22 protein-coding genes and 5 pseudogenes are annotated in these 54749 nt (G+C 75.1%); 21 read left to right on the top strand and 6 right to left on the bottom strand.

The annotated features are described in order from the left end of the window. The 3 genes from AC6EXY_RS24445 to AC6EXY_RS24435 all read left to right on the top strand — a co-directional run. Nucleotides 1-13211 (top strand): SDR family NAD(P)-dependent oxidoreductase (locus AC6EXY_RS24445; RefSeq protein ID WP_499818193.1); only part of this gene is annotated, 13211 nt, incomplete at its 5' end. Nucleotides 13212-13278: 67 nt separating this feature from the next. Then, a complete protein-coding gene (locus AC6EXY_RS24440; protein ID WP_499818194.1) occupies nucleotides 13279-25644 on the top strand; it encodes an SDR family NAD(P)-dependent oxidoreductase in 12366 nt (4121 codons plus the stop codon). Between the two features lie 80 nt (nucleotides 25645-25724). Further along, nucleotides 25725-27191: an FAD-dependent monooxygenase gene (locus AC6EXY_RS24435; protein ID WP_101832044.1), complete on the top strand. Its 1467-nt coding sequence runs from the start codon at nucleotides 25725-25727 to the stop codon at nucleotides 27189-27191. 68 nt (nucleotides 27192-27259) lie between these two features. On the opposite strand, the gene AC6EXY_RS24430 is transcribed toward AC6EXY_RS24435, so the two are convergent. Further along, complete coding sequence (locus tag AC6EXY_RS24430) at nucleotides 27260-28033, bottom strand: AfsR/SARP family transcriptional regulator (RefSeq protein WP_101832043.1); 774 nt, start codon at nucleotides 28031-28033, stop codon at nucleotides 27260-27262. 219 nt (nucleotides 28034-28252) lie between these two features. After that, nucleotides 28253-29281 (bottom strand): 3-oxoacyl-ACP synthase III family protein, encoded by a 1029-nt coding sequence (locus AC6EXY_RS24425; RefSeq protein WP_101832042.1) that lies wholly within the window; start codon nucleotides 29279-29281, stop codon nucleotides 28253-28255. Nucleotides 29282-29657: 376 nt separating this feature from the next. Here AC6EXY_RS24425 and AC6EXY_RS24420 point away from each other — a divergent pair, with 376 nt between their 5' ends. The 9 genes and pseudogenes from AC6EXY_RS24420 (at nucleotide 29658) to AC6EXY_RS24380 (ending at nucleotide 42802) form a co-directional block, all read left to right on the top strand. After that, nucleotides 29658-30464, top strand: coding sequence for an SDR family NAD(P)-dependent oxidoreductase (locus AC6EXY_RS24420; protein ID WP_165818387.1), 807 nt, complete (start codon nucleotides 29658-29660; stop codon nucleotides 30462-30464). A gap of 59 nt (nucleotides 30465-30523) precedes the next feature. Next, nucleotides 30524-31810, top strand: coding sequence for a cytochrome P450 (locus AC6EXY_RS24415; protein ID WP_101832040.1), 1287 nt, complete (start codon nucleotides 30524-30526; stop codon nucleotides 31808-31810). Further along, nucleotides 31807-32013 (top strand): ferredoxin, encoded by a 207-nt coding sequence (locus tag AC6EXY_RS24410; protein WP_101832039.1) that lies wholly within the window; start codon nucleotides 31807-31809, stop codon nucleotides 32011-32013. The genes AC6EXY_RS24415 and AC6EXY_RS24410 overlap by 4 nt, the downstream gene beginning before the upstream one ends. 60 nt (nucleotides 32014-32073) lie before the next feature. After that, a pseudogene (locus tag AC6EXY_RS24405) lies at nucleotides 32074-36195 on the top strand (type I polyketide synthase); the annotation flags it as partial. 114 nt (nucleotides 36196-36309) lie between these two features. After that, nucleotides 36310-37953, top strand: coding sequence for an ABC transporter substrate-binding protein (locus AC6EXY_RS24400; protein ID WP_165818385.1), 1644 nt, complete (start codon nucleotides 36310-36312; stop codon nucleotides 37951-37953). Beyond that, nucleotides 37953-38885 (top strand): ABC transporter permease, encoded by a 933-nt coding sequence (locus tag AC6EXY_RS24395; protein WP_499818195.1) that lies wholly within the window; start codon nucleotides 37953-37955, stop codon nucleotides 38883-38885. The genes AC6EXY_RS24400 and AC6EXY_RS24395 overlap by 1 nt, the downstream gene beginning before the upstream one ends. Next, nucleotides 38882-39754 (top strand): ABC transporter permease, encoded by an 873-nt coding sequence (locus tag AC6EXY_RS24390; RefSeq protein WP_243407554.1) that lies wholly within the window; start codon nucleotides 38882-38884, stop codon nucleotides 39752-39754. The genes AC6EXY_RS24395 and AC6EXY_RS24390 overlap by 4 nt, the downstream gene beginning before the upstream one ends. Then, the gene (locus AC6EXY_RS24385; RefSeq protein WP_499818196.1) at nucleotides 39747-41669 is read left to right on the top strand and encodes a dipeptide ABC transporter ATP-binding protein; all 1923 of its coding nucleotides are present in this window, start codon (nucleotides 39747-39749) and stop codon (nucleotides 41667-41669) included. Before AC6EXY_RS24390 ends, AC6EXY_RS24385 begins: the two co-directional genes overlap by 8 nt. Before the next feature lie 128 nt (nucleotides 41670-41797). Beyond that, on the top strand, nucleotides 41798-42802 hold the full coding sequence (locus AC6EXY_RS24380; RefSeq protein ID WP_207770312.1) for an LLM class flavin-dependent oxidoreductase: 1005 nt from the start codon (nucleotides 41798-41800) through the stop codon (nucleotides 42800-42802). A gap of 46 nt (nucleotides 42803-42848) precedes the next feature. On the opposite strand, the gene AC6EXY_RS24375 is transcribed toward AC6EXY_RS24380, so the two are convergent. Further along, nucleotides 42849-43289 carry a nuclear transport factor 2 family protein gene (locus AC6EXY_RS24375; RefSeq protein ID WP_101832033.1) on the bottom strand — a complete coding sequence of 147 codons (441 nt, stop codon included), beginning with the start codon at nucleotides 43287-43289 and terminating at the stop codon, nucleotides 42849-42851. Between the two features lie 49 nt (nucleotides 43290-43338). Further along, nucleotides 43339-44547: a cytochrome P450 gene (locus AC6EXY_RS24370; protein WP_101832032.1), complete on the bottom strand. Its 1209-nt coding sequence runs from the start codon at nucleotides 44545-44547 to the stop codon at nucleotides 43339-43341. Nucleotides 44548-44820: 273 nt separating this feature from the next. Between AC6EXY_RS24370 and AC6EXY_RS24365 the strand changes: the two genes are divergently transcribed. The 8 genes and pseudogenes from AC6EXY_RS24365 to AC6EXY_RS24330 form a co-directional block, all read left to right on the top strand. Continuing rightward, nucleotides 44821-46026, top strand: a complete 1206-nt coding sequence (locus tag AC6EXY_RS24365) for an LLM class flavin-dependent oxidoreductase (RefSeq protein WP_499818197.1) — start codon at nucleotides 44821-44823, stop codon at nucleotides 46024-46026. A gap of 150 nt (nucleotides 46027-46176) precedes the next feature. Continuing rightward, the gene (locus AC6EXY_RS24360) at nucleotides 46177-47685 is read left to right on the top strand and encodes a DHA2 family efflux MFS transporter permease subunit (protein ID WP_101832030.1); all 1509 of its coding nucleotides are present in this window, start codon (nucleotides 46177-46179) and stop codon (nucleotides 47683-47685) included. A gap of 61 nt (nucleotides 47686-47746) precedes the next feature. Next, nucleotides 47747-48346 carry a TetR/AcrR family transcriptional regulator gene (locus tag AC6EXY_RS24355; protein WP_101832029.1) on the top strand — a complete coding sequence of 200 codons (600 nt, stop codon included), beginning with the start codon at nucleotides 47747-47749 and terminating at the stop codon, nucleotides 48344-48346. 69 nt (nucleotides 48347-48415) lie between these two features. After that, nucleotides 48416-48739: pseudogene (locus AC6EXY_RS24350) on the top strand (LLM class flavin-dependent oxidoreductase); the annotation flags it as partial. A 202-nt stretch (nucleotides 48740-48941) separates the two neighbouring features. After that, a complete protein-coding gene (locus AC6EXY_RS24345) occupies nucleotides 48942-49421 on the top strand; it encodes a hypothetical protein (protein ID WP_499818200.1) in 480 nt (159 codons plus the stop codon). 183 nt (nucleotides 49422-49604) lie between these two features. Beyond that, complete coding sequence (locus AC6EXY_RS24340) at nucleotides 49605-51515, top strand: HAD-IIIC family phosphatase (protein WP_499818198.1); 1911 nt, start codon at nucleotides 49605-49607, stop codon at nucleotides 51513-51515. Then, on the top strand, nucleotides 51512-51763 hold the full coding sequence (locus AC6EXY_RS24335; RefSeq protein WP_101832027.1) for an acyl carrier protein: 252 nt from the start codon (nucleotides 51512-51514) through the stop codon (nucleotides 51761-51763). Before AC6EXY_RS24340 ends, AC6EXY_RS24335 begins: the two co-directional genes overlap by 4 nt. 9 nt (nucleotides 51764-51772) lie before the next feature. Continuing rightward, a pseudogene (locus tag AC6EXY_RS24330) lies at nucleotides 51773-52036 on the top strand (hypothetical protein); the annotation flags it as partial. 53 nt (nucleotides 52037-52089) lie between these two features. Here the strand turns inward: AC6EXY_RS24330 and AC6EXY_RS24325 are convergent. After that, on the bottom strand, nucleotides 52090-53466 hold the full coding sequence (locus AC6EXY_RS24325) for an acyltransferase family protein (protein ID WP_499818199.1): 1377 nt from the start codon (nucleotides 53464-53466) through the stop codon (nucleotides 52090-52092). A 275-nt stretch (nucleotides 53467-53741) separates the two neighbouring features. Between AC6EXY_RS24325 and AC6EXY_RS24320 the strand changes: the two are divergent. Next, nucleotides 53742-54389: pseudogene (locus AC6EXY_RS24320) on the top strand (AfsR/SARP family transcriptional regulator); the annotation flags it as partial. A 147-nt stretch (nucleotides 54390-54536) separates the two neighbouring features. Here AC6EXY_RS24320 and AC6EXY_RS24315 read toward each other — a convergent pair. Then, a pseudogene (locus tag AC6EXY_RS24315) lies at nucleotides 54537-54749 on the bottom strand (IS607 family element RNA-guided endonuclease TnpB); the annotation flags it as partial.

Below are 54749 nucleotides of genomic sequence, written 5' to 3'. Positions count from 1 at the left end.
ACCACACCATCACCACCCTCACCCCCCACCACCTCACCACCGTCCTCCCCCCCAAAACCCACACCGCCCACCACCTCCACCACCTCACCCGCCACCACCCCCTCGACGGCTTCGTCCTGTTCTCCTCGCTCGCCGGTGTCCTCGGCAACGCCGGGCAGGCGGCCTACGCCGCCGCGAACGCCGCGCTGGATGCCCTCGCCCAGGCACGGCGGCGGCTGGGGTTGCCCGCGGTCTCCATCGCCTGGGGTCAGTGGGCCGCCGGCGGGATGGCCGGGCGCCTGTCCGCCGCCGACGCGTCCCGCCTCGCCCAGGCCGGCCTCGCTCCGCTCGCGGACGAGGAGGCCACGGCGCTGTTCGACGCGGCCGTGCTCGCCGCCTCGCCACCGGCCCGGACGGACGCACCGCCCGCGGCAGTGGACGCCGCCCTCGTCGCCGCTCGCTTCGACGCCACCACGCTGCATCGGCTGGCGGAACAGGGGACGCTGCCCGCCGCGCTGCGCACCCTGGCACCGGCCCCCCGCCGCCCCGCGGGCCGCGCCGCGAAGGCCGAACCCACCCCGTCGTCCTGGGCGCGGCGGCTCGCCCGTCTCGACCCGCAACGGCGGCTGGCGACCCTGGTGACCCTGGTGCGCGAGCAGGCCGCGGACGCTCTCGGCCACGGCGACCCACACCGGATCGACCCGGACACCGCCTTCCGGGACCACGGCCTGGACTCGCTGGGCGCGATCATGTTCCGCAACGCCCTGAGCGCGCGGACCGGCCTCACCCTGCCCGCGACGCTGGCGTTCGACCAGCCGACGCCGACGGCGGTCGCCGGCCTGCTGCTGGAACGCCTCGCCGGCTCGCGGCGGTCCGCCGGGGCCGCCGCGCCCACGTCGGCCACGGCCGCCGACGAGCCGATCGCGATCGTGGCGATGGCCTGCCGGCTGCCCGGCGCGGCGCACTCGCCCGAGCTGCTGTGGCGGCTGGTCGCCGACGGGCGGGACGCGATCTCCGCCTTCCCCACCGACCGCGGCTGGGACGTCGGCGCGCTGTGGGACCCCGACCCGGACCGGACCGGCTGCTCCTATGTCCGCCACGGCGGTTTCCTGCACGAGGCCGCGGACTTCGACGCCGGCCTGTTCGGCATCAGTCCGCGGGAGGCGCTGGCGATGGACCCGCAGCAGCGCCTGCTGCTGGAGGGCACCTGGGAGCTGTTCGAGCGGGCGGGCATCAGCGCGGACACGCTGCGCGGCTCCGCCACCGGGGTGTTCACCGGCGTCATGTACGACGACTACGGCACCCGGTTCCGCCGGGCGCCCGCTCAGGTCGAGGGGCATCTCGGGGCCGGCAGCGCGGGCAGTGTCGCCTCCGGGCGGATCGCCTACACCTTCGGGCTCGAAGGCCCCACCCTCACGATCGACACCGCCTGCTCGTCATCGCTCGTCGCCGTGCACCTCGCCGCCCGGGCCCTGCGCGACGGGGAGTGCGACCTCGCCATCGCCGGCGGTGTCACGGTCATGGCGACGCCGGCGACGTTCGTCGACTTCAGCCGGCAGCGGGGGTTGGCTCCGGACGGCCGGTGCAAGCCGTTCGCCGCCGCCGCCGACGGCACGTCCTGGGGCGAGGGACTCGGACTGCTCCTGCTGGAACCGCTCGCGGCGGCGCGCCGCCGCGGCCATCGGGTCCTCGCGCTGGTCCGCGGCTCGGCGGTGAACTCCGACGGGGCGAGCAACGGCCTGACCGCGCCCAACGGGCCGGCCCAGGAGCGGGTGATCCGCCGAGCGCTCGCCGCCGCCCGGCTGCGCCCGGACGAGGTCGACGCGGTCGAGGCGCATGGCACCGGCACGACGCTCGGCGACCCGATCGAGGCCCAGGCACTCCTGGCCACCTACGGCCAGGACCGCCCCGCGGGCAGGCCGCTGTGGCTCGGCTCGGTCAAGTCCAACGTCGGTCACACCCAGGCCGCGGCCGGCGCCACCGGGATCATCAAGATGGTCATGGCGATGCGCCACGAGCAGCTGCCGCGCACCCTGCACGTGGACGCCCCCTCCCCGCACGTCGACTGGTCGACCGGCGCGGTGTCCCTGCTGACCGAGGCGGTGCCCTGGCCCGCCGGGGACCGGCCGCGGCGCGCGGCGGTGTCGTCGTTCGGCATCAGCGGCACCAACGCGCACGTCGTCCTGGAGGAACCTCCCGCCGTCCCCGGGCAGCCGTCCCGACCGTCGCCGGACGCGGTACCGGCGACGGCGCCAACACCCGAGACGCCGGAGATACCCGAGACGCCCGAGAGGGCCGAGATACCCGAGGCGGCAGAGACGGCCGCGACGGCCGCGACTTCCGGCACGCCCGTGGCTCCGGCGATTCCCACGGCATCCGGGACGCCGGTGGCTCCGCTGCCGTTCGTGGTGACGGCGGCGTCCGCCGCGGCACTGCCCGGCCAGGCCAACCGGCTGCTCGAACGGCTCGACGAGGCGCCGGCGCTGGATCTGGCCGACCTCGGCCTGACCCTGCTGCGCGGCCGCGTGCCGCTGCCTCACCGCGCGGCTGTCCTCGCGGGCAATCACGACGAGCTGCGCGCCGGGCTGGCGGCGCTCACCCGCGGCGACGCGGCGACGAACGTGGTCCGCGCCGGCGGCCAGCCCGGCGGCGTCGCGTTCCTCTTCGCCGGCCAGGGCAGCCAGCGTCCGGGCATGGGCCGCGATTTGTTCGAGCGGGATCCGGTCTTCGCCGGCGCGCTGCGGGAGGTGGCCGGTCGGCTGGACCTCGGGCTGGAGCAGCCGCTGCTGTCCGTGATGTTCGCCGCCGCGGACACCCCCACGGCGCCTCTGCTCGACCAGACCCTGTACACGCAGAGCGCGCTGTTCGCCCTCGAGGTCGCGCTCTTCCGCTACCTGGAGTCCTGGGACGTGCGTCCCGCGCTGCTCGCCGGACACTCCATCGGCGAGCTCGCCGCCGCGCACGTCGCTGGCGTGCTGACCCTGCCCGACGCGTGCACGCTGGTGCTCGCCCGCGGCCGACTCATGCAGGACCTGCCGGCCACCGGGGCGATGGTCGCGCTGGAGGGCACCCCCGAGCAGGTCGCGGCCGCGCTGGACGCGGCGGGTGTCGCGCGCGCCGTCGACATCGCCGCCGTCAACGGGCCCACCGCCACCGTCGTGTCCGGGGACCGCGACGCCGTCACCGCGCTTGCCGAGAGCTGGCGCGGCCAGGGCCGGCGCGCCAGGTCGCTGCGGGCCAGCCACGCCTTCCACTCCGCCCATATGGACGCCATGCTGGCCCCGTTCGGCGAGACGGCACGGGCCCTGACCTACCACGACCCGGCGATTGCGCTGGTCTCGACGCTCACCGGCACGGTCATCGCCGACGACGAGGTCCGCTCGGCCGACTACTGGGTGCGGCAGGTGCGTGAGACGGTCCGCTTCCACGACGCCGTGCGGACGCTGCGCGCGCAGGCGGCCATGACGTTCGTCGAACTCGGGCCCAGCAGGACGCTGTCGGCCCTGGCCCGTGCCGCCCTGGCCGAAGATCCGGAGACCGACCGGCTCACGTTCCTCCCCACCCTGCCCGACGGCGCGGTCGAGGCCCGCGACGCGCTCGGGGCCGCCCTCGGCGCCCAGCTGCGCGCCTCCCGGCCGCGGTGGCCGCGGGCCGAGGCCCGGTTCGTCGAGCGCGGCGCCCGCGTGGTCCCGCTGCCCACCTACGCGTTCACGCGGACGCGCTACTGGCTGGACGACGACGCCGCCGGCCCGGGCGATCTCGCCGGCGCCGGACTCGAGGCGACCGGCCACCCGTTGCTGCGCGCCGCGCTCACCCTCGCCGACGGCCAGGTCATCCTCAGCGGCCGGCTCGGCCCCTCCCAGGCGCCATGGCTGGCCGACCATGCCCTCGGCGGCACGATCCTGCTGTCCGCCACCACCTTCCTGGACCTGGTCGCCGCCGCGGCCGACCATGCCGGGCGCGGCGCGATCGAGGACCTCGCGCTCGCCGCGCCGCTGGGCCTGCGGGCGGACGGCGCGGTCCGCATCGGCGTGTCGGTCGATCCTCCCGACGCGGACGGCCGCAGCCGGGTCGAGGTGTGGTCACGGCCCGACGACGGGCTCACCGACAGCCCGTGGACCACGCACGCGACCGGAACGCTGCTGGCGGGCAGCGGCGCGCAGACGCGGCCTGTTCCGCCGGCGGGCACCTCGCCCACGGCGGGCACCGCGACCGACGGCTGGGCGCGGGGCCCCTGGCCACCCGCCGGCGCCACCCCGATCCCGGTGGACGGCCTCTACGACGAGGTCGCCGACCGTGGCTACCACTACGGACCAGCCTTCCGCGGCCTGCGGGCGGCCTGGCGGGCCGGCGACGTCCTGTACGCGCAGGTGCAGCTGCCGGAGGGAACCGGCGCCGACAGTCACGCCGTGCACCCGGCGCTGCTCGACGCGGCGTTGCACGCCCAGCTCACGCTGCCACCGCGCGACGACGACCCCCGCCCGCGGCTGCCGTTCTCGTTCGGCGGCGTCCGGCTGCGGGCCGGCGCGGCCACCGCGCTGCGGGTGCGGCTGGCGCCCACCGGGTCGGACACCGTGTCCGTCGACCTCGCCGATCCGGCCGGCACGCCGGTGGGATCGATCGACCGGCTCACGGTGCGGCCCGTGGACGTCGAGCGGTCGGCGGCCAGCCTCGCGCGCGAGGCGCTGTTCGAGCTCACCTGGTTGCCCGTCATCCCCGCCGCCGCATCCCCCGTGCCACGCGGCCCCGTCGAGACACATCTCTGCCTGGCCGTCGAGCGGCCCGGCAGCGGCGACCGGCCGGACGGCGGCCCTGACGGCGCGGACGACGGCGCCGCCCGGGTGCGCGACCACACGCACCGCGCGTGGGCACGGACCAGGGAGTGGCTCGCCCACGCCGACGGGACGTCCACCCTGGTGGTCGTCACCCGGGGCGCGGTCGGCGTCCAGGCCGACGAGGCGCCGGATCCAGCCGGCGCGGCCGTGTGGGGCCTGGTGCGCGCCGCCCAGCAGGAACATCCCGGTCGGCTGGTCCTGGTGGACCTCGATCCGGAGCCGTCGGAGCCGTCGGAGCCGTCGGAGCCGTCGGAGCCGTCGGAGCTGACGGAGCTGACGGAGCTGACGGAGCTGACGGAGTCGGACGCGCGGGTCACCGCGGCCGTCCAGGCGGCGCTGGCCGTCGGCGAGCCCCAGGTCGCCCTGCGCGACGGGCGCTGGCATGTGCCACGCCTGACCCGCGTCCCCGGCCCGGACCGGCCATCCGCCGCGCCGCCGTGGCACCGGGACGGGACGGTGCTCGTCACCGGGGGCACGGGGGCGCTGGGCCGCCTCGTCGCCCGTCACCTGGTCGAGGCCCACGGCGTGCGCCATCTGCTGCTCCTGAGCCGGCGCGGGCCGGATGCTCCCGGGGCGGGCGACGTCACCCGTGCTCTGCGCGAGCTCGGCGCCGAGGTCACGGTGGCGGCCGCCGACGCGGCCGACGCCCCCGCGCTGGCCGCGGTGCTGGCCGCCGTCGACCCCCGCCATCCCCTGACCGGCGTGGTGCACGCCGCGGGCGTGCTCGACGACGCCCCCGTCGACGCCCTCACCCCGGCCCGCCTCGCCGCGGTGCTGCGCCCCAAGGTGGACGCCGCGTGGAACCTCAGCGCGCTGACCCGCACCGCCGACCTGGGAGCGTTCGTGTTGTTCAGCTCGCTGGCCGGCGTTCTCGGCAACGCCGGGCAGGCGAACTACGCGGCGGCCAACGCCGCCCTCGACGCGCTCGCCGCACAGCGTCGCTCCCGCGGCCTGCCGGCCGTCAGCCTGGCCTGGGGACAGTGGGACGGCGACGGCATGGCCGCGCGACTGAGCCCGGCCGACCGCGCCCGCCTCGCCCGCGCGGGCATCGCACCGCTGTCCACGTCCGACGGGTTGGCACTGTTCGACGCCGCGATCACGGCGGGTCCCGCGCTGGTCGTGCCCGTCCGGATCGACACGCCGGCGCTGCGGGCCAGGGCCGCCGCGGGGGCGGTACCGCCGGTGCTCGGCGGGCTCGTTCCCCGCCAGCGGCGTGCCCCCGCGGCGGCGGGCGACCTCGCCGATCGGCTGGCCACCCTGGCCGACGCCGAGCGGCGCGCCGAGCTGCTCGCCCTGGTCCGGCGCCGTGCCGCCGAAGTGCTCGGTCACACCGACGCCGCCGCCATCGAGGCAGACCGGCCCTTTCGCGATCTCGGCTTCGACTCCCTGAGCGTCCTCGAACTGCGCGACGCGCTGTCCGCCGCGACCGGCCTGCGGCTGGCCAGCACCGTCGTGTTCGACCGGCCCACCGCCGCGCAGCTCGCCGCCCACCTGGACGCCGAGCTGCGCGGCGGGCAGCGGACGGTGGCGGTCACGGCCGCCGCGGCGTCCGACGAACCGATCGCGATCGTGGCGATGGCCTGCCGGTTCCCCGGTGGGGTCCGCACCCCCGAGCAGCTGTGGACGCTGGTCGCGCAGGGCACCGACGCCATCAGCGCGTTCCCCGACGACCGCGGCTGGGACGTCGAGCGCCTGTACGACCCCGACCCGGAGCGGACCGGCACCTCCTACGTGCGCCACGGCGGGTTCCTGCACGACGCGGGCGAGTTCGACCCCGCGTTCTTCGCGATCTCCCCCCGCGAGGCGCTGGCGATCGATCCCCAGCAGCGCCTGCTGCTGGAGGTGGCCTGGGAGACGCTCGAACGCGCGCACATCCCACCGGGCGCCCTGCGCGGCTCGGACACCGGCGTGTTCACCGGCGTCATGTACGACGACTACGGCACCCGGCTGGCCGCCGCCCCACCGGACGGCTTCGAGGGGCTGCTCGCCAGCGGCAGCGCCGGCAGCGTCGCGTCCGGCCGGATCGCGTACTCGTTCGGGTTCGAGGGTCCCACCATGACCATCGACACGGCCTGCTCGTCGTCCCTGGTCGCCGTGCATCTCGCCAGTCAGGCGCTGCGCGGCGGCGAGTGCTCGCTGGCCCTCGCCGGCGGCGCGACCGTGATGGCGACGCCGACCACCTTCGTCGAGTTCAGCCGTCAGCGCGGCCTGGCACCGGACGGGCGCTGCAAGCCGTTCGCGGCGGCGGCGGACGGCACCGGCTGGGCCGAGGGCGTCGCGCTGCTGCTGCTCGAACGGCTCTCCGATGCCGAGCGCAACCGCCACCCGGTGCTCGCCGTCGTGCGCGGCAGCGCGGTCAACTCCGACGGCGGTGGCAACGGGCTGACCGCGCCGAGCGGGCCGGCGCAGGAACGCGTCATCCGCCAGGCCCTCGCGAACGCCCGGCTGAGCCCGCAGACAGTGGACATCGTCGAGGCGCACGGCACCGGCACCCGCCTCGGAGACCCCATCGAGGCGCACGCGCTGCTGGCCGCCTACGGCCAGGACCGCCCGGCCGGGCAGCCGCTGTGGCTCGGCTCGGTCAAGTCCAACATCGGCCACACCCAGGCCGCGGCCGGCGCCGCAGGCATCATCAAGATGGTCCAGGCGATGCGTCACGGCGTGCTTCCCCGCAGCCTGCACATCGACGAGCCGACCCCCCATGTCGACTGGTCGTCGGGGGCGATCGAGCTGCTGGCGGACCAGCGGCCCTGGCCCGCGACCGGCCGCCCGCGCCGCGCCGCGGTCTCCTCGTTCGGCATCAGCGGCACGAACGCCCACCTCATCCTCGAGCAGCCTCCCGCCGCGGCGGACGCCCCGCACACCCCCGTCCCGGCCACCCCGGACGGCCCGCCGGCCTCGGCGGCGCATGACGGCCAGCCGGCTTCCGCGCCGGGCCTGCCCGTCGCCTGGTTGCTGTCCACCCGGGACGAGCGGGCGCTGCGCGAGCAGGCCGCCGGACTGCGCGCGTTCGCCGCCGCGCACCCCGACCTTCCCGCCCGCGCCGTGGGCCGCGCCCTGGCGCTGACCCGCACGGCGTTCCCGCACCGCGCGGTCGCCCTCGCCCGGCCCGACGCGACGGCGGGCGAGCTGGTGACCACGCTGGACGCGCTGCGCCGGGGGGAGCCGGCCGCGGGTCTCGTCGCCGCCCTGCCCACGACCGGCGGTGCCGAGCCCGGGCGGACGGTGTTCGTCTTCCCCGGCCAGGGCGCCCAGTGGGCGGGGATGGCCACCGAGCTGCTCGCGACGTCCCCGGTGTTCCGCGCGGCGATGTCCGCCTGCGCCGACGCCCTCGCCCCGCACGTCGACTGGTCCCTGTTCGACGTGCTCGCCGTCCCGTCCGACGCGGCCGAGTCCGCCCAGGCGGACTCCGCCGAGGCACAGTCCGCCGAGGCACAGTCCGCCGCGGGGCGGTCCGCGCCGCCCGGGGCCGCCCACCTGGGGTCCGGCCCGGCCGGACTGCACCGCGTCGACGTGGTGCAGCCGGCGCTGTTCGCCATGATGGTGTCGCTGGCCGAGGTCTGGCGGTCCCACGGCATCCGCCCGGACGCGGTCGTCGGCCACTCCCAGGGGGAGATCGCCGCCGCCTGCGTCGCCGGGGCGCTGTCCCTGTCGGACGCGGCCCGCGTGGTCGCGCTGCGCAGCAGGGCTCTGACCACCCTGTCCGGGCGGGGCGCGATGGCGTCCGTGGCGCTGTCCGCGCGGCACACCGCCGACCTGCTGCGGCGCTGGCCCGGGCACCTCGACGTGGCGGCCGCCAACGGGCCGGCGACCACCGTCATCTCCGGCGCCGCCGAGGCGGTGGCCGAACTGCTGGCCGCATGCGAGGCGGACGGGATCCGGGCCCGGCGCATCCCCGTCGACTACGCCTCGCACTCCCCGCACGTGGCCGAGATCCGCGCACGGCTGCTCGACGAGCTGCGTGACGTGCGGCCGACGCGGGCGCGCGTCGCGTTCTGGTCCACCGTGACCGCGGGCCCCCTCGACGGCACCGAGCTCGACGCCGAGTACTGGTACCGCAACCTGCGCGAGCCGGTCCGCCTGGCACCGACCATCGGTCAGCTCGCCGCCGCCGGTCGCACCGCGTTCCTCGAGGTGAGTCCGCATCCGGTCCTGACCGTGGGCATCGGTGACAGTCTCGCCGACGCGGACGTCGCCGGATCCGTGGTGCTCTCGACACTGCGCCGCGACGACGGCGGCCCCGACCGGTTGCTGACCTCGCTCGCCGAGGCCCATCTGCACGGCCTGCCGGTCGACTGGACCACGGTCCTCGGCGAGGCGCACCTCCCCCACGTCGACCTGCCGACCTACCCCTTCGCCCGGGAGCGGTACTGGCTCGAGCCGCGCGAGCACGCCGGCGGCGGCCTGCGGGCGGCCGGACTGGCCGGCACCACACATCCGTTCCTGGCCGCGGCGGTGCCGCTGGCGGACGGGGGGGTGCTGCACACCGGCCGGATCTCGCTGCGCCAGCAGCCGTGGCTCACGGATCACGCCGTGCTCGGCACCACGCTGCTGCCTGGCGCCGCGTTCGTGGACCTCGTCCTGCACGGCGCGGCGGCGGTGAGGGACGGCGCCGTCGCCGGTACCGGCCCGGACCTCGACGGGCCGGCCAACCTCCTCCTCGAGGAGCTCACCCTGCGGGCCCCGCTCCCGCTGCCCGCCGAGGGCGCGGTCGACCTGCAGGTCACCGTCCGGGCCGCGGCCGAGGACGGGTCTCGCGCCGCCGAGGTGCACTCCCGGCCGGCGGACCTCCCGGACGCCGGGTGGACGTGCCACGCGCGCGCCACCCTGCGGCCCGCCGGGCCCCCGGCCACGGACCCGGCGGCCACGGACGCGCCGGCGCCCGGGTTCGGCTGGCCGCCCGCCGGCGAGCCCGTCGACGTCGCCGAGCTGTACCGGCAGCTCGCCGAGCGGGGGTACGACTACGGCCCCGCCTTCCAGGGGCTGCGCGCCGCCTGGCGGCACACCGACGGGGTGGCCGCCGACGTCGAGCTCGCCGAGGACCAGCGCGGCGACACGGCGGCGTGCGTGCTGCACCCGGCGTTGCTCGACGCGGCCCTGCACGCCTGCGCGCTGGCTGCCAGCACCCCGGACGCCGGCACCCCGGACGCCGGGACCGGGGCAGGCATCGGGCGGATCCTGGTGCCGTTCACCTGGGGCGGCGTGCGGACGGGTGTGGTCGGAGCGGCGGCCGCCAGGGTTCTGGCCAGGGCGACGAGCCCGGACACGGTGGCACTGCGGCTTGAGGACGCCTCGGGACGCATGATCCTCACGGTCGAAGCGCTCACCCTGCGTCCTCTTGATCCTTCCCGGCTGCCCACGACGACGCCCGCCCTGTACGGACTGGACTGGACGCCCGAGCCCGCGGCGGCGTCGCCCGAGCCCGCCATTGCCGCCGCCGGCCCCGTCCTGGTGCTGGGCACCGGCCCCTCGACGACCACCGGATTCGATCTGCTGCCCACGGTGCCCGGCACGGACCTGGCGACCGCGGCCGCCTCGGCCCGGCCGGGCGAGCCGTTCACCGTGCTGGTGCCCTGCGTCGGCCTGGACGCGGCCGCCACACCGGCCCTCCCCGCGGCCACACCGGCCCTCCCCGCCGCTGGGCCGGCCGCCGCGACCCACGACGAACCCGATGCCACGGGCGACGTCGCGTGGCACCGCCCGACGGACCCGGCGCTGGCCGCCCGCGCCCGAGACGGCGCCGAGCGGGCCCGCCAGCTGGTCGCCGCCTGGCTGCACGACCCACGCCTGGCCGCGGGACGGCTGGTGTTCGTCACCCGCGGGGCGGTCGCGGTCCGCGCCGGCGAGCCGGTGACCAGCCTCGCCGACGCCGCGGTGTGGGGCCTGGTCCGCACGGCGACGGCGGAGAACCCCGGCCGCTTCGGCCTCGTCGATCTCGACCCCCGGGGCTCGGCACCGTCCCTGGAGCTGCTCCTGCCCACCGCGGACGAGCCGCAGCTCGCCGTGCGCGGGGACAGCCGCCTGATCCCGCGGCTCGCCCGGATTCCCGACACCGACTCGTTGCGCCCGCCGGCCGGCGCGGCGGGCTGGCGGCTGGAGCTCACCGGCGACGGGCAGGTCGACGGGTTCGTCCTGGCGGCCTACGGCGGCGCCGAGGAGCCACTGCCACCGGGCCACGTGCGCATCGCCCTGCGGGCCGCCGGGCTGAACTTCCGCGATGTGATCCTCGCGCTCGGCATGGTGACCGGCGATGCGAGGCCGCCCGTCGGTGAGGGCGCCGGGCTGGTCGTGGAGGTCGGCCCGGACGTCACCGCGCTGCGCCCGGGCGACCGGGTGGCGGGCCTGGTCACCGGCGCCGGTCCGCTGGTGACCACCGACCAGCGCCTGGTGGCCCGGATCCCGGACGCGATGACCTATGCCGAGGCCGCCACCATCCCCGTCGCCTTCCTCACCGCCTACTACGGACTCGCCGAGATCGCCGAGGTACGCGCGGGCGAGTCGCTGCTGCTGCATGCGGCCACCGGCGGCGTCGGGCAGGCCGCGCTGCAGCTCGCCCGGCTGTGGGGACTGGAGGTGTACGGCACGGCGAGCCCTGGCAAGTGGGACGTGCTGCGCGCGTGGGGCCTCGACGGGCGGCACATCGCGTCCTCGCGCGACCTCGGCTTCGAGGAGGCGTTCCGCGCGGCGAGCGCTGGGCGCGGCGTGGACGTCGTGCTGAACTCCCTCGCCGGGCCGTTCGTCGACGCGTCCCTGCGCCTGCTGGCGCCACGCGGCCGGTTCCTGGAGATGGGCAAGACCGACATCCGCGACCCCGCACGGGTCGCCCAGGTGCGCCCGGACGTGCGCTACCGCGCCTACGACCTCACCGAACAGGGGCCGGACCACGTCAGCGGCATGCTCGGATGGCTGCGCCCGAGGTTCGAGCGCGGCGAGCTCCACCCGCTGCCGGCGGCCGCCTGGGACCTGCGGCGTGCGCCGGAGGCCATCCGCTTCCTCAGCCAGGCCCGCCACGTCGGAAAGCTGATCCTCACGGTGCCGCGGGCGCCGTCGCCGGACGGCACCGTCCTGATCACCGGCGGGACCGGTGTGCTGGGCGCGCACCTCGCCCGACACCTGGTGGCCCGGCACGGGCTGCGCCATCTGCTGCTGACCAGCCGCCGGGGCGTCGCCGCCGACGGGGCCGGCGCGCTCGTCGCCGAGCTCACCGCCGCCGGAGCGTCGGTGCGGGTGGTGGCGTGCGACGCGGCGGACCGCACGGCGCTGTCGGCGGCCCTGGCGGGCATCGCGCCGGAGCATCCGCTGACCATGGTGGTGCACGCGGCCGGTGTCATCGACGACGTGCCCGTCCACGTCCTGGACGCCGACCAGCTCGACCGGGTGCTACGCCCGAAGATCGACGCGGCGTGGAACCTGCACGAGCTGACCAGGGACGCCGACCTGGCGGCGTTCGTCCTGTTCTCCTCGCTCGCCGGCACGCTGGGCACCCCGGGGCAGGCCAACTACGCGGCCGCCAACGCCTTCCTGGACGCCCTCGCCCAGCACCGGCGCGCCGTCGGCCTGCCCGCGGTGTCGATGGCGTGGAGCCTGTGGTCGCACGCCAGCGAGATGACCCGCCACCTCGGCGCCGCCGACCGGGAGCGGATGACCCGCACCGGCGTGCCACCGCTGTCCACGGCCGAGGGGCTGGCGCTGTTCGACGCCGCGATCGACACGTCGCGGGCCGCGGTGGTCACCGCCCGCCTCGACCCCCGGCGACTGCGCGACGCGCCCGCCCATCCGATGCTGCGCGGCCTCGTGACCCCGGGCCGCGCGCAGGACTCCGGCGCCGCGGATCGCGCGGACTGGCCGCGGCGGCTGGCCGAGGCCGCAAGCGAGAACCGCCCGGAGCTGGTGATGAGCCTGGTCCGCGCCCAGGCCGCCGCCGTCCTCGGTCATGCGTCGAGCGACACGCTGCGTCCCGATCAGGCCTTCCGGGAACTCGGGTTCGACTCGCTGACCGCCGTGGAGCTGCGCAACCGGCTTGCCGCGGCCACGGGCCTGCGACTGGCGAGCACCCTGGTCTTCGACCATCCCACTGCCGGCCACCTGGCCGAACACCTGCACGGCGAGCTGTTCGGCACCGACGGCGCGGGCTCCCCCGCCGGCACGGCGGCGGCGCGGGCCGCGGCGGTGCGGGCCGAACTGGACCGGCTGGCGGCCGCCGTCGAAGCGCTGGTCACCGGTCCGGACGACGACCCGGCCGACCCGGGCGCGCGGGAGAACCTCGCCGCCCGGCTGGCGGACCTGCAGGACCGGCTGCGCCAGGCACGAGCGGGCGACCGGGAACAGTCCGTCGCGGGCACGCTCGCCGCCGCGTCGGACGACGAGATCTTCGCCTTCATCGACAACGAGCTCTGAGTCCGGCCGGCTCCGTCGGCTCTCTCGGTGTCTCCAAGCCCCATCTCCTGGAGGGACTGACCGTCACATGGCGAACGAGGACAGGCTGCGGGAGTATCTGCGACGGGTCACCGCCGATCTGCATGAGACCCGCCAGCGGCTGAGCGCCGCCCAGGAGCAGGACCGCGAGCCGATCGCGGTCGTCGCCATGAGCTGCCGCTTCCCCGGCGCCGTCACCTCGCCGGAGGATCTGTGGCGGCTGCTCGACGCGGGCACAGACGCGGTCGGTGAGTTCCCGACCGACCGCGGCTGGGACCTCGAGGGCCTGTACGACCCCGATCCCGACCGCACCGGCACGATGTACGTGCGGCACGGCGGGTTCCTGCGTGACGCCGCCGGCTTCGACGCGGAGCTGTTCGGCATCCACCCGCGGGAGGCCGCGGCGATCGACCCCCAGCAGCGGGTGCTGCTCGAGTCGACCTGGGAGCTGTTCGAACGGGCCCGGATTCCGGCTGCCAGCCTGCGCGACAGCTCCACCGGCGTGTTCGTCGGGGTGATCGCCCAGGACTACGCCCCCGGCCTGGGCCGGGTGCCCGCCGCCCACGAGGGCTACCTGCTGACCGGGAACACCACGAGCGTCGCCTCGGGACGGATCGCGTACACCTTCGGGCTGCGCGGCCCGGCTCTCACCGTCGACACCGCCTGCTCGTCCTCGCTGGTCGGCGTCCATCTGGCCTGTGCCAGCCTGCGCAGCGGGGAGGTGACGCTCGCGGTCGCCGGCGGAGCCACCGTGCTGGGGTCCGCCGGGGTCTTCGTCGAGTTCAGCCGCCAGCGCGGCCTGGCCCCCGACGGGCGGTGCAAGTCCTTCGCCGCCGCCGCCGACGGCACCAACTTCGCCGAGGGCGTCGGCCTGCTCCTGCTCGAACGCCTCGGCGACGCCCGCCGCAACGGGCACGAGATCCTCGCGGTCATCCGGGGCAGCGCGGTGAACTCGGACGGCGCGAGCAACGGACTGACCGCCCCGAGCGGACCCGCCCAGGAACGGGTGATCCGCGCCGCCCTCGCCCGCGCCCGGGTCACCGCCGCCGAGGTGGACGCCGTCGAGGCGCACGGGACGGGCACCACCCTCGGCGATCCCATCGAGGCGCACGCGCTGCTGGCCACCTACGGCCGCGAGCACTCGCCGCAGGCACCGCTGTGGGTGGGCTCCGCCAAGTCGAACCTCGGCCACACCCAGGCCGCGGCCGGCGTCGCCGGAATGATCAAGATGATCCTGGCGATGCGGCATGCACGCCTGCCGGCGACGCTGCACGTCGACGAGCCCACCCCGCACGTGGACTGGAGCGACGGGACGGTGCGGCTGGCGCGGCAGGGACGCCGCTGGGAGGCGAACGGTCGTCCGCGCCGTGCCGCGGTGTCCTCGTTCGGCATCAGCGGCACCAACGCCCACCTCATCCTCGAGGAGGCACCCGCGGGCGCCGGACAGGGCGAGGCCGCGCGGCCGGTCACCGCGGACCGCGCCGCCGCACCCGCGCACCCGCTGCCATGGCTGCTGTCCGCCGGCTCGGCGGACGCGCTGCGAGCGCAGGCCGCCCGGCTGCTCACACATCTGACCGCCGGTCCCGCGGCCTCGGACGGCCCCGCGGCTGACGACACCGCCGTGACCGCCGACACCGCCGCGGCCGCCGACGACGTCGCGCTGTCCCTGGTGGCCACCCGTTCCCCGCTGGACCATCGGGCCGCGCTCGTCGGCGGCGACCGGCCGCAGTTGCTCGCCGCCCTCGCCGCCCTCGCCGACAGCGCGACACCGCCGGCACCGGACGCCCTGCGCACGGACGTGGCGGTGCCGGCCGCGCGCGTCGCGTTCCTGTTCACCGGACAGGGCAGCCAGCGCCCCGGCATGGGCCGGGAGCTGCACGCCGCGTATCCCGCGTTCGCGGCGGCCCTCGACGCCGTCGCCGAGGTCCTCGACCCACATCTGGACCGGCCCCTGCGCACGGTCATGTTCGCCGAAGACCAGTCGGCGGACGCCGCGCTGCTCGGCCAGACGCTCTACACCCAGGCGGCGGTGTTCGCCTTCGAGGTCGCCCTCGCCCGCCTGCTCGAGTCGTGGGGCCTGCGCCCGTCCCACGTCGCCGGCCACTCCATCGGCGAGATCGCCGCGGCGCACGTCGCGGGGGTGCTCACCCTCGCCGACGCGGGCACTCTCGTGGCCGCCCGCGGCCGGCTCATGCAGGCCCTGCCCGCCGGTGGCGCGATGGCGGCTGTGCAGGCCACCGAGGCCGAGGTCCGCCGGACCCTCGCCGACGCGCCGGGCGCGGTGACCATCGCCGCCGTCAACGGCCCGACGGCGACGGTGATCTCGGGTGACGCGGGCGCCGTGGACGCCGTCGCCGGGCAGTGGCGGGAGCGGGGCCGGCGCGTCCGGCGACTGCGGGTCAGCCACGCCTTCCACTCCCCGCACATGGACGGGATGCTCGCCGAGTTCGAGGCCGCCCTCGCGCCGCTGACTCTCACCGCGCCCACCGTCCCGCTGGTGTCCACCCTGACCGGGCGGCTGGCGACACCGGACCAGCTGACCAGCGCGCGGTACTGGGTGCGCCACGTCCGGGAGCCGGTGCGGCTCGCCGACGCCGTGCGGGAGCTGCACGCCCTGGAGGCCACCGCCTACCTGGAGGTGGGACCCGACCGGGCGCTCGCCCCGATGGCGGCCGACACGCTGGCCGAGCAGGGGGTGAGCGCGCCCGTCGTCGCGACCTCGGGCGCCGGGCGGGACGAGCGGAGCACGCTGCTGTCCGCGGTGGCGGCCCTCGCGGTCCACGGGCGCGAACCCGACTGGCCGGCGCTGTTCGCCGGGCGCCCGGCGCGGCCGATCGACCTGCCGACCTACCCGTTCCAGCATCAGCGCCACTGGCTCGAACCGGCGCCGACCGGCGGGCCGCATCCGGCCTCGACCGGCCATCCACTGCTCGGCTCCGCGATCGTCCTCGCCGAAGGCGGCACCACCGTCTTCGTCTCCCGGCTCGACCGGCACTCCCATCCGTGGCTCGCCGATCACGCGATCGGCGGCGTCACCCTGCTGCCCGGCACGGCCGTCGTCGAGACCGTGCTGCAGGCGGGTCTGCGGTTCGGTTCGGCACAGGTCGAGGAGATCGTGCTGCAGGCACCGCTGGTGGTCGACGGGCCCGGCCCGATCGACCTGCAGGTGACCGTCGGGCCCGTCGACGACCAGGGCCGGCGTCCCGTCCAGGTCCATTCCCGCCGCCTGCCCGATCCCGCGGACAGCACCGGCCCGGACCTCGACGAGTCCGACTGGACCCGGCATGCCACCGGCTCCCTCGCGCCCGCCTCGGCGCCCGACGCGGCCGCCGCGCCCCCCGATCCGGGCTCGGCCTGGCCGCCGACGGGCGCCGAGGCGCTGGCGGAGGGAAGCCCCTATGCCTGGCTCGACGAGCAGGGGTACCGGTACGGTCCGGCGTTCCGGCTGGTGCGCGGCGCCTGGAAGCGTGGCACCGAGCTGTTCGCCGACGTCGAACTGCCCGAGGCCGTCACGACGGACGGCTACGGCATCCACCCCGCGCTGCTGGACGCCGCCCTGCACCCCCTCGCCGCCTCGGCCACCGCACCGGCCGAGGCGGACGCGCCGGACACGCACGTCACGCCGGACACGGCGGCCGCACCGGAGGAGGTGGACGCTCCAGGCGCGACGGCACAGCCGCGGACCCCGACCGCGGGCGTCGACGGCGCGACGGTCCGGCTGCCGTTCTCCTGGTCCGGGATCCGGCTGCACGCCATCGCCGGCACCCGGGTCCGGGTGCGCCTGCGACTCGCCGACGACGGCACGGCGGCGGTGCACGTCGCCGACCCCGGGGGCGCGCCGGTCCTGACCGTGACGGGACTGACCTTCCGCGGCATCCCGGCCGCGGCGCTGGCCGCCGCGGCGGCGCGGGTCCCGGGGCACGACGCCCTGCATGTGCTGGAGTGGACCCCGACCACCCCGCTGGACGAGCCCGACCGCACGGACGCGCCGGCCGCGTGGGTGGGCGCCGACGACGAGCCGGCGCGCCACGCGCTGGCCGCCACCGGCCGCGACGTCACGCCGTACCCGGACCTGGTGGCGCTGGGCCAGGCGGTGGCGGCGGGGCATCCGGCGCCGCGTCTCGTCGTCGTCCGGGCGTCGGCCGAGCCGGGCCAGCCCGCCGCCGCGGCCGTTCGCGCCCTGGCGGCGTCCGTTCTCGGGCACCTGCGTGCCTGGCTGGACGCCCCGGCCCTCGCCACGGCGCGGCTGGTGGTCCTCACCCGCGGCGCGGTCGCGGCCGGCGAGGGGCACACCGACCTGCCCGGCGCCGCCCTGTGGGGGCTGCTCCACGCCGCCCAGAACGAGCATCCCGGCCAGCTCACCCTGCTGGACCTCGACGGGCACGACGACTCGGCCCGGATGTGGCCGGCGGCGCTCGGCCTCGACGAGCCGCGGGTGGCGATGCGGGCCGGGCGTGCGCTGGTGCCGCGCCTTCGGCGGACCCGCGACGTGCCGGCGCTGGCGCTGCCCGCGGGAGAAGGTCGCTGGCATCTCGGCGCGTCCGGCACCGGGATGCTGGAGGGAGTCGCCGTCGTCACCGCGGGGCCACCCGAGCCGCTGGGCCCCGGCGAGGTCCGGGTCCGGGTGCGGGCGGCCGGCCTGAACTTCCGCGACGCGCTGATCGCCCTGGGCATGTATCCGGGCGCGGCGACCCTCGGCAGTGAGGCCGCCGGGGTGGTGGTCGAGGTGGGCGCGGACGTCGCCGGCGTCGCGCCCGGCACGCGGGTGATGGGGCTGTTCGCCGACGCGGTGGCACCCGAGGCGGTCACCGACCACCGCCTCGTCGCCCCGATCCCCACCGGCTGGTCGTACACGCAGGCCGCGGCGGCCCCCATCGTCTACCTGACGGCGTACCACGCGCTGGTCGGTCTCGCGCGGGTGCGGACGGGGCAGTCGCTGCTGGTCCACGCGGCCACCGGCGGCGTCGGGACGGCGGCCCTGCGCCTGGCCCGCCACCTCGGGCTGCGGGTCCACGCCACCGCGAGTCCGCCCAAGTGGCCGGTCCTGCGCGCGGCCGGCCTGCCACCCACCCACATCTCCTCGTCGCGCACCACCGACTTCGAGGAGACCGTCCGGGCGGCGACCGCGGGCCGCGGCGTCGACGTCGTGCTCAACTCGCTCACCGGCCCCTTCGTCGACGCCTCCCTGCGCCTGCTCGGTCCCGGTGGCCACTTCCTCGAGATGGGCAAGACCGACGTCCGCGACGCCGAGACGGTGCGGGCGGCGCATCCCGGCGTGACCTACCAGGCCTTCGATCTGATGGACGCGGGACCGGACCGGATCGCCCAGATGCTCGCCGAGCTGGGCGGGCTGTTCGAGGACGGCACCCTCGCCCCGCTGCCCGTCACCGCCTGGGACGTCCGCCAGGCACCGACCGCGCTGCGCTTTCTCGGCCAGAGCCGTCATGTCGGCAAGGTGGTGCTCACCCTGCCCCGCGCACTCGATCCGGCGGGCACCGCCCTGATCACCGGCGGCACCGGGGAGCTCGGCGGGCTCGTCGCCCGTCACCTGGTCGTCCGGCACGGCGTACGGCACCTGCTGTTGGCGAGCCGGCGCGGGCCGGCGGCGGACGGGGCGGGGCGGCTGGTGGCCGACCTGGAGGCGCTCGGCGCGCGCGTCACGACCCTCGCCTGCGACGTGGCCGACCGCGCGGCCCTCACCGACCTGCTGGCCGCCGTGCCCGTGGCCCACCCGCTGACCGCGGTCGTGCACACCGCGGGAGTGCTCGACGACGCGCCCGCCGCGACGCTGGGCCCCGACCAGCTGGATCGGGTGCTGCGTCCGAAGGCCGACGCCGCCGTGCACCTGCACGAGCTCACCGCCCACCTGGACCTGGCCGTCTTCGTGCTCTACTCCTCCTTCGCCGGCATCGCCGGGAACCCGGGGCAGGGCACCTACGCGGCCGCCAACGCCATCCTGGACGCGCTGGCCCGGACGCGGCACACCGCCGGGCTGCCTGCCACCTCCCTGGCGTGGGGCCCCTGGGCGCCGTCCGGGGGCATGACCGGCATGCTCGGTGCGACCGGCCTCGCCCGCCTGCGCCGCGCCGGCCTGCGGCCGCTGCGCGCGGCCGAGGGAACGGCGCTGTTCGACGCCGCGCTGGCCGACGGGCGCGCCGAGCTGATCCCGGTCGGCCTGGACCTGTCCCGTCTCGGCGGGAGCGACGTCCCGCCGCTGCTGCGCGCCCTGGTCCGCAGGGAGATCCCGCGGGCGGCCGGCGCGGACGGCGCCGGGGACCTCGCCGGCCGGCTGCGGCGCCTCGCCGCCACCGCCCGCGTCGGCGTGCTCGTCGATCTGGTCCGCGCCCAGGTAGCCGCCGTCCTCGGGCACGGCACCCCCGGCGCGGTTGAGGTCGACCGTCCCTTCAACGCCCTCGGGCTGGACTCCCTCACGGCCGTGGAGCTGCGCAACCGGCTCAGCGCGGCGACCGGCCTGCGCCTGCCGGCGACACTCCTGTTCGACTACCCGACGACGCTCACCCTGGCCGAGCACCTGCTCGCCGAGCTGCTCGGGCCGCGGGCCGACGGCGGCGCCGAACCGGCCACCCACGACCCGGACGGGGACGGGAAGTCCACGCGGCCCGAGGACGGGGACCCCATCGCCATCGTCGCCATGGCCTGCCGCTTCCCCGGGGGCGTGCGCACGGCCGAGGACCTGTGGCGGCTGGTCGCGCGGGGAACCGACACGATCACGTCCTTCCCCGTCAACCGGGGATGGGACGTCGACGCGCTCTACGATCCCGACCCCGGCCGGCCCGGCCACACCTACGCGACCCGCGGCGGCTTCCTGCACGACGCCGACGAGTTCGACGCGGCCTTCTTCGGGATGAACCCCCGCGAGGCCGTCGCCACCGACCCGCAGCAACGCCTGCTGCTCGAGACCGCCTGGGAGGTCCTGGAGCGGGCCGGCATCGACCCGACCAGCCTGGCGGGCAGCCGGACCGGCGTGTTCGCCGGGGTCATCGCGCAGGACTACGGCTCCTGGGCCCCCCAGACCCCGCCGGAGCTCGAGGGGTACCTGTCCACCGGAACCACCACCAGCGTCGCGTCGGGCCGGATCGCCTACGTCCTCGGTCTCGAGGGCCCGGCGATCACCGTGGACACCGCGTGCTCCTCGTCGCTGGTCGCGCTGCATCTGGCCGGGCAGGCGCTGCGGGCCGGCGAGTGCACGCTCGCCCTCGCCGGCGGCGCGACGATCATGTCGACCCCGCGGTCGTTCGTCGAGTTCAGCCGCCAGCGCGGACTGGCCCCGGACGGGCGCAGCAAGGCGTTCGCCGCCGCGGCGGACGGCACGAGCTGGGGCGAGGGGGTGGGCGTGCTGCTCCTCGAACGGCTGTCCGACGCCCGGCGCAACGGTCATCCCGTCCTCGCGCTCGTGCGCGGCACGGCCGTGAACCAGGACGGCGCGAGCAACGGCCTCACCGCCCCCAACGGCCCCTCCCAGCAGCGGGTCATCCGCCAGGCGCTGGCGAACGCCCGGCTGGCACCGCACGAGGTGGACGCCGTCGAGGCGCACGGGACGGGCACCCCGCTCGGCGACCCGATCGAGGCCCAGGCCCTGCTCGCCACCTACGGACAGGGCCGACCGGACGACGCGCCGCTGCGGCTCGGCTCGATCAAGTCGAACATCGGCCACACCCTGGCCGCCGCCGGGGTCGCCGGGATCATCAAGATGGTCATGGCGATGCGGCACGGCGAACTGCCCCGCACGCTGCACGTGGACGAGCCCTCGCCGCACGTCGACTGGTCGGCGGGCACGGTGTCGCTGCTCGTCGACGCCGCACCCTGGCCCCGCGGCCCCCGCCCCCGGCGCGCCGGCGTGTCGTCGTTCGGCATCAGCGGGACCAACGCGCACGTCATCCTCGAGGAGGCGCCCCCGGACCCCGCCGCGCTCCCGGACCCGGCCGCCCCGGCCAACCCGGCCAACCCGGCGGCGACGTCCGAGGCGCAGGCGACTGCTGAGGTACAGGCGACTGCCGAGGCGGTCGTCGCGTGGCCGCTGTCGGCCCGGGACGGCCTCGCCCTGCGGGCCCAGGCCGACCGGCTTCTGACCCACCTGGACGCCCGGGTGGACACCCCGCCTGACCCGCGGGACGTGGGACGTTCCCTGGCACTGGGCCGGGCCACGCTGGCGTACCGGGCGGTGGTGGTCGCGCCCCCGGGCGAGCTGCGCGCCGGCCTGCGAGCGCTGGCCCGCGGTGAGGACGCCGCGGACGTGCTCACCGGCATCGCGCAGGACGACCCCCGGGTCGTGTTCGTCTTCCCCGGTCAGGGTTCGCAGTGGCCGGGCATGGCCACCGCGCTGCTCGACGGGTCCCCGCGTTTTCGCGCCCACCTGCACGACTGCGCCGACGCCCTGGCCGCGCACGTCGACTGGTCCCTCGTCGACGTGCTGCGCGGGGCGCCCGGTACGCCGGGTCTCGACCGGGTCGACGTCGTGCAGCCCGCTCTGTTCGCCATCCTGGTCTCGCTCGCCCGGCTGTGGCGCGACCACGGCGTCCATCCGGCGGCCGTCGTCGGCCATTCCCAGGGGGAGATCGCCGCCGCGCACCTGGCCGGGGGGCTCACCCTCGACGAGGCCGCACGGGTGGTGTCGCTGCGGGCCCGCGCGCTGGCCGCGCTCGCCCGCGACGCGGAGGCCGGCCGGGGCGCGATGGTCTCGCTGTCCGAACCCGTCGAGCGGGTCCACGCCCGCCTCGCGCCCTGGGCGGGACGACTGTGGGTCGCCGCGGTCAACGGGCCCGCCTCGACAGTCGTCTCCGGCCAGGCTGACGCGATCGACGAACTGCTCGCCGACGCCGGGGACGATCAGCGGATCAGGCGGATCCCCGTCGACTACGCCTCCCACTCGCCGGCGATGGAGGCGCTGCGCGACGACCTCCTCGGCGCCCTCGACGGCCTCACACCCCGATCGGGCGACATCCCCTTCTACTCGACGGTGACCGCCGGCGTCCTGGACACCGCCCGGCTGGACGCCGAGTACTGGTACACCAACCTGCGCTCCACCGTGCGCCTCGACGAGACCGTGCGGGCGTTGCTGGCCGACGGGCACCGGATCCTTGTCGAGTCCGCACCGCACCCGGTCCTGGTCCCCGCGCTGCGGACCACGGTCGAGCACGCCGGTGCCCGCGCCGCCGTGGTGGAGTCGCTGCGCCGCGACGACGGCGGCCCCGACCGCTTCCTGCGCTCGCTGGCCACCGCGTTCGCCCACGGCGCCCGCATCGACTGGGCCGGCGTGTTCGCCGGCGCGGGACGGGTCGAGCTGCCCACCTACGCCTTCGCCCGGCGGCGGTACTGGCTGGAGGCGGCCCCGGGACCGGCCGACGCGAGCGGGCTTGGGCTGCGCCCCACCGCCCACGGCCTGCTGGGCGCCGTCGTCGAGGAGGTCGACGGGGAGGGCACCACGTTCACCGGTCGGCTCTCGGCACGGACCCACCCGTGGCTCGCCGACCACGCCGTCGGCACCACCGTCCTGCTGCCGGGCACCGCGTTCGTGGAGATGGCCGCCCACGTCGCCGACCACCTGGGACACACCGCGCTGGACGAGCTGGTCGTGCGGGCGCCGCTCGCCGTGCCCGACCGCGGCGGGGTTCGGCTGCGGGTGCGGGTGGAGGCCGCGGACTCCGCCGGCAGCCGCCGGTTCGCCGTGTACTCCCGTCCGGACGACGCGGACACGCCCGACGCCAGCGCGCCGGACGGCCTGGCCGACACCCCGTGGATCCGCCACGCGACCGGCCTGCTCGGTGACCGTCCCGCCGGCGCTTCTCTCACCGGCGCGCCCCCCACCGGCGCGCCCCCCACCGGCGCCTCACCCGCCGCGACCGGCTCCCCTCGTGACCAGAACGGTGGCGGCCCGGGCGGCGGCGCGCACGACGGCGACGCCTGGCCGCCCCCGGGCGCCATCCCGCTCGACGTCACCGACGCCTACGACCGGCTCGCCGACCTCGGCCTCGACTACGGCGCCGCCTTCCAGGGACTGACCGCCGCCTGGCGGCTCGGCGACGACATCCTGGCGGGGGTGCGCCTGCCCGCGTCCGAGCACGCTCGCGCGCGATCGTTCGTCCTGCACCCCGCCCTGTTCGACGCCGCCCTGCACGCCGTCGCGCTCGCCGGTGTGGGCGAGCCCGCCACGGCCGGCGGGGCCGGCGGCGTGCCGCTGCCGTTCGCGTGGTCGGGGGTGTCGTGGCGGCGTTCGGCGGCCACCAGCGTCCGCGTGCGTCTGGGCCTGCGCGGGCCGGACACCGTCGCCGTCACGATCCTCGATGAGGCGGGTGCGCCGCTGGTCACGGCCGACGCGCTTACCGTGCGGCGCGTCGAACCCGCGCAACTCCCGCCCGCCGCCGCCTCGCGTGATCCACTGTTCGGGGTCGACTGGCAGGAGCTGTCGGAGCCGGCTCCCACGGCGGAGCCGCCCGCGGGATGGGCTGTGCTCGGCGACGACCTTCTCGAGATCGCCGGCACGTCGGACGCCGACCCGCCGGTGCCGCCGGTGACCCGGTACGCCGACCTCGACGCGCTGCTGGCCGCGGACGGGCCGCTGCCGCCGGTCGTCGTCGTCCCGGTCACCGGCGCCGGCGTCCACACCGAGGCGGGCGCGGGCTTCGGCACGGACGTTCCCGCCGCGGTGCGCGGCGCGGTCGATCGGGTCCTCGAGCTGGTGTCCCGCTGGCAGCGCCAGCCGGACTGCGCCGAGTCCCGCCTGGTGCTGGTGACCCGCGGCGCCGTGCCCGCCCCGGCCGGGCGGCCGGTGACGGACCTGCCGGGCGCCGCGGTGTGGGGCCTGGCCCGCACGGCGCAGACGGAGGTGCCCGCAAGCGTCGTACTGCTCGATGCGGACGCCTCGCCCATGTCGGCCGCGGCGCTCGCCTCCTGGCTGGGCACGGACGAGACGCAGCTCGCGGTCCGCGCGGGAGTCGTGTACGCGCCCAGGCTGGTGAGGCTCACCGCGCCGCGGGACCAGGACCGCCCGCACCCGGACGATCCGGCCCGCGCTGGCGGGGAGGCGCCGGCCCGGGCTGCGGAGGACAGGCCGGGCCGGGCGGCCGAGGACGGGCCGTGGTCGGCGACGGGGACCGTTCTGATCACCGGTGGCACCGGGCTGCTCGGCGGGGAGCTCGCCCGCCATCTGGTCACGGCCCGGGGCGTGCGGCACCTGCTGCTGCTCAGCCGCGGCGGGGCGGCCGGAGCGGACACGCTGGTCGCCGGGCTGCGGGAGCTCGGCGCCGAGGTCGACGCCGTCGCCTGCGACGTGGCCGACCGCCACGCCCTGGCCAGGGTGCTGGCCGGAGTGCCGGCCGCCCACCCGCTGAGCGCCGTGATCCACGCCGCCGGCGTCCTGGACGACGGCGTGCTCACCTCACTGACCTCAGCGCGGGCGGCGGCGGTGCTGCGGCCCAAGGTGGACGGCGCCTGGAACCTGCACGAGCTCACCCGGCACGCGAACCTGCGGGCGTTCGTGCTGGTGTCGTCCTTCGCCGGGGTGTGGGGCAGCGGCGGGCAGGGCGCCTACGCCGCGGCCAGCGGGTTCCTCGACGCGCTGGCGGCCCACCGGCGGGCCGAGGAGCTGCCGGCCACCGCGATGGCCTGGGGCCTGTGGGCACCGGACAGCGCGATGACCGGGCAGCTGGGACAGGCCCGCCGGGAACGGATCCGGCGTTCGGGGCTCGTGCCCCTCACCGTCGAGGCGGCGCTGAATCTGTTCGACGCGGCGATGGACACCGACCGGGCCCTGGTCCTCCCGGTCGCGCTGGACCTGCCGACGCTGCGGGCCCGGGCCCGCGAGGGTGACCTTCCCCCGCTGCTGCGCCGGCTGGTGCCGCAGCGGGCACGGACCGCGCCGTCCGAGCGGGCGCCGGTCGGCGTCGCCGACCTCACCGGGCCCGACCGGGACCAGGCGGTCGGCGACCTGGTCCGCTCGGTCGTCGCCGCCGTCCTCGGTCATCCGAACCCGGCCGACGTCGACATGACCCGGACGTTCGCCGGTCTCGGCCTCGACTCGCTCACCGCGCTCGAGCTGCGCAACCGGCTGGGCGCGGCGGTCGGCCGCCGGCTGCCGGTGACGCTGGTCTTCGACTACCCCACACCGGAGGCACTGGCCGCCTATCTGCTCGCCGAGCTCGCCGCGGCGGATCCGCGGCCCGCCGTGCTCGAGCAGCTCGACCGCCTGGCGAGCATGCTCGCCGCCGTGCCCGACGGCGACGTGGACCGCCCGGCGGTCACCAGCCGGCTGCGGGCGATCATCGCCGCCTGGACGGGCGAGGGCGGGGCCGCCGGCCAGCCGGACGGCGCCGAGGCGCGGGTGAGCGAGCGGCTGGACGGCGCCGACCCGGACGAGCTGCTCGCCTTCATCGACCAGGAGCTCGGCCGCACCCACTAGCGACCAGCCGGCGCGCGGCGGGCGGACCGGCGCGCGCCGGCGACGAACCCACCCGGAATCCGACAGACACGGGAGGCACCATGAGCGGGACGGTCATCATCGCGGGCGGCGGACCCGCGGGTCTCATGCTCGCCGGCGAACTCGCCCTGCGCGGCGTGGGCGCCGTCGTCCTCGAGCGCCGCGAGCGGCCCGCCGACGCGTCGGCCGGCATGGCCGTGCACGGCCGCACGGTGGACGTGCTGCGTCAGCGCGGCCTGACCGACCGGTTGACCGCGGACGAGATGTTCCCCTGGCCCCTCACCCCGTTCGCGCTGCTGTGGCTGGACATGTCCACGGCCACCGACCAGGAGCACACCTACGCCCTGCCGCAGTGGCGGCTCGAGCGGCTGCTGGCCGGGTGGGCGGGCGAGCTCGGAGCCGACCTGCGCCGCGGGCACGAGGTCGTCGGCCTGGTGCAGGACGACGCCGGGGTCAGCGTCCGGGTCGCCGGGCCCGCCGGGACCTATCAGGTGCGCGGGGACTACCTGGTGGGCTGCGACGGCACCGACAGCACGGTACGGACCCTGGCCGGCATCGACTTCCCCGCCGGCTCGGAGCCCTACTACGGCGTGCTCGGCGACATGACCCTCGTCGAGGGCACGGACACCAGCTTCGACGCCGGCGTCCACCCGAACGGCATGTTCGGGGCGATCCCGCTCGGCCCGCAGGTGCTGCGGCTGATGACCATCGAGTTCGACGTGGCACGCCCCCCGGACAGCGAGCCGGTCACGGTCGACGAGCTACGCACCCGGATCACCCGGATCACCGGGCGGGAACCGAGGCTCGGACCGGTCGGCTTCCTGCACCGGTACGGGGGCGCCACCCGGCTCGCCGCGTCCTACCGGGCGGGTCGGGTGCTGCTCGCCGGCGACGCCGCCCACTCGTTCTTCGTCTCCGGCACCCAGGGCACGAACACCGGCATCCAGGACGCGGTCAACCTCGGCTGGAAGCTCGCCGCGACGGTGTCCGGCTGGGCGCCGCCCGGGCTGCTGGACACCTACGACGGCGAGCGGCGACCCGTCGGCGCGCGGATGTGCTGGCACGCGAACGCGTCGATGGCGCTGCTGCACCCCTATCCCCGCGTCGCCGCGCTGCGCGAGCTGATCACCGAGCTGATCCGCTTCCCGGCGGTCAACAACCACCTGCTCCAGGCCACGACGGCCACCCGCTACCCGATGCCCGGCCCGGCGCGGGCGGACGACCCCCTGCTCGGCGCCCCGGTCCCGGCGCTGGCCACCGCGTCGGGCGTCGACCAGGTCGCCGCGGCGCTGCGGGAGGGACACGGCGTCCTGCTCGACCTCTCCGCCGGCGCGGCCGACCTCGTCGGCCTCGAGCGCTGGTCCGAGCGGGTTCGGGTGGTGACGGCCCCACCCACCCCCGAGATCGCCGCCGCTGCCGTCCTCGTCCGGCCGGACGGCCACGTCGCGCACGTGGATCCGACGGGCGGCGACCGTGCGGGCCGCCTGGCGGCGCTGGCCACCTGGTTCGGTGACCGCGACGGCGCCTGACCCGGACGCCCCGCGCTCCGGCGCCGCACGCGCGCGGCGCCGGAGCGCAGTCGTGATCGGCGCCGAGGTCAGGACACGTCCCGGATGTCCAGGTCGTCGTCCGCGGTGAGGATCGCGCCGTGCAGGTCCCGCAGCTGCCGACCCGGCTCCAGACCCAGCTCCCGGTCGAGGGTGGAGCGCACCGCCCGGTAGACGCCCAACGCCTCGGCCTGCCGTCCGCAGCGGTACAGCGCCAGCATCAGCCGATGATGGAAGAACTCCCGCAGCGGATACTCCGCCGTCAGTGCCAGCAGCTGCCCGACCAGCTGGCGATGACGCCCCATGGCGAGCTCGGCGTCGATCAGCAGCTCGACGCACTCCAGGCGCGACTCCTCCAGCCAGCCGACGAACCCACTGACGATCGGCCCCTCCCGGTACTCGTTGAAGGCCGGGCCCCGCCACAGCTCCAGCCCGGCGCGCAGGCACCGGGCGGCCTGCTCGTAGCGGCGCTCCCGCACATGGCCGCGTCCCTGTTCGACCTCCCGCTGGAACGTGTGCAGGTCCAGCTCGTCGTCCCCCATGGTGAGCATGTAGCCGGGATTACGGGTGTAAATCGGATTATCGTCTCCATCGGGCCATGAGAGAAGCTTTCGGAGATTCGAGACGTACACGTGCACCGATGCCGTCGCGCGGCGCGGCGGGGCCTCCCCCCACAGCTCCGCCATCACCTGACTGAGCGAGACGACCTGGTTGGCTCGAATCAGCAGCACCGCCAGCAGGATCTCCATCTTCCTGGCGCTTATCTCGATCTCGCGCTCTTCTCCGAAGACGCGCAGCGGCCCAAGAACCGCGTACCGTCGCATGATGTCTCCCGTCCGCGGGTATCACGGCGAATGACTCGGTCAGGATCATTGTCAGGAAACGGCACGCAGGCCGCATCAGAGGAACTACGTAGTCGGTAGCAATCCGAAACGTGAGAAGGACCACCCGCGAAAGACCGGACAGGCGGCCCGCGCGGCAGTATCCGCGGGCGCGCGCCGCGAGCGAAACCCGGCCGGCACCGGCCGGTCCGCACACGTGGATCAGACACGCTCGAACGCGAAGCCACCTTTGATCCACTTGCTGGACTCGACCGCGATGCCCAGTGCGCGGTCACCGGGCTGCATTATGGCCAGTGCGCGGTCCAGCTGCAGGAAGGGCAGTGCATTCCCGGTGTTTCCGGTCTCCGTCACGCACGAGACCGGCTGCGCCGCGGGGACGTCGAGCTGCTCGACGATGCGGTCGGTCATCCGCCCGGACAGCTGCGGCGGCAGCAGATAGTCGAAGTCGGCGCTCGACCAGCCCAGCTCGGCCAGCATCTCCGTGAGGATCTCGCCCGCCATCCGCGGCACGGCCTCCTCGATCGCCTTGTAGTTCTCGCTGGCGGGCGGGCGACGACCGTCGCGGTCGGCCAGGCCGTACCACTCCAGGGTCTGGCCGGCCTCGCGGCCGAGTCCGGTCAGGCGGGTCGTCACCCGCCGGACATCCGCGAGGCCGGGCTGCTCGCTCGTGCCGAGCACGACCGCGGCCGCGGCGTCGCCGAACAGCAGCAGGTTGACCAGCTGCGCCGGCGGCACGCCGGCGAGGTCCGCCCTGGTGTCGAGATGCTTGGCACACGTGTCCCCGCCCAGCGCGAGGACGGTGCGGCTCCCGGTGGCCAGGAACCGGCTGGCCACCTCCAGCGCCTGGAGCGCTCCCGTGCACCCGGACTGGATCTGGAACGTGGGCACGTCGTTGATCCCGAGGGTGTCGGCGACGACGTTCACCGTCGCGGGCATCAGCATGTCGGGAGTGGCCGTCGCCATGACGATCAGGTCCACGTCGCCGGGGCCGACTTCGGCGGCGGCCAGCGCCCGGCCGGCGGCGGTGGCGGCGAGGTCCGCGAGCGAGCTGAACCGCTCACCCGTGGACAGGTCGGTGGCCAGATAGCGGCTGCGGGTACCCACGAAGGCGTCAATCCACTGCTCCCAGATCTGATCCAGGCCGAACGCCCGCGCGAGCCGCGCGTTGTCCACAGGTTCTCCGGGCAGCGCGATCCCGGTCGAACGAATACGAACGTCGTTGCAGGGCATGACGAAAACCTTCCGGGCTGTCGACGGGGTCGGCCGGAATACGCGGGAGGCGACTCGCCACCCGTACCGATTCACCGGAGCCGGCCGAAGTCCGCGGCGGCGCGAGGCCTCTGCCGCGTATCCGGGATGACGATACGTAGCCGGCGAACAATTCTCAAGCGATGTGATCAACCCGGTTCCCGGGCTCTTTTCCCAGGTCCGCCGGCCGGCCGGGGCGCGGTCAACGGCGCTGTGCGCCGGCGGATGTCGGCACTTTAGGTCAGCTCAAGCCTCACGTTGGCCGGCGCTGGAAGACTCGGACCCGGTTCGCGCCCCGAAGGGGGCCTGTGAGCGACGGCAGACCACCGCGCCGATGCCATTCTTTCCGGGAGCACACATGAGCCAGAGCCATTCCCGCAGTACCCTGCTCGCCGGCCAGGTCGCCCTGGTCGTCGGCGGCAGCAGGGGCATCGGCGCCGCGACGGCGCGGGCCCTCGGGGCACATGGTGCCGCCGTCGGCGTCAATTATCACACCAGTGCCGAAGCGGCGAGCAAGCTCGTCGCCGAGATCGAGGCCGCAGGCAGCCGCGCGGTGGCCGAACGGGCCGACGCGACCAGTGCGGCCGATGTGTCGGCGCTGGTCGCGTCGGTCAGCGCCGCCCTCGGCGACATCAGCGTCCTGGTGTGCAACACCGTCGGGTTCGTCGAGGCCAATCCGTTCGACCGGATCGAGTCCGGCAGCACCCTCGCCGTGGACAACGCCGATGCCATCAAGGACCGCGCGGCCATCCAGCTCGCCACGACGCTCTACCCGATCCGCGAGGTCGTGCCGGGGATGCGCCGGCTCGGCGGCGGCAGTGTCGTGCTGATCGGCGCCACCGCCTCCCGCGGCCGACCGACCCGCGGGATCGCCGAGGTGTCCGTGGCCAAGGCGGCCCAGGACGCGGTGGCCCGGGCGCTGGCGAACGAACTGGGCGCCGACGGCATCCGGGTCAACACCGTCGCGCCGGGCATGGTACCGACCGACGCCAACGCGGGCGCCCGCCGCGACGCCGTCGTCACCGAGCTGGGCAAGGCCACACCGCTGGGCCGAGTCGCCCAGGTCGACGACGTGGCCGGTGTCGTCGTCGCGTTGGCCTCGGATCTCACCCGCCACCTCACCGGCGCCTATCTGGGCGTCGACGGTGGCCGCAGCATGCTCTGACGTCGTTGCCCGCCGCCGCCCGCACCGCCCGCGCGGGTCGGCGACCGAAAGGACTCGACATGGCGCTGCCCCGACCTCAGGACGCCCCCCCGATCCCCGCCACTCCCGAGCAGCGCGCCGCCCACTGGAGCCTGTACGCACCGTGGCTGCAGGACGACCCGGTCTCCTACTGGAAGGAGATGCGGGAGAACCAGCCGATCGTCCGCTCGCAGGAGCTGGGCGGCTACTGGATCCTCACCCGGTACGAGGACATCGAGTGGGCGGCCCGCAACCCCCAGCTGTTCTCCAGCGCCCAGGTCGGGATCCCGCACCGGACGATCTTCCCGGAGAAGCAGATCCCGATCCAGCTCGACGGCGACGAGCACCGTTCCTGGCGGCAGACCCTGGCGGAGCTGTTCAACCCGTCCATGGTCAACCACTTCACCCCCGCGATCCGGCAGGCCGCGGCCGAGGCGGCCGACGCGCTGGTGGGTCGGGACTCGTGTGACTTCATCGCCGAGTTCGCGACCGCACTGCCCGCGGAGACGTTCCTCATCACCTTCGGCATCGGCCGCGAGCACCTGCAGACCCTGCTCGCCCACAAGACCTGGCTGCGCCGCGAGGGAATCCCGAACGCCCGGACCGACGAGGACATCGTCGACGCCAACCGGCCGCTGCGGGAGTTCTTCGCCGACGCGATCGAGCGCCTGCGCGCCAGCGGGATCGAAGGCCGTCGCGACGTGCTCAGCCAGCTGCTGCGCAGCCGCCATGACGGGCGGGAGCTCACCCAGGACGAGATGACGAACGTGGCGTTCGTGACCATGGGCGCCAGCCTCGACACGACGACGGCGTCCCTCGGCCTGCAGTTCCTCCACCTCGCCGAGCATCCCGAGGTGCGCAGGGCCGTGGCCGCCGCGCCCCCGGACCGGATTCCCGTGATCGTGGAGGAGCTGCTGCGCCACGAGCCGGTGTCGAGCACCGGCCGCATCCTCACCCAGGACGTCGAGCGGCACGGCATGCTGCTGCGCCGGGGGGACCGGGTGCTGCTGTCCTGGGGGATGGCGGGCCTCGACCCGCGCGTCTTCGACCACCCCGACGACGTCGACTTCGACCGCCCGTCCACCCGCCACCTGGGGTTCGGGGTGGGTCCGCACCGGTGCCTGGGCATGCACCTGGCCAGGCGGGTCATCACCATCGCGATGCAGGAGTGGCACGCGCGCTTCCCCGAGTACCGCGTCGACCCGGACGCCCCGCTCATCCGGCACTACTCCCCCGGGCGCGGCCTGATGGCCCTCGGCCTGCGCCTCGACGCGCCGCCCGCCGGCGGGCCCGCGGTGGCCGGAACGGACCCGCGGGACCCGCGATGAGGATCCGGGTCGCCGGCGAGCTGTGCATGGGGCATGGCCTGTGTGCCATGCGGGCACCCGAGGTCTTCGAGCTCAGCGAGCTCGGCACCAACGAGATGGCGGAGTTCGAGGTACCGGCCGGGCTCGCGGAGCAGGCCCGCGGCGGCGTCCTGGCCTGCCCCGAGCAGATCATCTCGATCATCGAGGACGCACCGGCGTCCTGACCCGCCACGGCGCACGCGCCGATCCGACCCCGGCGACGATCACGGAGGGCAGCAGGACCGATGGCGACCGAAGAGAAGCTCGTCGACTACCTCCGGTGGGTCACCGCCGAGCTGCACCAGGCTCGGCGGCAGCTCGCCGAGGTCACCTCCCGGGCCAGCGAGCCGATCGCGATCGTCGGCATGAGCTGCCGGTTCCCCGGCGGGGTGCGCGACCCGGAGGACCTGTGGTCGCTCGTCGCCCGCGGCGAGGACGCCGTGTCCGCCTTTCCCGACACCCGCGGGTGGGACGTCGACGACCTCTACGATCCCGACCCCGACGCGCCCGGACGCTCCTACACCCGGCACGGCGGGTTCCTGCACGACGCGGACGAGTTCGACGCCGGGCTGTTCGGACTCAGCCCCCGCGAGGCGATGGCGACCGACCCCCAGCAGCGCCTGCTGCTCGAGACCGCCTGGGAGGCCTTCGAGCGCGCCGGCATCGACCCCCGGTCGCTGCACGGCACCGACACCAGCGTGTTCGCCGGGGTGATGTACAACGACTACGCGTCCAGGCTGCGCGTGGTCCCGCCCGAGTACGAGGGGTTCGTCGGCAACGGCAGTGCCGGCAGCGTCGCCTCGGGCCGGGTGGCGTACACCTTCGGTCTGGAGGGTCCGGCGGTCACCGTCGACACCGCGTGCTCCTCGGCCCTGGTGGCCGTCCACCAGGCCTGCCGGTCGCTGCGCGCCGGCGAGTGCTCGCTGGCCCTCGCCGGAGGGGTCACGGTGACCGCCACGCCCGGCGTGTTCACCGAGTTCAGCCGGCAGCGCGGGCTGGCCCCCGACGGCCGGTGCAAGTCGTACGCGGCCGCCGCCGACGGGACCGGCTTCAGCGAGGGCGTGGGCCTGCTCGTGCTGGCCCGCCTCGCCGACGCCGAACGCGACGGGCGGCCCGTGCTCGCCGTCATCCGCGGCTCGGCGGTCAACCAGGACGGCGCCAGCAACGGGATGACCGCGCCGAACGGGCCCGCCCAGCAACGGCTCATCCGCCGGGCCCTGGCAGACGGCCGGCTCACGCCCGAGGACGTCGACGCCGTCGAAGGCCATGGCACCGGCACCCGGCTCGGTGATCCGGTGGAGGTCCAGGCCCTGCTCGGGACGTACGGGCGCGGCCGCCCCGCCGACCGGCCGCTGTGGCTCGGTTCGGTCAAGTCGAACATCGGCCACACCCAGGCGGCCGCCGGCGTCGCCGGGATCATCAAGATGGTCATGGCCCTGCGCCACGGCGTCCTCCCCCCGACCCTGCACGTCGACGCGCCCTCCCCGCACGTGGACTGGGACAGCGGCGCGGTGTCCCTGCTGACCGAGGCCGTGCCGTGGCCGCGGTCCGCCCGGCCGCGCCGCGCGGCGGTGTCCGCGTTCGGCATCAGCGGCACCAACGCCCACGTCATCCTCGAGGAGGCACCGGCGGCGCCGGACGGGCTGGCGGCGCCGGACGGGCTGGAGCCGGCGGGGGAGCCGACCGTGGCGAGCCCGCCGGCCATCCGCCCGCCGGTGGCGGTCACCGTGTCCGGACAGACCGGCCCGGCGCTGCGGGCGCAGGCGGCACGGCTGCTCGCCTTCATCGAAGCGAACCCGCGGACCGACCGGGCGGACATCGCGGCGGCGCTGCTGCGCAGCCGGCCGCTGCTCGCGCACCGGGCCGCGGTGATCGCGCGGGACGACGACGACCTGCGCCGGGGTCTGGCCGCGCTCGCCGCCGGGGCCCCCGACCCGGCCGTCGTGCGCGGCCGGGGCACGACCTCCGGCCGGGTCGCGTTCCTGTTCACCGGCCAGGGCAGCCAGCGCCCGGGCATGGGCCGCCAGCTGTACGCGACCTACCCGGTGTTCGCCCGCGCCTTCGACGACTGCTGCGCACACCTCGACCGCCACCTCGACCGTCCGCTGCGCCCGCTGGTCCTCGACGGCACGGGCGGGCCGGGCGCGGGCGCGCTCGACGAGACCCGTCTCGCCCAGCCGGCCCTGTTCGCGCTGGAGACCGCGCTGTTCCGGCTGCTGGAGAGCCTGGGGTTCATCCCGGACCGGCTGATCGGCCACTCGGTGGGTGAGCTGGTGGCCGTGCACGTCGCGGGCGGACTGGACCTGGCCGACGCGTGCACGCTGGTGTCCGCGCGGGCGGCCCTGATGCAGGCGGCGCCGAGTGCCGGCGCGATGGTCTCGCTGCGCGCCTCGCGGGCGCAGGTCGAGGACCTGCTGGCCGAGCACGGCGGCCGGGTGGAGATCGCCGCGGTGAACGGCCCGGAGGCCGTCGTGATCACCGGTGACCGGGAGCCCGTGCTCGCTCTGAGCCGGTCGCTGCGCGCGCGGGGCGTCGCCGCCCGCCGGCTGCGGGTCAGCCACGCGTTCCACTCGGCGCACATGGCGGCGGCGATGGACGAGGTCGCCGCCGTCGCGGCCACCCTGACGTTCCGCCCGCTGACCATCCCGGTCGCCTCCAACGTGACCGGCGCCCTCGCCGGCCCCGACGACCTCGGCGACCCGCGGTACTGGGCCGAGCACCTGCGCCGCACCGTCCGGTTCCACGACGGCGTGCGCGCGCTGTCCGACGACGGAACCCGGGTGTTCCTCGAGATCGGTCCCGGGGCGGTCCTGACCCCGCTGGTGCACGACGCCGTCGACGCCGCGCCCGGTCTGCTCGCCGTGCCGACGCTGCGGGCCGAGCGGGGGGAGGCCGAATCCCTGGTGGCGGCGCTCGCCCAGGCCCGCCTCGCCGGGCTGGCGGTGGACGACCGCGCCCTGGTCGGCGCGGCGGCGCGGCCAGCGCGGGTGGCGCTGCCCACCTACGCGTTCCAGCGCCGCCGCTACTGGCTGGACGCGGGCCCGGCCACGCCCACGCCGGCGTTGGACGACCGGTTCTGGTCGGCGGTCGAGGAGGCGGACGCCCAGCGCCTCGCCCACGTGCTGCGGCTGCCCGAACAGCGGGTTCCGGCGCTGCTCGACGTCCTGCCGGCGCTGAGCTCCTGGCGGCGCGCCCACGGCTGGCGGTACCGGATCGACGAGACACCCCCCGACCGGTCGGACGCGGCGTCGACCCGGCGGCTCGCGCGCCTGCCGGCCGCCGGCGGCGGCTCCGGGCGGGACTGGCGCCCGAGCGGGACCGTGCTGGTGACCGTCGACCCGGCGGGACTGGGCGCGCACGCCGCCCGCTGGCTGGCCGCCCACGGCGCCACCGGCCTGATCCTGGTCGGCGCCCGCGCGACGGACATCGACGCGTCCCTGGCGGACGAGCTGGTCGGCCTCGGCGCGAAGGTCGGCACCGCGGTCTGCGACCCCCGCGACGCCGGTGCCGTCGCAGCCCTGCTCGCCGACCTCCCGGCGGCCGCAGCGCCGCGGGCGGTCGTCGTCGCCGACGGCACCGGCGGCGCGGCCGCGGTTCTCGACGAGCACACCCGCGCCCTCGACCTCGAGGCGTTCGTGGTGTTCACATCCCTGCCCGCGCCCTTCGCCCCCGCCCAGCCACCCGAGCCCGGCCCGCCGGCCTCCCCGACGTGCGACCGGGACGGCCGGGACGGCGGGCACGGCGGGCACGGCGGGCACGATCTCGAGCCGGACCAGGTGATCCGCACCCGGGTCGCGGCGGGTCTGCCCGCGCTGTGCGTGGCGTGGGGGCCCTGGGACGAGCGCGAACCGTCGGCGCCGGGCCTGCGCCGCGTCGAACCGCGGCTCGCGATGGACGTGCTGGCCGAGGCCCGCCGGGACGGCGCCGCGTTCCTGGTGGTCGCCGACATCGACTGGACGGCGTACCTCGCCGGCCGCGATCAGGTCGACCCGTTCTTCCGGGGTGTCGCCGACGTCGCCATCCCAGCCGGGACGGTCGACTCGAACGACGACGACGGCGGCCCGGACCTCGTCGAACGCCTCGCCGCCGCGGACGAGGCGCAGGCGCGGGCGGTCCTGCTCGACGTGCTGCGCACGCACGCGGCGGCCGTCCTCGGCCACCCCAACCTGGACGACCTGGCCGCCGACACCCCGCTGACCGACCTGGGCTTCACCTCGTTCACCGCGCTGGAGCTCGGCAACCGACTGACCGAGCTGACCGGCGTGGCCGTCCCCGCGACGGCCATCATCGAGCACCCCACGCTCGAAAGCCTTGCCGAATTCCTACGCAATTGTTTCATCGCGCAAAACCTCGTATCTGGCCAGTAACCGTTCGATACCATTTCGGGAATCGATCGGCCACGCACCGCGAGGGGGACGTCTGTGGTTTCGACGCAGCTGGTCACGGGCACCGCAGCGCGGCGGCGACGTCGGTGGAGCCGGGTGCGGCGGGACCGTTGGGGGCGGCGGGCCCCGGCCGGGCTCGCGGCACTGCTGGTGCTGGTGGGACTCCTCGCCAGCGGCTGTGGGGGAAACGACGCACCGACGGCGGCGGCGAGCCCGCGCTCCGGCGGCACGCTCACCTTCGCCGCCGAGACCGAGCCGGGCTGTCTCGACCCGGGCTACGACCCTCTGAACGTCACCGCGCTGATCGACCGGAACATCTTCGACTCGCTGGTCTACCAGGCACCCGACCTGAGCTTCCACCCGTGGCTGGCCGAGCGGTGGACCACGTCGCCGGACAGGCGGACCTACACCTTCACGCTGCGCAAGGGGGTCACCTTCCACGACGGCGCGCCGCTGACCGCCGACGCGGTGCGGGCGACGCTCGACCACGCGGTGGCGCCGGCGACCAAGTCCCTCTACGCCGGCAGCCTGCTGCGCACCTACCAGGGCGCGGACATCGTCAACCCGACGACCGTGGCCGTGCGGCTCGCCCGTCCGGATGCGAGCATCCTGCAGGCGTTGAGCACCCCCTTCCTGGGCATCCAGTCGCCCCGTGCGCTCACCCGCCCGACCACGCAGCAGTGCGTCCACCCGGTGGGCAGCGGGCCGTTCTCGTTCGTGTCGTGGACGAAGACCCAGCGCCTCGCCCTGCGCCGCAACGCCGCCTACACCTGGGGTCCGAACGCCCCCGGCGCCCGTCCCGGCGCCGCCTACCTCGACGGGATCACCGTCTCGTTCATCAAGGAGGACGCCGCCCGGCTCGGCGCGCTGACCAGCGGCCAGGTCAACGCCATCGCGCAGGTACCGCCGGTCAGCGCCCGCACGGTCCGCGGCAACGGCCTGCGGCTCCTGACCGACCAGGCCCCCGGCGGGGTCTTCACGCTGTACCTCAACACCACCCGCGGGCCCCTGACGGACCTGCGGGTACGCCGCGCGCTACAGCGGGGCGTCGACTTCACCGCCCTCACGACATCGGTGTACTTCGGGCAGTACGCGCGCGCGTGGAGCGCGCTGAGCCCCACCACCGCCGCCTACGACCGCGCACTGGAGAACAGCTGGCGGCCGGACCCGGCGCTCGCCGGACGACTGCTCGACGAGGCGGGCTGGACCGGTCGCGACGGGCAGGGCTACCGGACCCGCGACGGACAGCAGCTGAGGATCTTCCTGCCGTACCCGGCCCAGTTCCTGCGTGAGCAGCGGGACGTGCTCTACCAGGGCATCCAGGCCTCCGCCCGCAAGCTCGGCATCCACCTCGACGTCGTCGGTCAGGACTCCGGCACCTACACGCGGGCGGTCGCGACGCGCACCGCGGACATCGTCGCGGTGAGCACCCAGCGCGCCGAACCGGACATCCTTCGCCTGCTGTTCGGTTCGGCGGAGGTGCTGTCGAAGGGCGGCTACAACGTCCTCGGCCTGCGCGACCCGACCCTGGACAGGCAGCTCGACGAGGCCGCCGCCAGCAGCGACGGCACGGTGCGCAGGCGTGACTACGCCGCGGTCCAGGCCCGGGTCATCGATCAGGCGTACGCCATCCCGATCTACGTGCCCACCTACCTGCTGGGCACGAGTACCCGCGTCCACGGGCTGTCCTTCAGCGCCAGCGGCGATCCGGTGCTCACCGGCGCCTGGCTGAGCGGCTGATGACCGTGTCGCGACGACTGGCGAAGCCGTTCCTGCGGGCGCTCGGCGTCCTGGTGGGCGCCGAGACCGTCACCTTCGCCGCGTACCACCTGCTGCCGGGTGACCCGGCCGAGGTGTCGCTCGGGGTGCCCAACCCGTCGGCCGAGCTGGTGGCGACGACCCGGCACGAGATGGGGCTGGACCGTCCGCTGGCCGTGCAGTACGTCGTCTTCCTCGGCCGGCTGCTGCGCGGCGACCTCGGCACGTCATACCAGCTGCACGAGCCGGTCACGCGGGTGCTCCGGGAGCAGGTGTGGGCGACGGTCACCCTCGCCGTGGCGGCGCTGGCGATCGCCTTCGCGGTGTCGGTGCCGCTCGCCGTGGCCACGGCGGGGCGCCGCCCGGCGATGCGCGGACTGTCGTCGGGCGGCGAACTGCTGCTGACGTCCAGCCCGAGCTTCTGGATCGGCATCCTGCTCCTCAGCCTGTTCTCGTTCCGACTCGGTTGGTTCCCGGTGATCAGCGGCACGAGCGTACGCGGGCTCGTGCTGCCGGCGGTGACCCTCGCCGTCAGCATCATTGGAGTTCTCACCCAGGTGCTGCGAGACGGGCTTGAGCGGGCCCTCGACGAGCCGTTCACCGTCAGCGCCCGCGCCCGGGGAACCGGGGAGACCATGGTGCGGCTGCGGCACGGTCTGCGGCACACCCTGATCCCGCTGCTCACCGTGTCGGGATGGATCCTCGGCGCGCTTCTCGGCGGCACGGTGGTGGTCGAGACGGTCTTCAGCCGACAGGGCCTGGGACGGATCGCCGCGACCGCCATCACGTCGCGGGACCTGCCGACGGTCACCGGCGTCGTGCTGGTGTCCGCGCTGGTGTTCTGCGTCCTCAACCTGGTCATCGACGTTCTCTACCGCGTCGTCGATCCCCGGCTGCGCACGGCGACGGCGTGACCGCGCCACCCGAGGCCGCGACCCTGCGGATACGCGGCGGCCTGGCGGGACGGATCGGTCGGGCGCCGCTGGCCGTGTCCTGGGCCGTGGTGGGGCTGATCCTGGTCGCCCTGGCCTGGCCGGGCGCGTTCACCTCGCTGGCACCGGACGCCGCGGATCCCGCCGTCGCACTCGCCCCGCCGGGAGGCGGCCATCCGCTCGGCACGGACGAGCTCGGCCGCGACATCCTCAGCCGGATCGTCTACGGGGCCAGGCCGTCGCTGCTGATCGGCGTCGGATCCACCCTGATCGCACTCGTGATCGGCGCGGCGCTCGGTGTCGCCGCCGCGACCTGGGGCCGGCGGGCGGACACCGTGATCATGCGCCTGGCCGACGTGCTGCTCGCCTTTCCCGGCCTTCTGCTGGCGCTGCTGGTCATCGCGACGCTCGGACCGGGCTCCACCAACTCCGTGATCGCGCTGGCCTGCGCGACGATGCCGGGATTCCTGCGCATCGCACGATCGCAGAGCCTGGTGGTCCGCCGGTCCGACTTCGTCCGCGCCGCCGTCGTCCTCGGTCGCCCGCCCCTGTCGATCCAGCTGCGCCACGTGCTGCCGAACGCGCTGCCTCCGCTGCTCGTCTTCTCGATGATCAACATCGGCTCGGCAATCATCGCGGGGACGACGCTCAGCTTCCTCGGCCTGGGTCCGCGCGCGCCGCAGGCCGAGTGGGGGTCGATGCTGTCCACCAGCCGCAACTACCTCGCCGTCGCCTGGGCCCCCGCGGTGTTTCCCGGCGTCGCCATCGCCCTGACCGTCGTCGCGCTGAACATCGCCGGCCGGGACCTGCAGCGCCGCTTCGAGCGCCGGGAGTCGGTGCCCCGTGCCTGACTCCGCGACCGGGCCACGGCGCCCGCCAGCCCCCGCGCCGGGCCCGCCCGGGCGGCCGTTGCTGGACGTGCGCGACCTGCGAGTCACCTTTCCGGCGCATCGCTCCCGCGTTCGCCCCGTGCGGGGCGTGGACCTCACCCTCGCCGCAGGCGAGTGCCTGGCCATCGTCGGCGAGTCGGGGTCGGGCAAGAGTGTGACGGTGCGCTCCCTGCTCGGCCTCGCCGGACCGCGGGCGCGCGTCGAGGCCGAAAGGATGGACCTCGACGGCGAGGACCTGCTCTCCATGTCCGCGCGTCGCCTGCGCCAGGTCCGCGGCGGCAGCATCGGCCTGGTGCTCCAGGACGCGCTGGTCTCGCTCGATCCGTTGCGGCCGGTCCGCGCCGAGATCGCCGAGGCGCTGCGCAACCATCGGGTGGTCGCCGGTCGGGACGTCCCCGGCCGCGTCGTCGACCTGCTGGACCAGGCCGGAGTCCCCGAGCCGGAGGTGCGCGCCCGCCAGTACCCGCACGAGTTGTCCGGCGGACTGCGCCAGCGAGCACTGATCGCCGCGGCGATGGCCGCGGAGCCGCCCATCCTCGTCGCCGACGAACCGACCACCGCGCTCGACGTCACCACCCAGGCGAGGCTGCTAGCCTCGCTGGCAGGCCGCAAGTCCGCCGGCACGGCCCTGTTGCTCGTCAGCCACGACCTCGCGGTCGTCGCCGGGATCGCGGACCGGGTGGCGGTGATGTACCAGGGCCTGATCGTCGAGCAGGGACCGGCGGCGGATCTGCTCAGCACACCGGCGCACCCCTACACCCGGCTCCTGCTCGCGGCCGTGCCCTCGGCGGCCAACCGGGGCCTGCCGCTCGCGCCCCCCACGACGGCCGCCGCCACCCCGCGGCCCACCGGCGGATGCGTGTTCGCGCCGCGATGCCCGCAGGTGACCGACCGGTGCCTCGAACAGCGACCGACCGCGGTACCGGTCGGGCCCGGTCGGTCGGCCCGCTGCTGGTACGCCGAACCCGCCCGGCCCACCGCACCCGCGGCGCCCGCCCGGTCCCTGCCGGTGCAGGCCCGGCCGGTGCAGGCCACCGCGCCCATCCTGACCGCGAGCGGGCTGACCAAGTCCTTTCCCGGGCCGGACGGCTCGGCCCGCCGCGCCGTCGATGACGTGTCGTTCGAGCTTCGACCGGCGGAGATCCTCGGGGTCGTCGGCGAGTCGGGATCCGGCAAGACCACGGTCGCCAACCTCATCCTCGCGCTGCTGGCACCCGACTCGGGCACGGTGCTTCTAGACGGCGAGGCATGGTCGCGACGACCCGAGCCACAGCGCCGCCCGCTGCGGCGACGGATCCAGCTCGTGCCGCAGGATCCGCTCGGCTCCTTCGACCCGCGGTACACCGTCGCGCGCATCGTCGGCGAGGCCGTGCCGGAGCGGGGCGACCAGCGGCGCCGCCGCGTCGCCGCGTTGCTGGACCGGGTCGGTCTCGCCGCGGGCCTGCTGGACCGCCGTCCGGCGCAGCTGTCCGGTGGGGAACGACAGCGGGTCGCCGTCGCCCGCGCCCTGGCCCCCGAGCCCGCGGTGCTGGTCTGCGACGAGCCGGTCTCGGCGCTCGACGTGTCCGTCCAGGCCCAGATCCTCGACCTGTTCGACGGCCTGCGCCGCGACCTGGGCACCGCCATGCTCTTCGTTTCGCACGACCTCGGCGTCGTCCAGCATCTCAGCGATCGGGTGATGGTCATGCGCGCCGGCCGCGTGGTCGAGGCGGGCGACGCCGACGAGGTCTTCGAACACCCGGGCCATCCCTACACCCAGGACCTGCTCGCGGCGCTGCCCCGGTTGCGGCCCGGACGCGTCGACCTCGCCAAGGACGGTGGTGCGCGACGGGACACGACCGGCTACGCAAGGACAACTGGCGAGCCACTACCGTAGTCGTGGGCCCGCCTGCGCGACATCGAGACCGCGCATCGCACGCACGACCCGGCACGCCCTTGCCGTCAGCAGTGTGACCGTCGCCCGACAGCAATCCCCTGCAGATCCGCGCCACGGAGGGAAGCAACGTGACCACTGCATCCGGCCTGCGCCTGTCAGTCCTCGACACGGCCCCGGTCTGGTCGGACACCACGCCCGCGACCGCGCTCAACGAGGCCGTGGAACTCGCGCGAGCGGCCGAGTCCGCGGGCTACGTGCGCTACTGGCTGGCGGAGCATCACAACACGCCAAGCGTGGCGAGCGTGACACCCGCGGTCCTGGCCGCCCGGCTGGCCGCCGCCACCACGAGCCTGCGCGTCGGCTCGGGCGGGGTGATCCTGCCCAACCACCCGCCGCTGATCGTCGCCGAGCAGTTCGGGACGCTGCAGGCCCTCTTCCCCGGGCGGATCGACCTGGGCATTGGCCGAGCCGGCGCGCTGGACGGCCCCACCGCGACGGCGCTGCGCCGGGGTGCGGACCGCGACTTCCCTGCGCATCTGGCCGAGCTGTTCGGCTACTTCTCCCCGGCGGACCCGCGGCACCCGCGTCCGGTCCAGGCCGTCACCGCGGTGGGCAACGCGCCGGACGTCTGGCTGCTGGGGTCGAGTCCCGACAGCGCGCGGCTCGCCGGCAGGCTGGGCCTGCCCTACGCGTTCGCTCATCATTTCAACCCCGCCGGCGCGGCGGCCGCCGCGGCGGAATACCACCGCGCCTTCGAGCCGTCGCCCGTGCGCGCCCGGCCCGATCTCATCCTGGCCGCCACCGTCGTCGTCGCGCAGACCGATGCCGAGGCGGCCCGGCTGGCGCTCCCGGTCGCGGTCAGCATGGTGCTGCTGCGCTCAGGGCAACCGCCACAGCTGCTGCCGACCGACGCCGAAGCCGCGCGGTATCCGTTGACCCCCGCGCAGCGCGCGGCTGTCGCCGAGCGCCTGGAGACCCATGTGATCGGGGGGCCGGATCGCGTCCGGGCGAAGATCGCGCAGCTCGTCGAGGCGACCGGCGCCGCCGAGGTCATCGCGACAACGTCGACCCACGACTTCGGCGCGCGGGTGCACTCCTACGAGCTCCTCGCGAAGGTCGCCGAGGAGCTCTGAGCGCGGGGCCGGCGCCGAGCGACCGGCGCGGCCCTCGCGGCGCCGGTCAGCCGGCGGGGGTGGTCGAGGCGATGATCGCGGCGCCGCTCTCGTTGTACTGGCGGTAGTAGTGGATCAGGCCGTCACGGATGCGCAGCATGACGAAGTACGTCGTGCGGTACGAACCGCCGGTCGTCGTCACCGTCCCGGTCGCCGTGTACTCGACGAACCACAGCTCCGCGTCGCTGGTTTCGTAGACCACCGGCGACCTGACCTCGCCGAGCTTGATCGGGCTGGCCGCCTCCGCACCGGCGATCGTCGCCTTGATCTTCTCCCGGCCCTCGATGTGCCGCAGGACGGGAACCGTCATGAACGGCATGTCACAGACAGCGTCCTCGGCGAAGATGTCGGCGAAGCCCGAGTAGTCGTGCCGGCCCAGCAGCTCCAGCATTCGGTCAATGATGGTCCGGGGCGAGGCGTGGGGCACCGTCGTGCTGACGTCGGACATGATGGACAGACCTTTCGTCGAAATCGGGGATCGGAGGCGGTTCGGGCTGCTACCAGGTCACCGGCAGCGCTTCGACGGGCCGCATGAGATCGCCGCCCGTGAACCTGACCTCCTCGGGCTCGACGGCCAGCCGAAGTCCCGGGAGACGCGACGACAGTTGCTCGAGGGCGATGCCGATCTCCGCTCTGGCCAGATAGGCGCCCACGCAGTAGTGCGGTCCGGCCCCGAAGGCCAGCACCGGCGGCGCGTCCCGGTCGAGGCGGACCGTGTCGGGCTCGTCGTACACGGTCTCGTCCCGCATCGCCGAGGCCGTCGCGACGAACACCGCCTGCCCCTTCTCGACGGTGCCCGAGGGCAACGTGACCCGCTCGGTGGCGAGGCGCAGCGAGCCACCGTTGCCCAGCGGGTTGTACCGCAGCATCTCCGCGACGGCCGACGGCACGAGCCCGGGATCGGCGGCCAGGCTCCGCCACAGCACCGCGTCGTCGCGCAGCAGGACGAAGAACGACTTCCCGAGGACGTTGGACGTCGTCTCGTTGCCGGCGCCGATCAGGCTGAGGACGAGGTTCTCGAGCTCGGCCTCGGTCAGTTTGTCCTCGCCGTCGCGCGCCGCGATGAGACTGTCGAGGAGGAAGTCCTGCGGCTCCCGCCGGCGCTCGGCGATCAGCTCACGTACGTAGCCCATGAACTCGACCATGCGCCGGCCGCGCTCGGCGGGTTCCATCACGACGGCCGAGGCCAGCGCCATCGACCACGTGCGGAACCGGTCCGCGTCCCGCTCGGGCACGCCCATAAGCTGGCAGATGATGCGGATCGGCAGCGCGAGCCCGTAGGCCCGCACGAGATCGAGGGGACCCCCCTGCTTCTCCATGTCGTCGATCAGCTCACGGGCGGTCGCGCGGATCACCGGCTTCCACCGCTCGATGGCCCGCGGGGTGAAGGTGGCCGCGATAATCCGCCGTAGCCGCAGGTGGTCCGGACCCTCCTTGTTCAGGATGAACTCCGGGTCGTCCAGGGCGCTCGGCCCACGCATCACGCGCGGCGATCCGGGGGCGGTCAGGTTGTGGCTCAGCCGGGGATCGGACATGGCAGCGGCCACGTCGCGGTAGGTCACCAGCAGCACGCCGCGATCGCCACTGGGCAGCTGCACCTCGCCGAACGGGCACCGCGCGCGCCGCTCGGCGTACTCGTGCGGGGGGCTGCCCTGCGGGCCGTCGGGAAAAGGAAAGCGTGGAACCTCGTCGACGGACTCGGTCATCGCGCGGCCTCCGCACAGTCACTGGGAAACGGGTCAGGAACTCCGGGGTCCGCGGGCAGACGCTAATAGGAACGCCTAAAGCGTCACTTGGTCCACACGAATCACTCCGATCACATCCGATCGGCGCGACCCTGCCGTACTCTGTTCGCAACCCGAAACGGACCAAGTGTCCCTTTCGCGTCTGACGTGACCGTGGGATGCCCATGACCCGCGGTCCACCACCACCGCCCGACCCGGTGCCCGCCCATCCCGGGCACCTCCCAGGAGCCGCACATGACGACGGACCAGTCCCTGCACCTCGCGGTCGCGCTCAACGACGCCGGGTGGCATCCCGCGGCGTGGCGCGCGCCGGACGCGCGTCCGGCGGACCTGTTCACCGCCGCCTACTGGCAGGACCTCGCCCGCGAGGCCGAGCGGGGCCTGCTGGACTTCGTCACGATCGAGGACAGTTCGGAGATCCAGTCCGTCCAGGCCGGCCAGCCCGACGACCGGCACGACCAGGTGCGCGGCCGGCTCGACCCGCTGCTGGCGGCCACCACGATGGCGCTGGCGACCTCCTCGCTCGGCATCGTCCCGTCGGTGACCACGCGGACCGACCCGTACCGGCTCGCGACCGGCCTCGCCACGTTGGACCACCTCAGCGGCGGCCGGGCCGGCTGGCGCACGATCGCGGTCCACCGCGGCGCCGCCGGGCCGCTGCCGGCACACCGGGAACCACGCCCGTCCCCGCCGCGCACCCTGGACAATCCCGAGGTGGTGGCGTATCTGCGGCGCGGTTTCGCCGCGGGCTCACAGACCGTCGACCTGGTCCGCCAACTCTGGGACACCTGGGGCGATGACGCGCTCGTCCGTCAGCCGGACGCCGGATGGTTCGTCGACCCGGCGAAGGTGCGGGCCCTCGACATCACCGGCGACTGGTTCAGCGTGGACGGCCCCGCCACCACGCCGCGCCCACCCCAGGGGCATCCCGTCGTGATCACGCTGTCCCACACCCGCTACTCCCACGAGTTCGCGGCCCGGTCGGCCGACCTCGCCATCGTGACCCCGCCGGGCCTCGATGACCTCCCGCAGATCCTCGCCGACCTGCGGGAACAGGAGGCGACCGTCCCGCGGCCGGCTCCCCTGCGGGTGTACGCGGACCTGCTGGTACTGCTCGAGGACACGCAGGCGGCGGCGGACGAGCGCAGGGCCCGCCTCGACGAGCTGAACGGCACCCCCCTGACCTCCGATGCCCTGATCTTTACTGGCACCCCCGGCGATCTGGCCGATCTTCTCCATTCCTGGCGGTCACTGGGGGTGACGGGCTTCCGACTGCGGCCGGCGGCGCTGCCCCACGACCTTCTCGCGATCACCCAGGGCCTCGTCCCCGAGCTGCGCGACCGTGGCGTCCTGCGCTCCCGGTACGGGAGCGGATCGCTGCGCGAGCGGCTCGGCATCGCGGCCGCGGCGCCGGCCCGGCTGGCGGCCTGGGCCAGCTGACCGACCCGGTCAGGATCGGGTAGCCGGGCGCTCGCTGACCGCCGCGCCTGCTTGAAAAGCGGACTGGCGGTCCGTATCGTCGAAACGGACCACCTGTCCGAATCGCCTGGCCACCCATCCGGCCTCGATCTCCGCCCGGAGGCACGTGTCATGACCAGCCAGGACCAGCAGGCCGCACTGGCCGGGCCGGCCCAGCCAGTGATCGTGGAGCCCGCCACCGATCCGGCTGCCGAGGCGCGACATCGACGTCGCCTCGCCGTCGCACTGGCGCTCATCGTCACCTGTCAGCTCATGGTGGTGGTGGACGGCACGATCGTGAACGTCGCACTACCCAAGATCACCGAAGACCTGTCGCTGTCCACCAGTGGCGCAGCCTGGGTCCAGGTCGGGTACTCGCTCGCCTTCGGCGGCCTGCTGCTGCTCGGCGGGCGCGCCGGCGACGCGTTCGGGCGGCGTCGGCTGTTCGTCGGCGGGCTCGTCGTGTTCACACTCGCCTCCCTCGCCGCCGGGCTGGCCGGCAACGCCGAGATGCTCATCGCCGCGCGGGCGGTGCAGGGCGCCGGAGCGGCGTTCGCGGCACCCGCGTCACTCGCCCTGCTGGCGACCACGTTCGCCGACGGGCCCGCGCGCCACCGGGCGCTCGGCGTGTTCTCCATGATGGCCGGACTCGGACTGACCCTCGGCCTGATCCTCGGCGGGCTGCTGGCCACCGCCTCCTGGCGCTGGGTGTTCTTCATCAACCTGCCGTTCGGCGCCGCCACCGCGCTGCTCGCCCCGCGGTTCCTGAAGGACACTCCGCGCCACTCGGCCCGGTTCGACGTCGGCGGTGCCATCACCTCCGCGCTGGGGGTGGCCTCGCTTGCCTACGGCTTCATCCGCGCCGCCTCCGACGGATGGTCCGACGGCCTCACTCTGAGCGCGTTCGGCGCCGCGGCGGTCCTGCTCGTCGCCTTCGCACTGATCGAGCGTGGCGCCGAGCAGCCGATCGTCGCCTACCGGCTGCTCGGCCAGCGCACCCGCGCCGCCGCGTACACCAACATGCTGCTGCTGGGCGCGGCCATGGGCGGCGTCATGCTGTATATGTCGGTCTTCGTCCAGCAGGTGCTGGGTTTCAGCGTGCTGCGCGCCGGGCTCGCGTTCCTGCCCATGGCGGCGCTGCAGTTCGTCTGCGCGCGCACCGCGCCGACAATGATGACCAAACTTGGCGGCAAGCGGCTCACCACGATCGGCACAGTGATGCTCGCCGGGGCGGCGGTCTGGCTGGTGCTGCTGGACGACCGGTCCAGCTATCCGGCGAGCGTGCTCGGGCCGCTGTTGCTGTTCGGCGTCGGCATCGGGTTGACGTTCATGCCGCTGAACTCGGTGATCCTCGCCGGGCTGCCGCCCCAGGCCACCGGCTCCGCCTCCGGCCTGCTCCAGTGCCTGCAGCAGGTCGGCTCGACCATGGGCGTCGCGGTGCTGACCACGGTGTACGGCACCTCGCTGCGCGACTCCGCCGCTCACCCGGTGCCAGGGCTCAGCCCGGCCGCGCAACTCCGGCACGCGTGGGCCGAGGGCATCGCCTCGGCGATGTACGTGCCCGCGGCACTGGCCGCCGCCGCCGTCGTCCTCGCGGTGGTCGTCATCCGTGACCCCGCACGGTCCGCTCCACAACAGTGACCGGTCCCGACCGGCCGCGCGTCTGTGCGATTCTGGCGGTGCACACACCAAGGGGGCCACGATGACGCCGACAGCGACCCCGCGCATCCACGCGGACCAGTCAGCACAGGGTCAACCTGTCCGGGCGGACGCGGCCCGCAACCGCGCCCGGGTGTTGTCCGCGGCCCGGTCGGTCTTCGCGGCCCAGGGGGCGGACGCCTCGCTGCACGAGGTCGCCCGGTTCGCCGGCGTCGGCGTCGGCACCGTCTACCGGCACTTCGCGACCCGCGAGGCCCTGCTGGAGGCCGTGCTCTCCGACCGTTTCGAATCCCTGCGGCAGCTGGCGGCCGAGCCCGCCGCGGGGCTGAGCGCCGAGGACGCGCTGCTGGAGTGGATCGGCGCGTTCGTCCGGCACCTGACCGCCTACCGGTGGCTGGCGTCGTCGCTGATGCCGACCCTGCACCACGAGTCATCCCTGCTGTACCAGGCGTGCCGGGAGATGCGGATGGCGGTGGACGGCCTGCTCCGGGCGGCCCAGGCCGCCGGCTCGTTCCGCTCCGATCTGGATACCTCGACACTGCTGAAGCTGATCAACGCCATCGCGCTCACCGCCGAGCAGACGTCGGACGACGGTGCCCGACTGCTCGACTTCGTCATGACGGGACTGCGCCCCCGGAGCTGATCCCCTCCGGACCCCACCGAGCACGCGGACGACCAACGGCGGCGGCCAGCCGCCATCTGGAGGCGCGCCATGCCCGAAAACAGCCGCTTACACCTCGCCGTCGCCCTCGCCGATGCCGGGTGGCACCCGGCGGCCTGGCGCGACTCCGACGCGGGCGGCGGCGACCTGCTCACCGCCGACTACTGGGGCGAGCAGATCGTCGAGGCGGAGCGGGGACTGCTGGACTTCGTGACGATGGAGGACTCCCCCGCCCTGCAGTCCGCCCGCCCCGGCACTCCCGACGACCGCGCCGACCAGGTCAGCGGCCGCCTCGACACCCTGCTGGTCGCCGCCTACACCGCCCGGCTGACCACGCGCATCGGACTGGTGCCCGCCGCCACCATCCACTCCGACCCCTTCCGGCTGGCGACCACGGTTGCCACGCTCGATCACCTCACCGGCGGCCGCGTGGGCTGGCGTCCGCTGTCCGCCGCGCACGGCGTGTCCATGCCCGGTCCCCGCCGGACGCCGCCGCGGTTCACCAGCCCCCGCGACCCTGGCGTGGCCGAATACCTGACCGGCGCTGTCGCACGCCGAGCACTCGCACCGGTTCGCCGTGGGCAACGCCGACGTCGTCTTCCTCACCCCGCGGGAGACCGACGCGGTGACCGCGACCGTGGACTGGGTCCGCAAGCTCGAGGCGGAGGCGGGCCGCAGGTCACCCCTGCGCGTCTTCGCCGACCTCGTCGTCTTCCTGGACCGGACCGAGCAGGAGGCGCGGACCCGCCTGCGACGGCTGGACGCGCTGGCGGGCGCGGAGACCACCTCGGACGCACTGATCTTCACCGGAACCCCGGAGGGCCTCGCCGACCTGCTCGCCGACTGGCACGGCCTCGGGGTCGAGGGGTTCCGGCTCCGCCCCGGCGTCTCGCGCCACGACCTGCCGGCCATCACCCGCGGCGTCGCCCGGCCCTGCGGGAGCGCGGGCTGTTCCGCGGTGGTTACGAGGCCACGACCCTGCGGGAACGGCTGGGCCTGCCCCGCCCGGCCGTCGGCGCGGGCATCCCCTGACCGGACGGCACGACCGAAACACTGACCCGGGTCGGCGTGCCGTCCTGGCTGGCGGCACGGGCCGCGAGCTTAACCACACCAAAGCCGGGTTTTAGCCGCCCGGGCGACGATCGAGAGGTAGCGGCCCCGGGCCCCTCGATCGTGGTGCGCAGGCGTTCCTGCCTCACTCCTGGGCGTCGGCGGGGCCAGCCGCCGACCAGGAGTGAGGATGGACGACACCCAGACCGCCGTCCCCGAATCCGCCAGCCAGCTGTTCGCCGCGTTCCAGCGTGGCGACCTGGCATCTCGCTATGCCGAGGTGCCAGGTTGGCTCGCCGCCCTGCCGGACGCCGAGCGCCTCCGCGCCGGCCACCTGCTCGCCCGCCTCGATCCGGACGACGTGCTGCGAGCCCATCCGACGACACCGGTCCTCACCTTGGCGATCACCGGACATGGCACCCTGGCGCCGCTGCTGGCGCCGCTGACGATGCAGCTGGCCCGGCATGGCCTGCTGCTACGCCCGGTGGTCTCGGCGTTCGACGGCTACGTCTTCGACCTCGCGGACCCGACAAGCCGCCTCTACGCCGAGAAGCCCGACCTGACGCTGTGCGTGCTGGATCCGATGGTCGTCCTCGACGAACTGCCCGTGGAGTGGCAACCCGCGGACGTGGCCCGCGCGTTCGACGAGAAGGTCCAGCTCCTCGAGCACCTGGTGACCGAGTTCGAAGCGCGCGGACGGGGAGTGCTCGTCCTCAACACCCTGCCGCTGCCGCGGCTGTGGCAGGCGCAGCTCGTCGACCTCGGCGCCCGCGCGACACTCGGCGCGCTGTGGCGGGAGGCGAACGCGCGGCTGCTGCGGCTGGCCGCGGGCCACCCGAGCCTGGTCGTCGTCGATCTCGATCCGTTCCTCGCCGACGGTGTCGCGCTCACCGAGCAGCGGCTGAGCACCTACGCCAGGGCGCACCTGTCCCCGGCCCTGCTCGCCGTCTATGCCGCGGAGGTGGGGCATCTCGCCCGGCACCTCGCCGGGCGCACCCGCAAGTGCCTGGTGCTCGATCTCGACGGCACGCTGTGGGGAGGAATCCTCGGCGAGGACGGCGTCGAGGGCATCGAGGTCGCCGACGCGCCGCGGGGCGAGGCGTTCGCCCGCTTCCAGCGGGTGGTGCGCCAGCTCGGATCCCAGGGCGTGCTGCTGGCGATCGTGAGCAAGAACGACCGTGACCTGGTCCGGGAGGCCCTGCGCCGCCGCACGGACATGCCGCTGCGGGAGGACGACTTCGTGCGTGTCACGGCGAGCTGGCGGCCCAAGCACGAGGCCCTGGCCGACCTCGCCGAGGCGCTCAACCTCGGGCTGGACAGCCTCGTCTTCGTCGATGACAGTCGCTTCGAGTGTGAGCTGGTCAGCCGGGAGCTGCCCGCCGTCGCCGTCGTGGCGCTCGACGACGAGCCGGCGTCGCACCCGACGCGGCTGCTGTCGGACGGCTGGTTCGCCACCCGGGGGCTCACGGCGGAAGACCGGACCCGCGTGACGAAATACCGCGAGGAGGCCGACCGGAACGATTTCCTGCAGAGCTTCGACTCGCTGCAGGGATACCTGCGCGAACTGCGGGTCTCGGTCCGCCTGGCGGACGCCGTCGAATCCGACGTACCGCGCGTCTCCCAGCTCAGCCTGCGCACGAACCAGTTCAATCTCACCACCCTGCGGATGCAGCCCGGGGACGTCCACCAGCTGCTCGCCGACCCGCACTCCCGGGTGCTCACCATCCGCTCCCGCGACCGGTTCGGCGACAACGGACTGGTCGGCGCCGTGTTTATGCGGCGCTCCGGCCCGGACGTTCACATTGACAACTTCGTGCTCAGTTGCCGGGTCTTCTCCCGCGGCATCGAACAGGCCTGTCTTTCCACGATTCTGGACCAGGCCCGGGCCAGTGGCGCGCGGGCCGTGCACGGCACCTACCGGCCCTCCGCCCGCAACGGATTCGTCCACGACCTCTACCCGCGCTACGGATTCGAACGGGTGCCCACGGCCGGCGACCACGCGGACGGCGACATCGCGTGTTTCCGGCATTCCCTCGCCGAGCCGCTGGAGACGCCCGAGCATCTGCACGTCGACGCCGACCCCGGAGAGGGCACCGCATGATCACCATCGACGAGTTCGTCGAACTCCTGCGCGGCGAGCTGGGCCTGCCGCTGACCGAGGCCGACACGGAGCTCGACCTCGACCAGGTGCCCGGCTGGGATTCGGTGCACCTGCTGGCCCTGCTTTCCGTCCTCGAACAGCGGACCGGCGCGCCCATCTCGCTACCCGACGTCCTGGCGGCCACCAGCCTCCGCGACGTGCACACCGTGGTCTGCACGTCCGCGCCGTCTCCTCGTCCGGCCGGCTGACCAGACGAGATGACGCGACTGACGCGACTGACGCGGTCGATCAGGCGTGCCGCGGCGTGGCTGTTCGAGGGCTGGACCGCGATGGTGACGGTCCGCGGGCCGCACGGAGTGGTCGCCGGCTGCTTCGCCCCCTCGTGGACGTTTCCGCTCTGCTGGCTGGCACCGGTCCCCGGGGAGGCGGAACCCGAGCCGGGCGCTCCCGCACCATCGCCCCCTCCCGCCGACTCCCCGGTGACCGGCCTGGACCTGGCCGGCCCGCCCCCCGGGCACCCGGAGCGCCTGTGCCCGCTGGTCCCCCCGAACCCGGTGGAGAGGCAGCTGTGGCATCAGCTCCGCCCGGCCCCACCGCCGCGCGGTGCCGGGGCTGACGCCAGCCCCCCGGACCCGGCCGGGGACGGGCGCGACCATCGCGGGCAGCGCCGCAGGATGGGGCGTTCGACCAGGTAGTAGGACGCGGCGGCCAGGACCACCGAGAGCAGGCCGGCGGCGAGGATGGCCGGCCAGCGGCCAAGGGCGCCGGTCAGGCCGGGACCCCAGTGGGCGACCACGGGAAAGTGCCAGAGGTAGAAGCCGTAGGAGATCCGGCCGAGCCAGGCGAGCGGCGCGACCGCGAGGGCGCGGAACAGCCAGGTCGTCGGACCCGCCTGGGTGAGGGCGAGCACGACGGCCCCGGCGAGCAGGGCGACGACGGTGTAGCCGCCGCGGCACATCGACGTCGCCCGTGGTCCCCAGCCGCTCGGCGCGATCACCGTCGCCACCGCCAGCAGTGCGAACGCCACCGTGCCGACGGCCGGCAGCACTCCCGTGATCCGGTCGAGCCCGCGCCGCCAGGCACCCGGGGCCGCGACCGCCGGACCATCCACGCCGACCGTCGCCACGCCGACCGTCGCCACGCTGCCGCCGCCGGCGCGCGCGCCGCTGGTGGCGGTCGGCCGGGGACGCGCCGCGCGCAGCCAGGCGGCCAGCGCGCAGCCGACGAGCAGCGTGTCCGCCCTGGTGTCCAGGCCGAAGTACATCCGGGTCGCCGACGCGCCGAACGCGGCCAGCACGTTGCGCCACAGCGCGACCGCGGCCACCCCGGCCAGCAGCACCACCGGCAGCCGGCGGGCGAGCCGCGGCCGGCGGCACAGGGCGACCAGCACCGGCGGCCAGAGCAGGTAGAACTGCTCCTCCGCGGACAGCGACCAGGTGTGGCCGAGCCAGCCGGCCCCCGTGCTCTGCCGCACCACCTGGACGTAGTTGTTCACATACATCGCCGACGCGGCCAGGCTGCCCAGGAACTCACCGAGCGCACCGGCCCGCCCGTCGATCCCCGTCACCACCGCGACCAGGCCGACCAGGGCCAGCAGCCAGAACGCCGGCAGCAGCCGGTAGGCGCGCCGCACGTAGAACCGAATCAGGGACACCTCGCCCGCCCGGTCCCGTTCGGCCAGCAGCTGCCCGGTGATCAGGAAGCCGCTGAGCACGAAGAACACGTCGACACCGAGGTAGCCGCCGGGCAGCGCGTCCATGTGGAACACGAGCACGCACAGCACCGCGAGCGCTCGCAGACCGTCCAGTGCCGGGTTGCGACCGAGACCGCCACCTCCACCACTCTCGTCGCTTCCACCGGAACCACCGGTGTCCGCGCGTTCGCGACGAACCCGGTCCAGCGGTGGGGGTTCGCGTCGTACCAGCGTGTCGAGGCCGCCGTGCTCCGCCATCCGCTCTCCCTCGGCGCCGTCAGGTTGCTGCCCGTCTGCCTCCCCCAGTGAGTCGTTCCTATGCCCCGAACCTGGGAGTGGCCTGTCAGCCGGGCCCGACGACCGGCTGGCGGAGGACCGAACGGCGCCGGATCGCGAGACATGGGCGCACAGGCCCCGGCACGCCCGCCCTGGTAACGCCCGCCCTGGTAACGCCCACCCCGGTTCGCACAGCCGACTCCGTCCGCCCACGGCGGCCGTCGGCAGGACCGGAAGGTCGTCCCTAGACTGATCGGGTGGTCGTGAGCCTCACTCTCCTGGACGGGGTGCGCTGGAGAGGCGCCCCGGTGGTGGGTGACCGGTCACGGGCGCTGCTGGCGGCGCTGGCCGCCGAGCACGGGCGCGCGGTGCGCGCGCAACGGCTGGTCGAGCTGATCTGGTGTGGCGAGCCGCCGGTGAACGCGGCCAAGGGCCTGCAGGTGGTCGTCTCCAGGACCAGGGCGCTCTGCGGTGCCGAGGTGGTGGCACGCGACGGTGCGGGATACCGGCTCGCCCTGCCGGCGGAGCAGGTCGACAGCTGCCTGCTCGGCCAGCGTGTGACGGAGGCCGGCCGGCTCCTGGCGACCGATCCGCTCGCCGCCGCCAGCCTGGTCCGGGGTGCGCTGGAACTCGGCGCGTCCCTGCCGGCGGTGTCGGTGGAGGAGGAGGGTCCGCTCGCCGACGTGCGGCGGGTGGCAGAGCGGGAGCTGGCTGCCGCCCGGATCCTGCTGGCCCAGGCCACAAGCCGGGCGGGGCGGCACGCCGAGGCGCTGCCGCTGCTGGAGGAGGCCCACGCGCGCCACGCCGACGACGAGGGCCTGCTGGCCGACCTGCTGCGCAGCGAGGCGGCGGCGCGTGGGCCGGCGGCGGCGCTGGGCCGGTTCGAGCGCCACTGCCGGGACCTGCGCGAACAGCTGGGCACCGGGCCCGGGGAGGCGCTCACCCGGGTCCAGCGCGAGCTGCTCGCCCTCGACCGGCCGCAGGTCCGGGACGGGACGGGATCCGGTACGACGCCACTCCGTTGCGGATCGATGAGCGATAGCGCTCGCCGTTCACGCCGCCGGCACTTGCGCGCCGGCACTCCTGGTCTGACCGGCCTTGGCCGTGCCAGGTTCCCGCTTCCCAGCCACCCGCCCGTTCATGCGGGTCTTATGGTCGGCTCCACGGGCGTTTACCGTCTCCGACGTACTAGCGGCGACGAGGTGACGCAGGTTGATCGCGGCGTTCAGGTCGCGGTCGATCACCAGCCCGCAGGACTGGCATGC

This window comes from Frankia sp. RB5 (assembly GCF_059816245.1).
The sequence above is the reverse complement of the archived record's forward strand: the minus strand, read 5'-3'. Positions and strand labels throughout refer to the sequence as shown.

What these genes read in the sequence shown, in the direction of transcription:
- AC6EXY_RS24440 (WP_499818194.1), top strand. Translation starts at nt 13,279, where the DNA reads ATGGCGAACGAGGACAGGCTGCGGGAGTATCTGCGACGGGTCACCGCC.
- AC6EXY_RS24435 (WP_101832044.1), top strand. Translation starts at nt 25,725, where the DNA reads ATGAGCGGGACGGTCATCATCGCGGGCGGCGGACCCGCGGGTCTCATG.
- AC6EXY_RS24430 (WP_101832043.1), bottom strand. Translation starts at nt 28,033, where the DNA reads ATGCGACGGTACGCGGTTCTTGGGCCGCTGCGCGTCTTCGGAGAAGAG.
- AC6EXY_RS24425 (WP_101832042.1), bottom strand. Translation starts at nt 29,281, where the DNA reads ATGCCCTGCAACGACGTTCGTATTCGTTCGACCGGGATCGCGCTGCCC.
- AC6EXY_RS24420 (WP_165818387.1), top strand. Translation starts at nt 29,658, where the DNA reads ATGAGCCAGAGCCATTCCCGCAGTACCCTGCTCGCCGGCCAGGTCGCC.
- AC6EXY_RS24415 (WP_101832040.1), top strand. Translation starts at nt 30,524, where the DNA reads ATGGCGCTGCCCCGACCTCAGGACGCCCCCCCGATCCCCGCCACTCCC.
- AC6EXY_RS24410 (WP_101832039.1), top strand. Translation starts at nt 31,807, where the DNA reads ATGAGGATCCGGGTCGCCGGCGAGCTGTGCATGGGGCATGGCCTGTGT.
- AC6EXY_RS24395 (WP_499818195.1), top strand. Translation starts at nt 37,953, where the DNA reads ATGACCGTGTCGCGACGACTGGCGAAGCCGTTCCTGCGGGCGCTCGGC.
- AC6EXY_RS24375 (WP_101832033.1), bottom strand. Translation starts at nt 43,289, where the DNA reads ATGTCCGACGTCAGCACGACGGTGCCCCACGCCTCGCCCCGGACCATC.
- AC6EXY_RS24370 (WP_101832032.1), bottom strand. Translation starts at nt 44,547, where the DNA reads ATGACCGAGTCCGTCGACGAGGTTCCACGCTTTCCTTTTCCCGACGGC.
- AC6EXY_RS24365 (WP_499818197.1), top strand. Translation starts at nt 44,821, where the DNA reads ATGACGACGGACCAGTCCCTGCACCTCGCGGTCGCGCTCAACGACGCC.
- AC6EXY_RS24360 (WP_101832030.1), top strand. Translation starts at nt 46,177, where the DNA reads ATGACCAGCCAGGACCAGCAGGCCGCACTGGCCGGGCCGGCCCAGCCA.
- AC6EXY_RS24355 (WP_101832029.1), top strand. Translation starts at nt 47,747, where the DNA reads ATGACGCCGACAGCGACCCCGCGCATCCACGCGGACCAGTCAGCACAG.
- AC6EXY_RS24340 (WP_499818198.1), top strand. Translation starts at nt 49,605, where the DNA reads ATGGACGACACCCAGACCGCCGTCCCCGAATCCGCCAGCCAGCTGTTC.
- AC6EXY_RS24335 (WP_101832027.1), top strand. Translation starts at nt 51,512, where the DNA reads ATGATCACCATCGACGAGTTCGTCGAACTCCTGCGCGGCGAGCTGGGC.
- AC6EXY_RS24325 (WP_499818199.1), bottom strand. Translation starts at nt 53,466, where the DNA reads ATGGCGGAGCACGGCGGCCTCGACACGCTGGTACGACGCGAACCCCCA.